This is a genomic window from Paenibacillus apis (genome assembly GCF_018333295.1).
Classification (GTDB): Bacteria; Bacillota; Bacilli; order Paenibacillales; family Paenibacillaceae; genus Fontibacillus; species Fontibacillus antibioticophila.
In genome coordinates, this window is the sequence record NZ_BORS01000005.1 from 1 (window position 1) to 57671 (window position 57671).

Consider the following 57671-nt stretch of genomic DNA (forward strand, 5'->3'; position numbering starts at 1 on the left):
ACTTGCGTCCATTGCGGAAGATTCCCTACTGCTGCCTCCCGTAGGAGTCTGGGCCGTGTCTCAGTCCCAGTGTGGCCGTTCACCCTCTCAGGTCGGCTACGCATCGTCGCCTTGGTGAGCCGTTACCCCACCAACTAGCTAATGCGCCGCAGGCCCATCCGTAAGTGACAGATTGCTCCGCCTTTCATTACCTCCCCATGCGGCAAGGTAAATTATCCGGTATTAGCTACCGTTTCCGGTAGTTATCCCAGTCTTACGGGCAGGTTGCCTACGTGTTACTCACCCGTCCGCCGCTAACTTTCAGGAGTGCAAGCACTCCATTAAGTCCGCTCGACTTGCATGTATTAGGCACGCCGCCAGCGTTCGTCCTGAGCCAGGATCAAACTCTCCATTAAGATGCGACGGATGTCGCGTCACCCGTTCGGAAGGCATCGTTCTCGTTAGAGCCGATCCTTCCGGACGATTAGGTGTTTGACTTGCTCATTTCAAAACTGACGATATAAAATCGTTTATTTATTGACGTGTTCCATCTGTTCAGTTTTCAAAGAACTTGCTTACAATATTCGACTCATCCATTACTCAGATCAGATTTTGTCGAACAGTTACTTATTATATTTACCTCGCTTCGATATGTCAAGATGTTTTTTCTCCCATCTTGTCCGGCAGGATGCCGTCCGAAGCGACAAATAATAATTTACCACGTAAGCAATAGGATTACAATAAGTAAATGCTTCCAACGTAAAGGACGCAAAAATGGACCATAAGGAGAAGTACAGCGCTTCTAATCATGGTCCATTCAGCTAATAAGTTTATTCTTCTTCTGTTGAATCTGCAGGCATGATAATGCTCATACCGCCTCCGGAGCTGCTGCTCGACTCCGCGCCATTGGAATCGGTATCTTCTTTTCCTTTATTGGCCTCCTGATCTTTAATGGCCTTATCCAAGATAACCTGTCCTTCCTGCTCCATCGCCTGCAAGGCTTCCTCAACCGATTTCTTCTTCTCCTGCACCAACTTCAATTGTTCCTCTTGAACCGTATAGAACTGCATGTAGAAGTCATTCGGTATCTTGCTCATTCGCTCATAAGATGCGCTTTGATCCAGCTTGGGCTTAAGTGCGTAGAAGGCCTCAAGACTGTGTCCATCGTACTCCTTTAAATATCCCATGCGTGACAGAAGTCCACTATTGAGCGTTCTGGACTTGACCTTCGCATATTCTTCTCCATTAATGAACTTAATGAAGTCCCAGGCTGCATCCGCATTCGGCGAATCGGCCCGGATTGCAAAAATATCGCTGAAGAAGATATTACGGGAGATCTCAGGGTCTGCAGGATCTGCCGGACCAGCCACGATACCAATCTCGAATGGTGTGTAATCCTTCATGTAGGAGCCGGACTCTTTCAAATTCTGCAAGGTATATGGATCGCCAATTGTCATGGCCATTCTGCCCATCAGGAACAATTGACTCTTGTAATACTCCTCCATCGAACCGCCGGTAAACCCGCCATCCTCAGGAATGTACACACTGCCGGATTCCAGCGCATCAAATGCGAGCTTGTAGACTCTTTTCCAGGCATCCGTATTCAGAGTCACCTTCATAGTATCCGGGTTCACCTGATTAAGTCCCTCTGTAGAGGAGATCATACTCACCAGGTTCGAGAAGTTCATGCCGTACTGCGCACCGTAGCCATATACTCTTGAATCCGCATCTCCATCAGTTGGAAATCGGCGAGCCAGATCGAGAATTTCCTGCCAGGTAATATTATTTTGCGGCGGATCAATACCGTATTTGTTGAACAGATCCACATTATAGAACAACGCTTGTCCATGGAAGGTCGGACTTAATCCGTATAATTTACCGGCTCCTTTTTCCTTCAGCATTTCAATTAATGCAGGATAAATCGTCTCGGTATCATACTTGTCGCGCGTAATGAATGAATCCAACTCCATCAACTTTCCGTCAGAGACCATTCTTTCATAGTTGCTGGAATCGACCATAACCACATCGGGCTTCTGCTCTTCAATAAAATCTAATGTCGCCTGATACCGGTCTTCGATAACTGCGCCACCGCTATACATACTATTTGTGCTGACTACTTCAATATCTACATCATCATATCTCATCGAGAACAAATCACCATATTGTTGAAAGAAATACCCTTCGTCCCAAAACATAACCTTCAAGCTCCGTCGTACATCCGACTGTTTCGCAGGGGCTGGACCGCACCCGGCCAGCAGCACTAAGACGCCGCAAATTACCGCAATAGTCAGCTTCCGCATGCGGCTTCTATTCTTTCGTTCATAAAACATAGTAAACATAATACCTCCGATCATTCTAGAAAATATAGTTCAGTTTCTCTCTCCTATGTAGCTGGATAACAAAGCTGGAATATACGTTCTGCTCCCCCTTCTTTTTTTACAGTCTCTTTGGTTATACGTATAAAGCCCCCGTCTAGTTACAATATATCATCTATTATTTTCCAATAAAATAATTTCTCTGGAAAGTAGGATAGGAGGCTCATTAGTTAAGTACGCTATCCCTTTGCCGGCAACAAGCTTTACTCTGTGTTTCGGATTTTTTTTCCACACCACATCTGTGAGACCTCCCGGGGTAAGAACGATAACTTCCTCCTCATTCATCTGCCACATCTACATGATGAGATTCGAGCAGTATGGGACATACCGGGCGCACCTAAAAAAAGAGGCTAGCCTTAGTCATGACCTTGGCTAACCTCCTTTGAAGTTGCTATTTAGCGTCGGCCCCAGGCGCGAATCGCGTAGGGGTCTATGTTATATTCGTTATCCATCTATAGATGGTAAGAGCTACTCTACCGTCACACTAACCTCATCTGCTGTATTATCCGCTGTGCCGGATTCTGCGCCGCTCTCGCCAGATGTGGCTGCATCGTCAGCTTCGCCGGCTGTGCTGCCGTCATCAGAGCCTTTTTCCGCCACCTCGTCCTTAATTGCCTTATTCAGTAAAGCCTGCGACTCGTCCTCAATGGTCTGGAGGGCTTCTTCAATAGACTTCTTCTTGTCTTGAGCCAGTTGGATCTCTCGGGTCAGAATGCCGTAGTATTCCATATGAAATGCTTCCGGAATTTTGGTGTAATCCTCACTACTATCACTATTGAGACTTGGCTTCAGCTTATAAAATACATCCAGGTTTAACCCATTGTACTCCTTGCTGACATTCATTCGAGATAACAGACCGCCGTTCATCGTTCTGGACTTGACCTTGGCAAATTTCTCGCTATTAACGAATTTGATAAATTCCCAAGCCGCATCCGCGTTAGGAGAGTTGGCCCGAATGCCAAAGATATCGTTGAAGAAAATATTCCGCGATGTCTCCGGGTCCGCCGGATCCACAGGTCCTGCTACAGCCCCAAGTTGGAACGGCTTATAATCATTAACCCGATCCTGTACGTCCTTGAGGTTTTGAAGCATATACGGGCCTTCTACTGTCATGGCCATGCGCCCCATCAAGAACAGTTGACTCTTGTAATAATCCTCCATAGATCCCCCCTGGAACCCATTATCGCCTGGGTTATAGATGGCCTGAGAGTCTATCGCATCCATAGCCAGCTTATAGACTTGCTTCCAGGAATCCGTGTTCAGCGTAACTTGCATGGTGTCTGTATTGATATACTTCAAGCCTTGTGTAGCGGCTATGTTGGAAGCCAGTTGCTCCATCGTCATGCCGTAATTCGTACCGAAGCCATATACCCGGGTGTCCGCGTCTCCATCGGTAGGAAAGCGCCGAGCCGTATCAAGAATCTCCTGCCAGGTCATCCCGTCATGCGGTACTTCGATGCCATATTTGGCGAACAAGTCAGAATTGTAGTAAATGACATTGCCATAGAAGGTTGGAGCTAAGCCATACAGCTTGCCGCCCCCCTTGTCCTTGAGGATTTCCATAAGAGCAGGATAAATGGACTGGGTATCATACTTATCCCGTTCGATCAGCGTATCCATCTCTGCCAGCTTGCCTTCGGAAGCCATCCTCTCATAGGTCTCCGTATTTAACATAACGACATCAGGCTGTTCTTTCTCTATGAATTCCTCCAAAGCTTTATTATAGTCCACTATGCCATCCTGATTGTCGCGATAGATGCGGTTTGTGCTGACAACCTCAATCTCGATGTTCGGCTTCTCCATCGCAAATAAATCGCCATATTGCTGGAAGAAGTACCCCTCATCCGAAAACATAACCTTTAAGCTGGATGTCTGCTCTGCTTCTGGTGCAGGACGGCTGGTACAGCCCGCAAGCACAGCAGACGCCAACACAACCATGAGCCCTTTATTCAACCATGATCCCTTCATCTTTACCTCCAAAATATAGATATTTTAGTAGAGTTCTCTATGGATAGAACGAATCAAAGAAGTAATAGTTTCTTTATCTAGAAAAAATCCGACCCAAAACAGCTCTTAAGAACTGTACAGATCGGATTAAGGCAGGCATTCAAAGATGGAAATTTAGCTCAAATTGCCTGGGACTGACTTAGTCAGACGTCCGGTTTTGACAAGAGCCGGTTGGGCTGCGGGACGAATTACTTTCATGCTGATCACCTCCTTATCTAGATCAAGTGTGTGCCTGGATTCATGCGGCTGCCCATCAGCCTAAAGTTCGGGCAAATTCCTCTTCCTGCTGCGATTGCAGCCAGATGGTCCGGAGTGTTTTTTTGATCTGCCGTTTCTCATAAGAGCATGGCCGCTGACCGGTACGCATTCGATATAACGGACAATGGTTGCCCTGACAGGCAGGGCGGAAAAAGCACGCCTGACACTTCTCATCCGTCTCCTCACCCGATGTTGTCCAGAGGGCCAGCTTGTCATAATCGATCTCAAGTGTTCCATCCTGATGGATATGCCCAAGTCGATTGTCGTCCTGTTCCATAGCCACAGAGCATTTGTACAATACTCCGTCCGAGCCGATCACCAATGAATTGGGCTTGGCCGCATAGCATACAGCTCCTGTGGGCAGCAAAGTATCCGAGATGAAGCTGCTGACCGTAAGCCCCTCTGCAATCGCCCGTTCATTGAATTCCCAAATCTTGATGTCCTTAGTCCGGTCGTCGCATACAGGCAAATTCAGGTCATTCTCTCCCCCCATACAGCCGACTGGACGGAAATACACCTTGAACCGGGGATCATCTCCAAACCATTCCTTAAGCATGGGAATGAAGCGTTCTACAGCATCCAGATTACTATTGTCAAAGTTAACGCGAATATTAATTTCAAACGGACGATCCACTTCTTTAAGTGTTAATAGGTTCTGGAGGATCGTATCAAATGTCCCTCCGCCCCCATGAAGCCCGCGACGGCTGTCGTGCACCTGCGCTTCGCCATCCAGGGTGACCATAAACCGCTCCACGTGCAAATCCAGCATTTGTTCGAAGCGCTCTTTGGTTAAATAATAGCCGTTCGTGGACATTTCTGCCCCATATACGGCTCCATTAGCCTCACAGGAGTTCATAAAGGAACGCGACAGGCGTTCAATCACATGGGGAGCCAACAGAGGTTCTCCGCCATGCCAGCTAATGGTCAAACGATTCAGGGTTCTTGCCCGTTCTTTCATATAAGCCTCCAGACCTTCGATAACCTCGGGGCGCATGGTAGCTCGCGGAAAGTTCTCATAACAGTAAGTGCAGCGAAAATTGCACGCCTCCGTCACAAGCAGGACCAAATGCATCGTATCCTGTGCATGCATCGATTGGTGAAGGAATGTAGCGCGGCGTTCTTCGTCCACGGTTGTCTCAACCAGGAACCCGTGCTCTATCAAACTCGCGTACAGTGGGGGAGCCGGGTCCGGTGCCGGCATTCCAGGCCGCAGCCATTCCAGAACCTGTGTCCGTTCTTCAGGAGAAAAGGAAGCGATCGCTCCAGTATAGCTGTTGTACAGCACTACTCCTCCTGCATCTTCTCCGCTCTGCGCATTAAAACGCGACGGTTTCCACTGTATTGCGTGCTGATTCATTATGCATTCCATCTTTCATATCAGTGTGGTTCATGATTGCCGGAAAGACTGCGCCTTCCCCAAACCCTTACCTATCATGAAAGGAACCCCGCGGAAATTTCAATGACATGTATCACTTTTAAGTAAGGGCGTATCATTGCAATACTGGACCATAGAAAAAAGCTATGCCAGGGCATAGCTTTTTTATGTTTCCCGATAGCAGCTTCCGCACTCTATACTAAAACCAACTATTCAGCAAGGAGCTGTTACCATTGAAAACATCCATTATCGGTTATCCACGAGTCGGCGCGCTCAGAGAGCTTAAATTTGCATCCGAAAAATACTTCAAAGGCGTGCTTCCCGTCGAAGAACTGCAGCAGACGGCGGCTCAGCTTAGATCGGCGCACTGGAAGCTTCAGCAGGAGAACGGCGTCGATTTCATTCCGTCCAACGATTTTTCCTTCTACGACGGACTGCTCGACACGGCTTGCTTGCTTGGAATCATTCCGCAAAGATACCAAGCGCTCGGCCTAAGCCCGCTGGAGACATACTTTGCAATGGCGAGAGGCTATCAAGGCGACAAAGGCGACGTTAAAGCGCTGGCGATGAAAAAATGGTTCAACACGAACTATCACTATATGGTGCCCGAAATCGACGATGCGACAAGCATCCGTTTGACCGGATCGAAGCTGTTCGACGAATTTACGGAAGCAAAGCAGCTTGGCATCGCAACCAAGCCTGTGCTGATCGGACCATTCACTCTGCTCAAGCTTGCGAGATTCACAGGCTCGAAGAACGCAAAAGATTTCGTGCCTGCGGTAATCGAGGCTTATACGGCTATCCTGAACCAATTGAACACGCTTGGCGCAGCATGGTTTCAACTGGATGAGCCTGCATTGGTAACGGATTTGACTGCGGAAGATATCGCGCTGTTCACGGAGCTTTATAAGGGGATCTTATCCGCCAAAGGCAGCGTAAAGGTTGTCTTGCAAACGTATTTTGGAGACATTCGCGACTGCTATCAGGCGCTTCAAGCGCTGCCGTTCGACGGAATCGGCATCGACTTCGTCGAGGGCAAGCAGTCTTTGGACCTCGTGAGCAAGCATGGCTTCGCAAGCGACAAGGTACTGTTCGCTGGTGTAATCAACGGCAAGAACATCTGGAAGAACCAATACAAGCAGACAATTGCCCTCGTTCGCGAGATCGGCAAGTATGCAAGCCAAGTCGTGCTCGGCACTTCATGCTCGCTGCTTCATGTCCCATACACGATTAAGCACGAAAAGAAACTGCCGGAGCAAAATAAGCAATATTTCGCGTTCGCGGAGGAAAAGCTGCGCGAGCTTGCAGAGCTCAAGTCGATCCTGGAGCAGGCGAGCCCTGAAGCCTCCGCTTTTTATACGGAGAATGAGAAGCTCTTCAGTGCATCGCGCCTCTCAAACGACAACTCGGTACAGAAGAGAGTGGCGGAATTGACGGAGGCCGACTTCACGAGACTTCCCGACTTCGCCGAGCGAGAAGCAATTCAGAAAGCAAAATTCAAGCTGCCGCCGCTACCTACGACGACGATTGGCTCGTTCCCGCAGACGGCTGATGTCCGCGCAAATCGTGCAGCCTTTAAGAAAGGCAACATCACTGAGCAACAATATAAGCAATTCAACTTTGACCGGATCGCAGAATGTATTGCACAGCAGGAAAAAATCGGAATTGACGTCCTTGTTCATGGCGAATACGAGCGCAACGACATGGTCGAATACTTTGGCGAATGCTTAGATGGCTTTATCTTCACGGAGAATGCCTGGGTACAGTCTTACGGAACACGCTGCGTAAAACCGCCGATCGTATGGGGCGACATTAGCCGCAGCAAGCCGATTACTGTAGAATATTCAGCGTTCGCGAAGAGCCTTACTAACAAGCTGGTCAAAGGCATGCTGACGGGTCCGGTGACGATCCTGAACTGGTCGTTCCCTCGCGAAGATATCAGCCTGAAGGAAAGCGCTCTTCAGATCGGTCTTGCGATTCGTGACGAAGTGCTCGATCTCGAAGCCAACGGCATCGAGATGATCCAGATCGACGAAGCCGCATTAAGAGAAAAGCTTCCATTGCGTCATTCAGACTGGCAGAGCGAATACTTGAGCTGGGCGATTCCCGCCTTCAGACTTGTGCACAGCGGTGTTAAACCCGAAACGCAAATTCATACTCATATGTGCTACAGCCAGTTCAGCGACATCATTCGCGATATCGATGCGATGGACGCCGATGTCATTACGTTCGAAGCGTCGCGCTCGGATCTTGCTATCATCGATGCGATTAACGAATGCGGCTTCCGTACTGAAGTCGGCCCCGGCGTATACGACATCCATTCGCCTCGGATTCCTAGCGTCGACGAGCTTAAACAAGGGCTAAGCCGCATGCTCGACAAGATCGAAGTCTCCAAGCTATGGGTGAACCCGGACTGCGGACTTAAAACTCGCGGTGTTACGGAAACGTGGGCCAGCCTGGAGAACCTTGTCCAAGCAGCCAAAGAAGTAAGAGCAACCCTGTAAGAGCAAGCAAGAGGATGGGCTCAGGCGAGCTCATCCTCTTGGTTTATAATCGGATATCCGAAGTCTGTAATGACGGTTTTGAGCTTCGTCACATAGGCGGCAGCCAGCTGGCTCAAGCTTGCCTTCTGATTGACGATGTATCCTACCTGTATACTCTCGTCCGTACGAAGCCTTACGGATTTGATTTGCTCTCCGTTAAGATCCTTATTCAGTACACCCGAGCTAATGGTATAGCCATTGAGTCCGATCAGCAGGTTGAATAGGGTAGCGCGGTCACTGACCAGTATTTTCTTCTTGTACGATCTTGTGCTGAGTATTTCCTCCGCGAAGTAAAAGGAATTATATTCGCCTTGCTCAAAAGCCAAGCACGGGTAGTCGTCCAATTCTTCGATGTCCAGCAGCGACTTGGAGGCAAGCGGATGCCCCTCGCTGATAAATACATGCGCTTCCGCTTGGAACAGCGGATGAAACCGCAGGTCCTTGTCTTTTAATATCTTCTGAATCACCTTACGGTTGAATTCGCTCATATAGATGATCCCGAGCTCGCTTTTCATATTCCGGACGTCTTCGATAATCTCATGGGTACGTGTCTCGCGCAGCGTGCACTCGTACTCGTCCACGTCAAGCTCCTTCAGCAGTCCAACGAAAGCCTGCACAGAAAAAGCGTAATGCTGAGTTGAGATCGAGAACAGCTTCTTTGAGGGTTTACGATTCATGTACCGCTGCTCAAGAAGCTCGGCTTGCTCCACGACTTGCCTAGCGTAGGATAGAAACTCCGCTCCATCGCTCGATAGCACGATTCCTTTGGACGATCGAAGAAAAATCTCAATACCGGCCTCCGCCTCGATTTCTTTCACCGCGTTGGACAAGCTCGGCTGCGAAATATACAACCGTTTTGCCGCTTCGCTTATCGTACCGCAATTCACGATGGTCAGAATATATTTCAACTGCTGCAAGGTCATTGGAATCCCCCTCCGCTTACTTGAACTAATGATTATGCACACGAGGCAACGTGTAAAGTGTTCTTACGACCGCTGTTGTTCGCGGATTTCTTGATTGAATTAACTCATCATAGAGTAGAAATCCGCTCGCAAAGGCGAACGCTGACGAGCCTATGCTCCCGAAGCAGCTTTCTTTCAGAAAACTTTTACTACAGAACACTTTACACTTATGCCTTTTTTGTGCAGTTATTTAGTTCAACTAATATAGTTCTAACAATTACAAAAGACGTCCTCCCTTTGAAACAGCCATAGGGAAAGACGCCTTCATAATAGCGCATTATGACGGTGCATCTAACACTTCCCTATCTACCGTAGGTACAGCAGTGCTGTCAGAACAGGCAGGTCTCCTGGCTCCGGAATCGCCACTCGGCAGCGGCCTTCCCGATCCATGCAGATCAGTGGCTGATTAAGCTGCCTGCTCCTCCGTTACAGTGGCGGGACCGCGTCGGTATTGCACCGACCTTCCCTTTTAAGTCAGAACGGCAAGCAGCTCGCCGATCCGACACCTGTTCTCCATGATGTGATTTGTACAAAAATAATTTTAGTTATCGTTCAGCAGCCGGATAAATTCATTCTCATCCTCGATGACGGGAATGCCTAGTTCCTGCGCCTTTGTCAGCTTGCTGCCTGCCTTTTCGCCAGCAATCACGAGGTCCGTCTTCTTGGAGACGCTCCCCGTCACCTTGGCGCCCAGCGCTTCAAGCCGGGCCGTTGCTTCATCGCGGCCAAGCTGGTGCAGTGTACCGGTAAGGACAACGGTTTTGCCGGAGAAGAAAGAGTCGGTTACCGCGGCCGCCGCCTGAGGCTCCTTAGGGGACACCCCCAGCTCCAGCATTTTTTGAATTCCCGCCTGATTGAATGGATCCGCGAAGAAGGACACGATGCTCTCAGCGACAATACCGCCGATATCCGGCAAGGATACCAGCTCCTCTTCCGTAGCCGCCATGACCGCAGCCAGGCTCCGGAAATGATCCGCAAGCACCTTGGTGGTTGACTTGCCGGTATTCGGAATGCCCAGTGCATACAGGAAGGAGGACAAGTCGCGCCCCTTGCTCTGCTCGATGGCAGCCAGCAGATTATTGGCTTTCTTTTCCCCAAATCGGTCAAGCTTGATTAAGTCCTCGAAGGTAAGGGTGTACAAGTCTGCGGCTTCATGAACCTGAAGCTCGTCATGGAGCTGCTCTGCGGTCTTCTCGCTGAAGGTCTCAATGTCCATGGCGTCCCGGGATGCGAAATGCGTAATCCGGCTGACGATTTGCGGCTTGCAATCCAGACTGTTATTGCAGAACAGGTGAGCTCCGCGCTGCTCCAAAGGAAACCCGCAAGCAGGGCAGCTTTCCGGATAAATGATTTCTTGCCCATCCTGCTCCCCTGTTACCTTACCGAGAATTTCAGGGATCACGTCGTTGGAGCGGCGAATAAAGACGCGTGTGCCCAGCGCGAACTTCAAGTTTTTCCGTTCGATATCGCCGATATTGTTAAGGGTGCAATTCTGCACGGTTACTCCTGCCAGCTCTACGGCTTCGACCTTGGCGAGCGGGGTGATTTTGCCGGTGCGGCCGACGTTCCAGGTGACAGATTCAAGCACGGTCGTCGTCTCTTCCGCCTCAAATTTGAACGCGACAGCCCAGCGCGGGAATTTATCGGTATAGCCAAGCACCTCGCGGGTACGCATATCGGTCAGCTTGATGACAGCCCCGTCTATCAGATAGTCCAGGCCGGAGCGCGTCTCCACAATGCTGTGCAGGGTGTCCATCACACTGCTGAAGTCATCATGGTAGCTCACATAAGGATTGACCTTAAAGCGATTATCCCGCAAAAAGCTCATCATCTCTTGATGATTGGCAAATTCAATCCCGTCCGAATACCCCACATTATAGAAAAAGGCGCTCAGCTTCCGCTCGGCTGTCGTCCGCGGATTCAGGTTCCGCAGTGCGCCAGCCGCTGCATTCCGCGCATTCTTGAGCGGTTCGGCAGCAGTCTCGTTATATTTGGCCAGCACCGACAGATTCATAATCCCTTCACCCTGTACTTCAATGGTTCCGTCCTGATAAGGGATCGACAAGGGTACGGATTTGATCGTCTTGACTTGGGCCAGAATGCCTTCGCCGACAACACCATTGCCTCGTGTGGAGGCCTGAACAAGCTTGCCGTCTGTATAGGTCAGGTTCAAGGTCAAGCCGTCAAACTTCAGTTCTATGGCATAGGAAGGAGCGGGCAGAGAATTCTCCGGATGCTTGGTATTATAATCCTGAATCAGCCGCTGAACACGGCCGTTCCATAGCAGCAGTTGCTCTTCATTCTGCGCCTTATCCAGACTCCAAAGAGGCGCCAGGTGCCGATGCGGCTTGAATCCATCCAGAAGCTCTCCCCCTACGCGCAGCGTGGGAGAATCCGGGAGCTGGACCCCGGTCTGTGCCTCCAGAGCGGTCAGTTCATCGTACAGCCGGTCATACTCCTTGTCACTGACAAGAGGCTGATCGAGCGTATAGTAGTGATAGTTGTACTGATTCAGCTGCTCGATAAGCTGCTCCATTTTGTTCATTGGATCCATCCCGGAACCACTCCTCCTTCAATTTATATAAGTTGAACTAAAGATTGTACACTGGAGGCAACGTGTGAAGTGTTCTTACGATCGCTGTTGTTCACGGATTTCTTTGACTGGACGAAGGTATCATAGAGTAGAAATCCGTTCACAAAGGCGAACGCTAACGCTTTATGCTTCCGAAGCAGCTTTCTTGCAGAAAGCTTTTAACACTTCACACTTTTGCCCTTTCTGTGTATTTTTCTAGTTCAACTTATATAGCTCAATGATCTTCGTTATTCGGTCACTTTAGTGATGGGAGCGAAGCCGGCGAGAAGCCGCTTCACACCTACCGGCGCCGGAAAAGCAATCTGCAGCTCCGTATCATTGCCGGTGCCTTTGACCGCTACCACGGTGCCGGTGCCCCATTTGCCGTGCGACACCTTGTCGCCGGCAGCGAAGCCGCCGCTGGCACTGTCTCCGGCGGCAGGCTGCACGCCCCGCGAGCCTGTGCGCGACGGGGCCATGCCCGGGATGCTCACCGTGACGGGTGAGCTCCCGCTCGTGCGGCCACCGGCTGGTGCCGGGGCGCCGCCCCGCAGCGGCGTTGCTGCGCCCGCTGCCGGGCTGGCGGCACCACCGCTGCGGTGGCCGAAGTTGCTGCCGCTGGCGCTGCCAAAGCCGCGGCCGCCGTAAGCGCCGCCGATCCCCGCTCCGCGGCGGTATCGGTCGCGCGCCACTCCCGCTTCTTCCTTCAATTCCTCCGGAATTTCCTGCAGGAAGCGGGAAGGCGGGTTCGCCGTGGTGCGGCCGAACAGGGTGCGCATCTGGGCGCAGGAGAGGAACAGCCGCTCCTCGGCCCGGGTAATGCCGACATAGGCAAGTCGGCGCTCCTCCTCCAACTCTTCGTTATCAAGGAAGGCCCGGCTATGCGGGAACACGCCTTCCTCCATGCCGACGATGAAGACCACCGGGAACTCCAGTCCCTTCGCGCTATGCATCGTCATCAGCACGACAGCATCGTCGTTCGGCTTCTCTGCATCCTGGTTATCGTTCATGCTGTCGATATCCGCGATCAGCGCCAGATCCGTCAGGAATGAGACGAGTGTCTTATCTTCATTCTTATTCTCGAATTCCATGGTTACGGACAGGAATTCGTCGATATTTTCCAGGCGGGACCGGGATTCCAGGGTGTTCTCATTTTGCAGCTCCATCCGGTAATGCGTCATTTCCAGCAGCTTCTCGGTCAGTTCGGTCACAGACAAGAACTCTACCATTTGATGAAGCGCCGCAATCATATCGAAGAACTCGACCAGTGCATTCCGTGTGCGTCCGGTAAAGCCGAGATCATCGACGGTCTCCAGCACCCGGTAAATGGACGTTCCGCGCTGCGCCGCTTCCGCCGCCAGCTTCCCGACGGTCGTATCACCGATCCCCCGCTTGGGCACATTGATAATCCGCATCAAGCTGATATCATCATCCAGATTGGACAAGAGGCGCAGGTATGCAAGCAGGTCTTTAATTTCCTTCCGGTCATAGAACTTGATTCCGCCAACGATTTGATAAGGAATATCTGACTTAATTAGAATTTCCTCAATAACCCGGGATTGGGCGTTCGTCCGGTATAGAATCGCATGGTCCCGGTAGCCCTTGCCCTTCTTGACGCTCTCTTGAATCTCGGAGGTGATAAAGTATCCTTCGTCATGCTCGGAATCGGCATGGTACACCTTGATCTTGTCTCCGTCTCCCTTGTCCGTCCACAGCTTCTTTGCTTTGCGGCCGGAATTCAGGCCAATCACTCCGTTCGCCGCGTTCAGAATCGTCGAGGTCGAGCGGTAGTTCTGCTCCAGCAGGATCGTGCTGGCCTCGGGATAATCCTTTTCAAAATTCAGGATATTCGTAATATCGGCACCGCGCCAGCGGTAGATCGACTGATCGCTATCCCCGACCACGCAGATCCGGTGATGCTTGTCTGCCAGCATCCGGCACAGCATGTATTGGGCCCGGTTGGTATCCTGGTATTCATCGACGTGAATATACTGGAACTTCTTTTGGTAAAAATCGAGCACGTCCGGCGCTTCCTTGAACAGCTCGATGGTCTTCATGATCAGATCATCAAAATCCAGCGAGTTGTTGCTGCGAAGACGCTGCTGGTACTTGGTATATACCTTCGCCACAATGCCTTCAAAATAATCACCGACCTTCTGCTCATATTGCTGGGGGGTGATCAGTTCGTTCTTGGCTGTGCTGATCATAGACTGAACGGCCTTCGGCTCGAATTTCTTGGTATCGAGGTTCATATCCTTCATACAATTGCGGATCACAGAGAGCTGGTCCGTGGAATCCAAGATCGAAAAGTTGGACGTGAAGCCGATCCGTTCAATATCACGGCGCAAAATCCTCACGCACATCGAGTGGAAGGTGGATACCCAGATATCGCGTCCCTCCGCCCCTCCGACAAGCCGGGAAACCCGGTCCTGCATCTCACGGGCAGCTTTATTGGTAAAGGTGATCGCCAGAATCGCCCAAGGCGGAGCTTTGCGCGTGGCAATCAGATAGGCAATGCGGTGCGTGAGCACGCGCGTCTTGCCGCTGCCCGCCCCCGCCATAATGAGCAGCGGGCCTTCGGTCGTAACAACCGCTTGGCGCTGCTGGGGATTGAGACGTTCCACTGCTTCTTGTATGTTAACAGGTTGCATCAGGAAACTGCTCCTTTCGTGATTCAAATTGGTGTATAAGTTGAACAAATAATTGTATGCTGGGGAGCAACGTGTGAATGTTCTTATGATCGCTGTTGTGCGCGGATTCCTCTGACTGAACTTATGATGATGCATGCTGTTGGCAACGTGTGAAGTATTCCTACGATCGCTGTTGTTCGCGGATTTCCTTGATTGGACATTATTTGGTAGAAATCCGCTCACAAAGGCGAGCGCTTCGCTTCTTCAGAATACTTCACACTTATGCCCTTCTGCAGAGCATTTTTAGTTCAGTTTTATAGATCCACTTTCAATGGCGAACGCTAACACGCATTGTTTCCGAAGTAGCTTTCTTACAGAAAGCTTTTACTTCAGAACACTTCACACTTATGCCTATTCCACGCAGCTTTATTAGTTCAACTTATAGTGATCTTCCTATAATTAGGGATGAGAACAAAGATGTGGCCAGACATCAGCCAATCCTATCCGTTAGTATTAGTCCCGACAGAACTGCTGCGAGCGCCCTTGACGGCTTCTACGGTCGCCAGCGCTCCTGCCAGGTCGGAATAGATGACATTGCCCACGACGACCGTATCGCTGACCGTTGTAGCCTGTCTGGCCGTCTCCGCATTTGTGATCCCGCCTCCGTAGAACAGTCTCGCCTGTGCCAGCTGCCGCCTTACTTCTCCGACAAGCTCCATATCGCCAAAGCGTCCGCTATATTCCACATATATAATAGGCAGTTGCATCAGCTTGTCCGCAGCCCCCGCATACCCTGCCGCAGCAGCAGCATCGAGGGAGGTATCCGCCTCCGTAATCCTGGCTACTGTAGCTTCAGGGTTCAACACGATGTACCCTTCAGGAAGCAGCCTGTCCCACGGGATGAAGGGGCCGTATTTCTCAATCGCCCGCGCATGATGGCCGATCAGCCACTCGGGACGCTGCGTGTTGAGCACCATGGGGATCAAGTAAAGGTCAAAGCCCGGTACGATCGCATCCAGCTCTGACACCTCAAGCGCACAATCGATCTTGAAGCGGCGAATCCGCTCTAGCAGTGCTTCTGTATTTTCATAGGTTACACCGCTCGAGCCGCCGATGATGATCGCATCACTTCCCGAGGTGCACACGGCTTCAAGCTCCTGTTCACCAATGGTCCGGTCAGGATCCAGCTTGAATACATGCCGCCAGGAATTCTCCATGGGTAAAGGCATAGAACGCATCCTTCTTCACTTCCTTACAAGGCCTCTTAGCTATAAGCTCCAGATCGCGAAGCTCTCTTCTTCCGGTCGTAAAAGCGGGAGTGAACACGTTTCTGATCCACTCCCGCTTAGCTCCGGCTTAACCGTCCTTTTTTGTCATTACCAATTCTATATAAGTTGAACAAAGAATTTACGCTAGGGACAACAACGTGTAAGGGTGTCAGTACGCTTCACACATATGCCTTTTCTACGCAGCTTCCTAAATTCAACTTCTCATAGAGGTCGTTCAAAAAGTCAGCTTTTAAACTCGCAATTCTAGTCTAAGTGACCACAGGAAAGCTGTCAATGTTCGTGTTTTCTACACAAAAATGCGAACAGAATGGACCGCAATAGCACACAAAAGGATACGCCGCTGCCCGTTCAAACAGTGTGCGTATCCTCGCAGTTGCTGATGCTTATAATCCTAAATATTGAAGCCAGCCGGAGGATTCCACATCCTTTTCCTCCAAAAAGTCGGTATAGAAGCCGTAGACGCCCATCCGTTTGAATTTCAACACTTGATCCCGATCGTTAATCGTATGCACATAGCTCGGAATTCCGAGCTCATTCAACGAGGCAACCAGGCCGGCATTTGCACGGGTCTCCGACATCGTAATCGCCGCGATCCCCTTTTCCTTGGCAAACTCTACTATAGCTTCATCACTATCATGGGTCTGATAGAGAGTGAAGATCACTGAATCAAAAGGATAAATAGACTCAATCGCATCCCACATGGATTGATAGTAAATTTGCGGTACAATCCGCTTTAATAGCTCCGGGTTCTTCTGCTCTGCCGCTTCGGTAATCAGGGTGAAAATTTGGTCAATCTCTTCAGGCTCGATCTGCTTCGTATCTGTAATCAGGTACATATCCGGATACTGTTCCATGAGATCAAGAATATCTTCCCATCCCAGCGGCTCATAACGGCCCATGATTTTGGCGTTTTTGAATTCCTCGTACGTCCAGACCGCCCCATGGGTTCCAGGATCCATCACTTCCTCCTGCCCAAGCATCACCGTAAAGCTCTCCCCCCACTCATGGCGGGCAATAAGCTGGTTATCCTTGCTGAGCAGCAAGTCGGCCTCGAATACGCGTATCCCCTTCTCATAGTTGGCTGCAAAGGCCTCATAGGTATTGCTATAGGTCAGCCCGTCAATGCCTCCCATGGCATGAGCAACCAGCCGGTGAGCGGTAAAGCCGTCCTTCGGATCGCGGTCCTGCGGCTTGTACAGCGTGGCGACGAGCAAAAACCCGAGGCCCGCCAGCATTAGCAGGCTGTATATTATTTTTTTTCTCCTCATTCCAGTACATTCCTATCTCTAGTAAGCATTTTTGTTAATAAATCCATTGAAGACGGTCTTTACGATAATTTTGATGTCCAATAAAATCGACCAGTTCTCGATATAAAAAATGTCATGCTCGATCCGCTCTTCGATGGAGGTATCGCCGCGCAGCCCGTTGGCTTGGGCATATCCTGTAATACCCGGGCGGACATGGTGCTTCACCATGTACTTCGGAACTTCCTCACGAAATTGATCGACATAATAAGGACGCTCCGGTCTGGGACCGACGACGCTCATATGCCCGGCGAGAACATTGAAGAATTGCGGCAGCTCATCCAGACTGGTCTTCCTCAGAAACGCGCCAAACTTGGTGCGGCGAGGGTCATTTTCTGTTGTCCATCCCGTATCCGGCACCCCCTCCGGCAACATCTTCATAGAGCGGAACTTATACATATGAAAGTGCCTGCGATTGAGGCCGACCCGTTCTTGCTTGAAAATAATCGGCCCCTTCGAGGTCAGCTTGATGCCGATGGCTGTCAGCAGCATGACTGGCGATGTGATGATGATGGCAAAGAGGCTGAACACGATATCAAAGGCCCGCTTCAGCAATCGGTTGCCCGTAAGATCCAGCGGAATGTCACGCACATTGATGAGCGGCATTCCCGCAAAATTGTCGAAGTAGGGACGAGCAGGCAGAAAGTCGAAAAAGTCTGGAATGATGAGGGTGCGGACGCCTTCTTTTTCACAAATCGCTATAATTCGGGCATATCTGGAGTGAGCAGTCAGAGGCAGTGCCAATACGACCTCGTCAATCAGCTTTGCTTCCAAGATCTGTTCCAACTGATCCACCCTGCCCAGGATAGGCTTATATCGCAGCTTCTCCTCGTCTGACCAGGCAGCGTGGTCGTCCAGAAACCCGATGGTCTCATAGCCCAATTCCGGATACTGCCTCAAGTTGTCATGGAATTTGCGCCCGAGGGAGCCTGCGCCGATGATCAGCACGAATTGCTTGTTGTAGCCTTTTTTGCGCAGCTGCTTCAGCGAGCTTTTCAAAAAGTAGCGGTACAGCAGAATAGACAGTACGTTAATCACCATGTAGATAGCCAAATACATCCGAGAAATGTCAACCTGCCGGACAAAGAACATCAAGCTGAGCAGAATGAACAAGCTTGCCACATGGACTTGCATCAGCTTCATCACTTCATCTGCAAATCGTTTTTTGCGTTTCGGAATGTACAGCGACAGAAGTACTCCGACGACTGCGGCTATCACACCATAGGCAATGCTCCAGAAAGCGTAAATTTCAGCCGGGAGCGGACGCTCGTATGGGATCCAGCCGCTCTCAAATTTCAACCACCAGGATAACAGGAAAGAAATCTGGATGAACGCAAAATCCGTCAAAATATACAATTGGGTCAAAAAACGTTGATTTTTGCGGATCATTGCTTCACCTCCATCTGGCGGTTTGATGTCTCTGAGCGCGAATCCAGGGTGCGTGTTGCCGGGGTGCCTGGTTTAAGTTTATTGCTGATCACGGATAAGGAGAACTTCAGTCCGATACCGCTGAATACGGCCATGTTGGTGAACCAGGAGTAGCGCTGTTTGAAGTGCTTGCGGTGGAACACCCACATCGCTCTATGAAACTCGTAGATGATTTTCATAGGCTTGCGGCGGCTACTTGCTCCCTTGTAATGAACAATATAGGTGGCCGGATGATAATGGATCTCCCATCCCGCCTGTTTGATGCGGTAGCACCAATCTACATCTTCGCCGTACATAAAAAAGGTCTCATCCAGAACCCCCACCTGCCGAATCGTCTCCTGACGCAGCAACATAAAAGCGCCGACAAGACAATCGACCGGATAAGTCTCGTTCGGATCGAGATAACTGAGATGATATTGATTGAACCGCGGGTTCTCCGGAAAAAGCTTCGAAAATCCGAATGCGTAGTAAAAAGAAGCTGACGGCGTAGGAAAGCCCCTTCTGCACGCTTTATCCAGTGAGCCATCGGGCAGAATCACCTTACAGCCTGACGCTCCTACCGTCGGATGTTCTTCCATGTAGGCCAGCATCGTCTGAAGCGTGTCCGGCTGTACAATGGTGTCCGAGTTCAGCAGCAGCACATATCGGCCTTTCGCTATTTCCATCGCTTGATTGTTTGCTTTGGCAAAGCCCGTGTTGGTGTGGTTCTCGATCAAGCGTACTTGCGGGAACTGCTCCTTGATGACCGGAACAGAGTCGTCCTTGGAGGCGTTGTCGACGACAATGACCTCATAGGTATACTCCGTGTCCGAGTCGAATACGGATTTTAAGCAATCTATGGTTAAGTCCCGCGTGTTGTAGCTAACGATGATAATGCTCAAATCCATAACAAAAGACTCCTGACAAATATAGTAATCTATCGACATTATAGCATAGGTGAAGGAGTTGGGGGAGGATGGGAGAAGTTGAACAGAGCATGGATTGAGGAATAATTTCCAATATGATAAGATAACAATAAATAAGGGATCGGCTGTAACCGATCCCCTGCACAATGCCGCTATAAGAGCGGTTGGCTGCGGAAAGATCCAGAAATAGACCGTTTCCTCGTTCAGGGCGGTCTATTTCCGTTTATGGAATGAAAGTACTAACACAACCAATGTCGCAAATGAAATCATTAGCGTCAAAGCTTGATAGACTTCCATGGCATCACCTCCCTCCCGGGAGATTAGCCGACCGCCCTATATAGCCAATCAATTGTACCTGCTAATTATACCATATTCTAACAAAAAAAGCGAACTCTTGTTCTCGTATTAATTTAGAATCTATCGACATTATTCTTGTTAAGAAAAAGAACCCCAATATCGGGCCGCCCATGGTATAATATGTCTCTTACTTATCTGAGTAAACGAAAATAACCCGCCCAGGTTAGCGCCAAGACGCGGGTTATTTTCAAGGTATTTTCTTGGAGGTATCCCACCCAAGTGTTGTACCGGGGAGGCTGTGGCGCAGCCTCCTTGTTTCTATTCTTAACATATCAAGGGGTATACCTCAATTCATGGACTGGCGCGACTCATTTTGCACTGTTTAGCTTTTGGATAATTTCTCTCCGCTTCTCCTTTAATTGTGGGAGCTGCTTACGGAAATCAAACCAAGCCCCAAGAACCTTCGGTTCTCTTAACAGCATATAGGCATGCACGGCTATTTCGTAGCCCAGCAAAGGGAGAAGCTGCTTCTTCCATGCTGAAGGACTCAGATTTTTATACATCATCTTATAGCGGTTAATGAAAGAATAACGACGAATGAACAAAGGCTGCTGCTTGCGGTTTCCTTTCTTCCAGCCGCGTTTATGATAACCAACCGCTTCTGCGCAATAATATGACTTAAAACCGAACAGTCTTCCCCGCCAAGCGACATCCACATCCTCTTTATAGGCAAAAAAATCATCGTCAAAAAATTGGTCCTGAACGGAGATAGCTTCAATCATCGTTCTTGAGTACATGGCTGCAGCACCCGACACACCGAATACTTCGCCGGACACCTTCCAATTAGCTGACGGTTCGCCGGCTCCCCGGTCAAAGGCTCTCCAGATCCGATTCATGACAAGTCCTGTAGAGTCGATGATTTCCGGATGACTCTGGAATACCAGCATACCCGAAGCGCTCCCGATTTCTCGATCCTTGTTCATAGTACGGATAAGATACTCCACATAAGTTGAAGTGAGAATCACATCCGGGTTAAGGATTAGCATATAATCCGCTCCTGACAATCGTATTGCCTGATTATGAGCCGGGGCGAAGCCTACGTTCTTCTTATTAGGAATCACCACGATCTCCTTGCCTGAACGTATGCGCGTTGCCTCGGCACGCTCAAGCGTATCATCACTGGAATCATTATCAACGAGGATAATTTGCTCCACAGGATAAGTCTGTTGGAGTACAGCCTCCAGACAGGCTTCTATATCTTTGCAGCTATTAAAAGTCACGATATGTACGCTGACAGTTGCAGTCATGACGGCTCCCTTCATGCATAGAAAAAATAAAGAGCACCTCATTTTCAGCGCCCCGTACGTTAGTAATACTCATGTTTTCTATATCAAAGTTCATTATATCAAATTGCCCTATTTCTTCAAATAATGCTGCAAAAAATCCTGCAGCCCCTCCTGCCATGATCTCAAATCTTTAAATCCGCTATTTCGAATGGATAAATGCTCCATGACTGAGTTCGCCGGTCTGGGAGCAGGCAGCGGAAACTCCTCCGTCGTGCAGGGAATGAGTTTTGCCTTTAAGGGGCGATTCAAAATTTCTGCAGCCTCGGCAAAAATCTCCGAAGCGAACTCATACCATGTGCATATGCCGGAATTCGAAGCATGGTAGATGCCATATTGCTCCATTGCGATCAACTGTAGCAGAAACTCAGCCAAGTCTGATGTGTACGTCGGCGATCCTTTCTGATCATGGACAACCTTGATTTCATCACGTTCTTGCCCCAGTCTAAGCATCGTTTTAACAAAGTTATGTCCATGCAGACCGAACACCCAGGATGTCCTTACAATAAAATAGCGCGAGGATAAGGTCTGAACAAGCTGTTCTCCTGCTCTTTTGGATTTTCCGTATATAGTCTGCGGGTTCGTATCGTCATACTCGCGGTAAGGCGAGTCAGAACGCCCATCAAACACATAATCCGTACTAATATAGCAAAACTTGGCCCCAATCCGTTCACTCGCTACGACCATATTCCGCGTGCCCGTAGCATTTACAGCATAGGCGGCTTCCACCTCTTCCTCCGCTCGATCCACTGCGGTATAGGCTGCACAATGAATGACAGTCTCTGGCTTGGATTGCTGAAGGAACGACTGACATGCTGCCGCATCTGTAATATCGAGAGTATCCCTATCTGACGCAATGACTTCGTGTCCACTATGCTTTAACTGTGCTACAACATCCGTCCCCAGTTGCCCTGACGCCCCTGTAACCAGCACTTTCATGCCAGATCACCGCCGAGGCGCTCGCCGTATTGCCTCGCATAATAGTCCTGATAAGCCCCGCTCTGAATCCGTGTCCACCAGTCTTTATTATCCAAATACCAACGAATCGTTTCCTGAATTCCCGTCTCGAAGGAATGCTTCGGCTTCCAGCCTAACTCCTGTATCATCTTCGTAGGATCAATACCATATCTGCGATCATGCCCAGGACGATCCTGTACATGCTTAATCAAGGATTTTGGCTTACCTAGTTGCTCCAGAATTGTTCTTACGATATGCAGGTTCGTTCGTTCGTTATTCCCGCCGATGTTGTAGACTTCTCCATTGCGCCCGTTATGGATCACAAGATCAATGGCACTGCAGTGATCCTCCACGTACAGCCAGTCGCGAATGTTTAACCCATCGCCATACACTGGCAACGCCTCATCGGCAAGCGCCTTTGAGATCATTAATGGAATTAACTTCTCCGGGAATTGAAAGGGACCATAATTGTTTGAGCAACGCGTAATATTAACCGTCAGCCCAAATGTCTCATGGTAGGCACGGACCAATAAATCCCCACCAGCCTTGCTGGCAGAGTATGGACTATTCGGCTGAAGCGGAGTCTCTTCCGTAAATAATCCAGTCTCCCCTAATGTCCCATATACTTCATCTGTCGATACCTGAACGAACTTTTCAACACTATACTTACGAGCAGCCTCCAAGAGTACTTGAGTGCCAAGCACATTGGTTTTCACAAAAACATCTGGCTCCAGTATGCTCCGATCTACATGCGATTCTGCTGCAAAATTGACGATCACATCAACATCTTGACCCATCAGTTCTTCCATAGCCTTGGTGTCTGTAATATCCGCCTTCACAAAGGTATGATTCGGATTGCCTTCCACCGACTTCAGGTTCTCTAGGTTTCCGGCATAAGTAAGTGCATCCACGTTTACAATCTGATAGTCGGGATGTTGGCGGAGCATATATAATACAAAGTTGCTGCCGATAAAACCGGCACCGCCTGTTACAAGCAGCTTCATTTATAAGTCCCCCTAATCAAAATTAATCTCCGCAACAGCGAATGTCGGATGGAGCCTGTCTTTATCCGAAAGTAGCGGCTCACTTATCGGCCAGTCGATTCCCAGAGCCGGATCATTCCATAGTATGCCGCGGTCGTGCTCAGGGGAATAATATTCGTCCACTTTGTATAAAACTTGGGTGTTTGGAACAAGAGTACAGAAACCATGGGCGAAGCCCTTCGGAACTAATAATTGACGCTTATTATACTCGCTGAGAATGACGCCGACCCATTGGCCAAATGTTGGTGAATTCCGGCGAATATCGAGAATCACATCGTATACAACCCCTGATAACACCCGGAATAGCTTCGTTTGTGCTTTGGGATTCAACTGGTAATGCAAGCCTCGCAGTACACCTGGTTCAGCTGATAGCGACTGATTATCCTGAACAAACGAATAATTCTCTCCCAAAGACTGCATCATTTTGTTATTATAACTTTCCATAAAAAAACCCCGGTGATCGCCATGTACCACCGGTTCCAGCAATGCTGCGCCTTGTAGCTTTAACGAGGTTATTCTCATAGCCAAGCATCCTCCCTATACTAAAGCTTGAGTGTGCCGAACTCCTCACCGAAAACTAAATCTTTTGCCAGCTCATTGGCTTTTGCCAGAGAAGCATGTGTCCCGGCATCGGTCCACCAACCTTCAAGCACATCAAAGGTCAATTCTCCTCGTTTAATATATGCATTATTGACGTCGGTGATTTCCAGTTCGCCTCGTGAGGAGGGCTTTAATTGCTTAATAACTTCAAATACACGGTGATCGAACATATAAATACCAGTAACGGCATAATCCGATTTCGGCCGCTTCGGCTTTTCTTCAATAGAAATGATTCGGTCGTCTTCAAGTTCAGGGACACCGAAACGTGTGGGATCAGGGACCTTTTGAATGAGAATCTTTGCTCCTGTCTCTTGGTCCTTGAATCTCCCAACATACGGCGTAATTTCATCGGAAAACACATTATCCCCCAGAATCACCACCATCTGATCACTGCCTACGAATTGTTCGGCTAGTCCAAGAGCCTGGGCAATTCCTCCCGCCTCGTCCTGAACCTTGTAGGTAAAAGAAACACCAAGTTCACTGCCGCTGCCAAGAAGGCTTACAACATCTCCCAAATGCTCTTTGCCAGTGACAATGAGGATATCCATAAGCCCGGCTTGTTTTAGCTTATTTATAGCATGAAACATCATGGGATACTTCCCTACAGGAAGAAGGTGCTTGTTGGTGACCTTAGTTAAAGGGTAAAGACGAGATCCGGTACCTCCGGCTAGAATGATGGCTTTCATTATAATTAACCCCCAAGCTAAAAACTTTCTATTTCAAATTCTTTTTTTAAAAGAATGATACTATCATGATATTGAGTTTGACTAATTGTGAATTCATTCGTCTTTTGTTGAGTAGCCTGAGCGATTAAAGGAATTCCCTTTATTTCTTGTTCCTTCACCCTCGGAATTAGATGTAAATGCAGATGCCTGACTGCCTCACTTATAGTAACGACATACAATCTCTCTAGATCAAATAACCGATTTAAAACTTTTTCCACTACAGGTATTATTCTTGCCACTTCAAGCAGTTCGTCCGCCGTAAATTCTCCCCAGTTTTCGATATGTTTCAAGGGCTCCAAATAGAGATAACCTTGCACTTGAGATTCATAAGGCCCTGCATAGAGATTCCAGCAACTTCCCCTTGCTATCCGCAAGTAATCATCTGTTCCTGCATGTTTCCTGCAAATCGAACAATCCTCGGAAAAATTCACATCCCCACTTCCTTTGCCAAATCCAAGTATTGACTCACTTTCTGCAAATCTTCAGGGGTATCCACACTGATTAATTCAAAGTCAGTTTCGATGACCCGGATTATCGTACCATTTTCAAGAGCGCGTAATTGTTCAAGGGATTCCGCCAACTCCAAGGGAGACTGAGGCATATTAACATACTTTTTAAGAAAACTGGTTTTATAGGCATATACACCAATGTGTTTATAATAATTTACGCTCCTGTTGTCACGATTGTATGGAATTGGTGATCTAGAGAAATATATCGCATTTCCAGAATCATTTGTAATTACCTTTACAATATTAGGATTAAGTACATCTTCATCGTTCTCAATTTTAGACTTAAAAGTGGCCATTTCCAAAGCAGGGTTTTCTAAAAATGGACGTACCAAATCGTCAAGCATAGTACCCTGAATCAATGGCTCATCCCCTTGAACATTTATAACCAGATCGGCAGCCAATGATTTTATAGCTTCCGCAAGCCGATCTGTACCTGTTTGATGTTCTGAACTGGTCATTATACATCTACCCCCAAAAGAAGAAACCACCAAACTAATACGCTCATCGTCCGTCGCTACCCACACCTCGTCAATTAATTGCGACCTAGTAACGTTTTTATAGACATGTTCAATCATTGGAATGCCTTGAATTTGCTTTAGCGGTTTTCCAGGCAACCGAGTCGAAGCATAACGTGCTGGTATAATTGCGATAACTTTCATTGTGCCCCCCCTATATCTAAAAGATATTTAATATTATCAACTATTTTTTGACTTGTTTTATCGGTATAACTAAATGAATAGCAGAACTTTTCGTAACGCTCAACAAACTCGTTCACTTTACTACTATCGATTAAAGCATCACCATTGTCTATAATCTGAAGCAACTGCTTTTTAATCTCGTTCAGGTCATCAACTTTCATGCCTAATCCCGGCCCCTCATAAATAGTTTCCCCCAAAACAAACACATTTTTTTTCATTTTAAGCGCCTGATAACCCACACTGGAATTTATGGTAATTACCGCAGCCGCATTTCTTATTAAGTCATTTGTTCTGTCAAGACGTGTGAATTTTATATAGGAACTCTGTATTCGGCTGCGCAACTCATTCATATACCTGCGTGTTTCCTGCCGGGGGTGCTCTTTAACGATCATCTCAATCGGACGATCCCGTTCAACATTAATTTGATCCAGGAGCAAAGCAATTTGTTCCACTACCTCGGACTGATCCTGTCCATAATTCTCAATAAGCTGTGAATCCGTAATTACTTGGAGAGGAAAAAAAATATAGGGCTCCTTTGGACTTAATTTCTGCAGTTGCAAAAAACTTTCTAGTAAATGAAGAAGCTTGACATGAACGGGTTGAGAAAATTCATATCTAAATAAAGCTACATTACGATATTTAAACTGATATAATTTAATTTTTGACCTTAAACGCAAATAATTATTTATTTTTTTGGGGGGCGTGACTGATTCGATCTTCTTTTCAGTTGAATAAGAAGCAGTAGATCTTGATGTCGACAATAATGTCTTAAAGCTGCTTTTCGCATTTATTCCTACTGGATCAATGACAAAAGTATCCGACTTATATCCATTCTCGAAATACAGAACTTTAATTTTCTTTCTTCTGGCAAACGCAATAAGCGTTTGCTGCGGTACAATATATCCATTCCAAACGAATAGGGTATCAATTTCATGTATACTCAAAAACGAATCCCAAATTGTACAATAACTGATGGCTTCCTGTTGGATATTTCCAACTGATTGTTGTCTTAGTTTACAATAATATCTCTCCTCAACTTTCAGTTTCCTTATCTCAAACAGATCCAATATCCATTCTGTGGTAATACTCAGATTCTGAACATCTTTGGAAGGATCGGCGTGCTTTAGTAAATCCGCTGTTAAATAGCACGGGAATTTGTCCTTAACATATTCATAACTGCTCACTGAAGGACAAACAAATATTACTTTGTTGATGATTCCCGCCCCTAACAAAGTATTTGCCAGTTTACAGAAAAGCTCTGCTTGATAATGGACTATGGGGAAAAAACAGATAGTTTGTTTTGTCATTTTCTATCTAACACGTCCTAATAGTTCTCGAGATAAGTGCATATATTTACGAAGCCACCTTGTTTTATTCGTATCTAGCAATCCCGAAAATCTCGCTTTTGATTTTTTTTCTCTTAAGGAAACTAGCTTTCTGAGTACAGAACGGCAATCAGCTTGCTGTTTCAGGTCCCAATTATAGTATTTCGGATAGTAAATAAGCGTTCCCGCTACCAGTTCATCCAGACTCAGCATCCGTGTTCTTCTTGGAAAATTAATCAAATCTGAAGTTAATCCCCACCCAGCATAAAAGGGACCTCCATAAGTATAAACCTTCTTCCCCCTCAATAGTGCATCAAATCCAGTTTGCGAGGTTAACGTATGAACCTCATCTGCTATTTTTATACATTGGAGCACACTGGCTTCGGTTTCAATATGATCGCATAGATTTATTAGTTTCGAGTCCAAATACATTCCACGCCTATTCCCCTTCACCACATCAGGATGTGGTTTAAATAAAATAAATGCATTAGGATAAGTATTACGCAAATTGGTCAGAAGATCCTCAATTGTACGAATATCATTAGCACACCCATAAATAATCGATGCATCATCAGCCACTTGCCCGGGGACAAATAAAACCTTGCGATTATCTTCATTGTTAATATTCAATTCTCGAGAAATATCCGTATTATATTTTGAAAGTTCATGCTCGATAATGTACTTTCGGATTAAACGCGCTTCCTTCAGATCTACTTCATCAAATCCGGTAGTATTAAGAATCTGCTCCAGCCGACTGGGTGCCTTGGGATTAAAATACATACCTAAATCATCCTTCACCAAAGACCAAGGAGGATGAAAGTTAGAACCTAAGCCCACAGATCGAAAAAAACCATCTTCTATCCGTTCAATTTGAGTTTCGTGTAACCTTTGAGTTACTTCCCCTGCTTGATAACTCCACACAATATATTTGTATTCATTTGCGATAGGCCTTGTAGATTGGGAGTGGGAAGAGATAAAATTCAAGGTAGTATACTTATCAAAAAAAGGCCTCATAAACTGCCTTTTCCATATAGGTATCCCTACTAATTTATTTATTTTTGTGTTATCCTTCATTTCCTTATGCAACTTAATATATTCTAAAACATCTAATAAATGCCCAGATATCCCAGTTTGAGGTCTAATATATGAAGGATAGCGCAAATAAGCAGCCGCAAATACTTCTACAAGCGACCGTTGCCTAGTTCTTCTCTCACATGTTAAATGATCCTCCGTTAAACCCCAACAAGCATAAAAAGGAACGCCAAAGCATGAAACTTTCTTTCCAAGCATCAATGCCTCAAAACCTAGTTGAGAAGTAACTACCATAACATGATCCATGTAAGACACTAAATCAATTGGATTTATATCTTTTGATATTATGTTCACTCTCGGATCCAGAGATAGTTTGGACAAATATCCTTCTTTCTTTCGAGCAATGACATCAGGGTGTACTTTAATATATATGTTCTCGTCAGGATAAATGTTCAAGGCATGCTCATACATTTGCCTAAAGGATTGTTCATTGGCCAAACCGAGTTCTACTGACATATCATTTGCGGTCTGGTCTACCAATAAAATATTTTTTTTAGTATTAATCAGCGGGACAAAACGCTCATTGGTATGATTATACTTACTTATTTTATGCTCAACAATAAACTTCATACACACGCGAGCTTCAGCCAACAGTTCTTCTGAGAAAGTCTCTTCATTAAGGATCTCTTCAAGTCGGGATGAACAGGTAGCATCGTAATAAATACCCACAGGATCGATGATCAGTGACAAAGGCGGCCCCTTGAGAACCCCCAACTCAACGGAACGAATGAAACCATCTTCCAAAGAAAGATAAGGAATACTCAGCTTCTTAGCCTTTATTAAGGCTTGAGTTGCACTTGGCTTTTTCCCCCAGCCAGCAATGTAAGTTAAAGGATAGCCATCTTTAGGATTCAACACCACTTCATCCTGAAGAAAGGATTCCAAAAAAGGAATCTCTGCGATCCCCTTAGAGTAAATGCCAATCATACCTTCGATCTCTCCTTAGACTTACTAGAAACTTTTAAAGGTTATCCAATATTCGGTCTGCCAACCGTCTAACTGAAGCAAGGTCGGGATGTAAGTAGAAAATTTCCGCAAAATAATGAAACCGTATATAATATAGAAAATGCTTAATAAGCTCTTCATTACGCGGATTATGAACCGTATTGTAAATACTGTCCACAAGTTGATCAGGGTGCTCAACATTTTGAACAATTCCTTCTATATTATAAAATGCCTGCCCTAATGTCATTACCTTTTTCCCTTGGGTTAATGCCTCAATACCTACAGTAGAATTAATAGTTGCAACAAATTCGCTGCTGTTTATTAATGTAGACGTGCTTAGTGTAGTGTTAATGTAGCAGTTCTTATATTTTTTACAGACCCCTATGATGTCCAACATATTAAGATCAGGCTCTTTAACTTTGTACATAGGATGCGGTTTAAAGACGACATTTAGTTTAGCTTGGTACTTACTATTGTATACTGCCACAGCTTCTGACATTATGGCAACGAGTTTAAGCATAGTTTTAATATACGGGGAATACAAAACTGTTTGAGTATCTGTTTGAAGTTGAAATGGTACAAATATATACTGATGTCCTAAAGCAATCATTTCCTCAGACAATCGGTTATATGCTGCTATCTGATAATCAACCCTTTTGGTTATTAGTGGTTGAATTATATACTTATTTTTTAGCCTCTTAGTAATATTAGCAAGTTTTTTTTTATCCAATTTGGTTATATAAGTTCTTAAATTAATTTCCCCTTTTAGTCCGTTAGATCGACTATGAGCACTACAAATTTCTCTATACCTTGTTGTTATACTTTTGTCTTTAACCGCTATTTCTGGATGTGTCAAATATTTCTGAAAGCGTTCCTCGTCAAAGGTCCCCTTTAAATAAAAATCACTTGACCTTGGTAGTGAATTCTCAAAGTTTATGCCTTCCGTGTCAACTGTAAGCGTAAACGGTCTAAAGTAGCCATGCTCAAAAATGTAAATAGGAATATTATGTTTTTTAGCATACTGATAGATTGTTCGTTCCCGGAGTCGCATACTCCATACAATAAAAAGATCTATTCCAAATAGTTCGTCAGCTTCACGAATGCTCTCCAGATAACTTTCCACCTGGTGTTTGTATAAACCCGTCCTGTCCAAACCGGTTTTCACTTTTTCTATATCACGATCAAGCTTAAGCATGTTGACTATTTCAACTTCTGTATAGAGCCTATACTCATGATATTTCCAATGGTTCCATTTATTAAATAGATTAAACCGTATTGCATTTATCTCTAGCTTATTATAAAGTTCTTTGTCCCCATCAATACCTTTGCCATTAGGGATGGTAAAATAGAAGCACTGGCATTGCCGTTGATTAAATTCATCAGTTAATCTTTTAAGTAGAACAGGAATACCAAACTCAACATTCCCCATACTTGAAATAAATATGTTTATTGAAACCACTCCCTAACTGTAATGCTTCCCGTCGTCAAGACACGATTTTCTGAGGAATAAGTTATGTCCTCCAATCTCGCAATTTAGCAAGATAAGGGTGCAATTTACGCAGTATCGTCGTTGTAGAACTGCTCCGGTCTAGCTCCGTCTAGGGATTGATGAGGGCGCTCCTGATTGTAAAATTGGACATAGCGAGCAGCCCCTTTGCGCAGTGCGCAGGGTTTTTAAACTCATTTAAGTAGATACACTCGTATTTGAACGATCGGAAATAGCGTTCTGTCCAACTGTTATCCGTGACACGGCCCTTACCATCCATGGAAATATTAACACCTTCTTATTCGAGCAGCTTAAGGTAATCGGCGTTCGTGAAATGCGAGCCCTAATCGCTGTTCATGATCTCTGGTTTCCGGTGACCGAAGGCACGTTTAAGACACCTGAGAACAAAGCCTTTCTCTAGCGTACTAGACAGTTCATAGTCGATCACTTTTCGACTGTACCAATCGATAATGTTGAACAGGTACATGAAGCCCTTGCCCATCTGCAAGTAGGTGATGTCAATTCTCCAGACCTGATCGGGCCGAACAATGGACAATTCCCGGAGCAGATAAGGACAGGTGTACTGGGCACGGAGACGTTTGCTCAGGTTCGGCTTCGGATAGATCGCCTTGAGTCCCATTCGCTGCATGAGTCGGCGGAGGCGTTTGCAATTCACCTGAATGCCCTGATCCGCGGAGGAACCGGTCATTCGACGATACCCAAAGTACGGGTGATCCATGTAGATCTGATCGATCCGATACATGATCTGCACATTCTCATCACTTTTTTATTTTCTTGCGGTAAGTCGATAAATGGTTGTCCGATTCACGCTTAACAAGTCCTGACGTTTCACTGTAATCTCGTTGTTGTCGCACTCTACCCCGCCTGGATTCAAGAGGTTCATTTTGAGGCCAGATTCTTTTGAGTCAGTCGACCTCAACCGTGAGTTGCCTACTAGCTTCTCTAGGTGTTCTTGCTTACTCTCCTAGTCCTTCTTCAACTTCTCGGCATCACTGGTCTTCTTCTCAAAGACGGTAGAGGCTCAGTCAAGGACTCAGCTTTCCACCGGCTCACCATGACCAGACTGACTTCATACTTCCTGACGATTTCGTTGACGGTCTCCTCCTCACGAAGGACCTCCAGCACAACCTTGTCTTAAACTCTGAGGTATATCGGTTCCGTTTTTCCATAGTCTTATTATAACTTATTTTTCGCCCTCCCGTATCTCAACCTAAGGGAGCAATATATTCAAGCTAACAACTAAGCGGAACTTAACGATTTGAAAAACGATTATATTCTTTCAAAATTTCTGTTGTTTCACCCTGTGCTATCAGTTTACCTTTATCAAGCCAAATGACCTCATTACACAACTCTTTGATTTGTTCCTCACTGTGGGAAACCATAACAACGGTACGATCGGAATTAATTAATTCTTTAATTTTTGCACCGCTTTTTTTACGAAATCGAGCATCCCCGACGCTAAACACTTCATCAACAAATAACAAGTCAGGATTTACATGGCTGGCAATCGAAAAGGCGAGTTTAGACTTCATACCTGAAGAATACGTGCGAACCGGGTTAGCTAAAAATCCCCCCAATTCGGAAAAGACTGTAATTTCTTCAAACTTTTCATCCAGTTCTTTTTTACTAAGGCCTAGTAATAGACCATTAATATATATATTCTCCAACCCAGAAAGATCCGATTTAAAGCCAGTTGCTAAAGTAAGTAACGAAATAGAATCCGTATTAATTTTAACAATACCTTCATCTGGTGCATATACATTTGCTAGTACTTTTAAAAGTGTTGACTTTCCTGCCCCATTCTCACCAATTATACCTACCGTTTTCCCTTTTTCTATATTAAAGGAAACGTCCTGCAAGGCTTTAAAAGTCTTTATCTTTGATTCTTTCTTGCCTAACGAAAAGGAATTACTGGCCCATTCTTTAAAACTTAAACTTTTTATAAAACGATAATTAAGACTTAAGTTTTCAACTTCAATGATATATTCCATAGAATAACTCCTACTAAATAATTTTGGAGTAACTACGATCAAATTGATAGATTATTCGAAGTCCAACATAAATAAGAAATAAACTAATTACATCCCATATAAGTAAGGATACATAATTAGGGGATTCATTATACATAATTACATTTCGATAGCTCTCAAAAAAAGCTGTATTCGGATTTAACCAAAACACCCATCTGAATTTTTCAGGAATAATATTCAAACTGTACATCCCTGGAGAAAGGTACCACCAAATACGTGTGAAATGTCCCAAAAAATTCTTCAAATCAGTTATAAAAACCCCAAAATGAGTAAGTAGCAAAGAAACAGCAAAGATAAATAAATAATTTGAAATTATAATCGGAATAACCCCAAGAAAATGAATTGTAGGCATAATTTTAAAGAAAAAGAGCATTGCAATTAATATTATAAATCCAAACAAAAACTTAATTAAATTTACCGTAGTCTCCTGTAATGGAAACAAAAACTTTGGCACATAAACCTGATTCAATACGCCACTATTTGATTTAATGCAACTTGCACTGTAATTCATGGTTGAACTAAACCATTTCCAACTTAACAAACCGCAAAACACAAATACCGGAAAGTTAGCCTCTCCCCGACGAAAAACGAACTCAACTATAAAGGAATATACTAACATATGCAGTAAAGGGTCAATTAGCCACCAAAAATACCCTAAAAATGTATTGGAAACCTTTAGTCTAAGGTTTATTTGTACGTTATAAGTAAAATAATCTTTATATTTTATGAAATCCTGGATAGCATGTTTTATCATTTACTTCTCCTGTTTCATATAGAAATTGGATGCTAAAAAGTATTAATAGTTATATACCTATATGACCTAACTATGCCTTTTCCATGCTTTTCGTACCAGTTAATATCTCATTTGTAATTAACTTATTATAAGTTCTTTTTATAAACTTGTTACTTGGTTCATCTATATATCGATTCATTAAGGCTGAAAGTCCAAGTATACTAACTATTGAAAATAAAAATATTATTAATGATGACATTGCATAACTCATATGAGTATTTAGTTTAATAATTAAATAAGAAGATATTGTTCCAATAAATATGGAATGGATTAGGTATATTGAATAAGATATCCTACCCAAATATACAAATATATGATTTGAGAAAAATCTTTGTAAAAAGCTCAAATTTAGAACTGAAAAAATAAATAAAATAGCCCCAATTATATGGATTTGTTCCGAATCCATATCTAGAATTTTATTTACGATATCGTATATTTTCGTCCCTCCCTTATAATGTGTTGGATATGAGGCCAAGAATAAACCTGACAACATAAAGAAAATATTGATCCTTAAACCTTTTAAAAATAGAGGTTTTCTTATATTAATATAGTCTGCCATCATCATACCAGCAATAAAGGCTAAGTAGTATGAATTAAAAAAAATAACTAATAAAATTATATATATAATCCATCGAAACTTGAAACTACCAAATACAGCCATGAAGCCAAAAAGAATAAATGAACCTAAAAATTCCCATTTCATAGTCCAAAGTACATTATTAAATTGATTATTCCCCTTCACAAAGACATCAAATAATGTAATTTTGAGCATTTGATATAAAGAAGGATCAAAAGTCCATTGTTTCCCTAGCCAAGCAGATCCTGTTAACTTTGCAGCTTCACCATTGTAAAACAAATTTGCCTTCATTAATAGATAAACAACGGTAGAAGTTACTATAACAGGTATCATTAAGCGGAAATATCTTCTAACAGCTATTGAAGTTACTTCATCCTTATTATTAGTCTTAAAAAATTTGTAACTTACAACAAATCCGCTTAGAACAAAAAAAAGAAAGACTGCAAAATTACCATTGTAAATTAAATTCAAGGGAGAATTTCCAATGCTCACCTCGAAACTACTTAAATGAATTTGTTTTTTATTTAGGTAATTTGCAGCAGGAAAAAAAACAATTACAAAGTGAGAGAGCATGACGATGACTGCTGCTAATCCCCTTATTCCTTCTAAAAAAACCTCTTTTGATTTCTCCAATGTTTTGAACCCCGATTCTCTCAATTCTCTATATTAGTTAGAATCATTATATTTAAAAGCGACAATTTTACAAGATTATTATACAAATGTTCTTTCATGTATTATAAACAACTCAACTTTCGCAGCTTGAATTACCGAATAAACCCTTGATGTAGGAGGGTAAATCAGCCATCCACTGCTGGAGTTGACACAATACGTTGTTTCAAATAGCTTTTGGTTACTTTAATACTCCACCGCATGCCATAAATGCGAACAATCTCATTCGGCACTAAAGCAAGATCCCTACTGAGAATAGCCAGCCATTCGCGCAGCATATTGCGGTTTTGAACGAGGGCGAGTTTCACGGCCATGCCACAAGAAGATTGGACATCACTGAGCTCCATATTAACGTTTGCTCGTTCTTTGGCAGGATTCGGTATAGTTCACTCAATGTCAGTCGTTGTTATTCGTACACGTAGCGTTGTTTCATTTCTTTGACCATGCCAATCGTAGCGAGCCCTTCAGCCGCTAGTCCTCGATAAGCGGCATCTGAGTAAATCAGCTATCCATTAGTACGTAATCTGCATGGAAACCAGCTTTCATCGCACGTTTAATCAAGCCAAGGGCAATATCAGGCTTACGCGTAAGCGACTCGACACGGCGCTTGTACCCATGACAACGTTGCGTGATTGTTGTCGTCATCTCATTTAGACCATTCATAAAGTTTGGTAGACGAGAGCACGACAAAGTCAATCGGGGCGAAGCTGAAGCCATCAGACCAGCCAAGCGTTAGCAAGGTGTATCCTTTAGTAAATCGGCCCGTGGTATGGCCGAACACTCGAGCAAGCAGCTCCGCCTTCTTACTGCGATTGCGCTGAAGCGAGGCGTTTTTTTGTCAAGTCTAGTTAAAAAACAGGCTCAGTCCTTACAACCGCAAGGTATTCAGTCTGATTTGCAGCTGCGAAAGTTGAGTAAATAACTCGGGCACAATGACGAGGTAAATAACGAGTATATGATGATGTCTAGCTTAGCGTCCATAATTAATGATAATTATCAACGGTGAAACATCTCATTTCTTTCTTAACAAGTAATAATATGCCCTTACTTTCTCTACTATAGAGATATTAGCATTAACAATTCCACCGTTTTCATTGAAAATTTTTGCTGCAACGTATTTTTTTGAGTAGGACTTAACCATTCTTGCGTAATGTCTTTTGTTCTTAAGTGAAATATTTGACTTTGCCAATGATGAAATGGCTTCTACAAAATCATCTCTATGCAATATACGTAATACATTAATTCTCCGCGGGAATTTCATATTATTTACAACTACTATACCTTTTTCAAAAGTTATTGGGTTCTGAGTTTTTCTTTTCAATGACAATCTACCAACATCCAAATAATTCTCAAAATTACTATAAAGCATAGAGTGCCCCTCTATCCAAATACTTCTATCGGAATTATCTGCACCCTCTGGAACAACAATATACCTTTTAGAATGCCCCGCATAAGCATTATCAAAAATCATACCGCTCATTAGCTTCGCTTCCGTTAAAGTAGGATTTGTTAAGATAACATTTAGCCAGTACGACGCAGAGTTTTTTTCTAATTGTGCAAAATAAAGGTTTTCCCCGAATTTATCAATCCAACTCTCCACAAACATCAGTACACCTTGTTGAATAGAACTAACCCTAGAGATATGTTCACTTGAACTCATTTCCTCCCGAATAACTTTAATCTCATTATCCGAGTGTTTTATGACCTCAACCAATGAACCAACAGGCTCATTTATAAGAGTTTCTATAATTAAGTTATGACTTAGAAACACATCAATATCCTTTATAGTTGGATTTATATTTTCCAAATGGTAAGTTTTAGCATTATCCATAGGTTCAAAACCAAATCCATTAGAGTATGTCATAAAAAAAGCTGGAATAAACTTCCCAAGGAATAAATTCCGAATCATTAAATGAGTGGAACCCTTATATCCGAAATCTACAGCCAAGGTGTCTTGATCTAAATCGACCCCCTGTTCTTCAAGATAACTTTTATAGATTTCTCGTTTCATTTCAAGGTCGTTTTTAATAACGGTCCAATTTTCTTTTACATGTTCATATACAATACCAAATATGGCAGCTGGTGTTAGTTTAGCAACTGGCATATGGATATCATCGATATTCCAACGAGATAAAATATCTGTGGAGATCGTATCATAACTTAAGCCAAATCGTTGTTTCAATAATAAAGAAAAGGGATTTTTTCTTGAATAATCATCTATACGAACTGTCAAGTAATCCTCTGGTTGCAAAAAATTCAGTCCCATTAATCCCTGACGCGAAGTGGAAATATAGTGTAACTTAAGGTTACGAAGTTCAGGTCTCTTATTAATTATCATTTGTATAATTTTATATGGTAGGTAACTATCTCTTGCAAAGAAAACAATTGACTTACAGTTATTAATTAATGACTGTTGAATAATCCATTCCGAAAAAGAATACATAACAGGGCCTAAAGCTAAATAGCCAAGTTCAATACCACTTTCGATCAACTCTCGGTTCTGGCTAATGGTAGAATTTTCAATTTTATTGAATACATTACCGCCATAAAATTCTTCAGAAAATAGTGAAAAAGCAGTTCTTAAATAAAAACTTTTATCTAATACTTTCAAAGGAATATCTCGATTCTTTAAAAGTTCAACCGCTTTCTCTCTTGCAGAACTGATACGAATAGCTTTCCATCCACATTCATGTGCGCGGGTCCAGTCTCCGATGGGATTATCACCAATATGCAAAATTTTATCGCTACTAACCTTTAGATTTTTTTCTACAAACTTAAATAAATTTCCACTATGCTTTTTTTTACCAATGGATGAAGAAACATATAATTTTTCATATCCTTTAATTCCGCATTTATCCAATGCCTGAACTATAAAATGCTCATCATGAATAAAATCACTCACAATAATAACAGTTTTACCCTTATTAATAGCAGTTTGGAAAAGCCACTTCCCAATTTTCCGTGCAGTCAAGACACTCAATTCCACTTCCTGCTCAATCTTAATTAAGGCATCAACCCCATCAAGATTACCTCCAAATCGATTTATCATAAATTTATATACTTCATTAACTGTTATTTCTTCACTTACATCCATCCCTTGCTCAAGCATTTCGTCCCGTTCTTGACGCAACTGCCTTTCAGAACCCGCCCTCAGACTTGCAAAAGCGTTAATTACTGAAGAGGGGAGATTTGGATTGTTCATAGATTCTTGTAATCTACTCTGAACAATTTGAAAAACATCTTCCGGTTTAAATACACTTCTGCGTAAAAGAGTATCAAAAATATCAAACGAAACTACTGAACAGTTATCAATTTCCTGTAATAATACTTGTAAATCATTCTCTTCAAAACCAATATCACTAGCATTAATTTTATCTAATTGACGCAATGCTACTTTAGTTGATGAACCGCTCATATAGTGATATATATTATCTTCAATATTGTTTAATAGATTTTTATTGAATAGCAAGTCCAATCCCATTTTTCCCTCAGCACGGTTAACATATATTCCAGTTAATACTGCCAATAAATAATCCGGCTCATTAATTAGTCGAGACTCTAACATGGTTTGCCTGCTTAACAACAAGGCCATATTATTATCATTTAAATCATCTTTTTTATTGAATTCAGAAAGATTAGTGCCGTCTGCAAAGTAGGCCAAGTGCGAGCGAGAAGGTGAAATTAATTTGTTACCAAAGAAACGAGCTTGTAAACCAATTGTTGAAGATACCGAAACAGTAGCTTCGGTCCATGGCACAATAAATTGTGATATATTGTCTACTTTTTCAAAATCAATAGAATATAGGAAATTTGGAAAATTCGAATACAAAAAATCTATATTTTTCTCATTAATTGCTTTTTCTTCAATAAACCCACTAACATATTGGGTCGCAATAACCCCTACATCTGATGGAATATTTCTCAAACTATCGAATAAAAAATCGAATTGAGAACTATACTGACTATTTTCATGGAATCCGAAATAATTTGATATTTGTAAAGGAATTAACGCAAATCTTTGAAATTGATCTGCTCCTCGTAAGCTTGATAGTATTTTCTCCCTCGAAGAGTGCTTTGTATAAAAAGTTTTGTAGTGATCTCGAAGCCCGTAGTAGAAACTTATTTCTTTATCTGTAGCCTTCGTGGGATTATTATCTTGCCATTTAAAAATTGAATCCTTATATAGCCCTATGGGGTCAAAAGAAATAGTTCTTGGGTATGGTGGTCTCATAAAAAGTCCGGGCATTAAATCAATTATCAGAGCATTAGGAAACAGTGATCGAAATATCGTAGTTGGAAATTCCCAGGAAAATATTAAATCAGGCTCCCATTCTTGGAATAATTCATGAAAATAATGATATATTTTCGATAATTGATCTCCTGTAAAATTATTATTATAGGAGAGGCTAACGAATTCGTCACCTAATCCAAAAGTTTGAATATTCTTTTGATAATCAACGATATAACTATTATTTTGATTGATTTTGCTAGAGGTATTACCTTTTCTCACTGATTCAAATGAATGTCTAGAGATCAAAAAACGAACTTCTGTATTTGTTGCTCTTGATAAAGAATTGGCCAACGGTTCTAAATACTTTAGATAAGCTCCAGTCCGAAAATTAGGATCACCTAGATCAATTGTAAAATTGGACATGAATAGGGTCTTTGAGAATAGTCCCTTACCTTTTTTCACGAACTTCTTCCTTTCTTTTCTATCGCCTTGAGTTTATCGACCTGAACATAAACCCATTATTTTATTGCGTTATAAACCTTTTAACACATCGTGAACTCTTAAAGTACCCATATAAACATCTCCATCCATCACAGGTACAACCGATATTGCTCTTTCTCCTTGTTCCATCATTTTAATGGCATTCCTTACCTTGGTACCATTCTGAATAACAATCGGATAAGGCACTTTAATGTCCCCTGCTAATAACGAAAAACATTTTTCCTGATGCTTATCCAGCAACCTTTTCAGGTCTCCATCCGTTATAATACCAACAACAGTTTCACCGTTCATTACGACGGTAGCGCCGATTCTTTTAGATGTCAGTTCAACAAGCACCTTTTTAAAGGTATCCGTCTCTTGAACAGCTGAATAACTATTTTCTGTAAGCAAATCCTCAACATTTAAGGTTAAAATACTACCCAGTGCTCCACCTGGATGATAAACAGCGAATTGGTCAGCATCAAATCCCCTCAGTTCAGCTGCAATAGTGGCAAGCGCATCTCCCAAGGCTAATGTTGCAATTACGCTGGAGGTCGGCGCCAAATTTAAATGGCCAGCTTCTTTACTATTGCCTATTTTAAGGACAATATCTGAATATTCAGCCATTTTCGACAATGAATTAGATGTTATCGATATAATATGAGCACCTAAGCTTTTGATTGCCGGATATATAGTAATCAGTTCTTTAGAGCTTCCGCTTTTACTAATACCAATAACAATATCATTCATTTGAACAATACCTAAATCCCCATGAACGGCTTCCGCCGGATGAAGATACACTGCTGTAATCCCGAGACTAACCATGGTAGCAGCCATTTTTCTGGCAGCATGTCCAGATTTACCAATACCAGTTATGATTACCTTACCAGTACAATCTTTCAACAGCATAACAGCATCTCGAAACGATTCATCCAGCAGATCTTGAGTTTCTTGAATTGCTTCTATCTCTTCCTTTAACAAGACAGCAGCTTTATCTAGAATCATGTCTGTCGTTATTTTTGAAAGGTCTGTAAGCACAGCGTTCCCTCCCATTCAATTATCTTCATCCAGAATGAACCGATCGACAAATTCCCTAACAGCTCCCCTACCTCCTTCAGTCTCCAGCACCACATCTGCCAAAGCTTTAGCTTTGTTATGACCGTCCCTTACGATGGCTAATAAACCCACTTCATCTTTCACTACGATATCATTGACATCGTCCCCAATAAAAGCTACTTCTTCTCTGGACAAGTTGTACTTAGCCTTTAGTTGCTTCACAATTTCAGTTTTATTGCTGCAATCCTGGTATATTTCCGTTATATTAAGTTCCTTGGAACGAATGGAGACTATTTCCGATTCACGTCCAGTAATTATCGCAAACTTCACGCCTTCTTGTAGGGCCAGGCCGATCCCCATACCATCCTTTACATTAAATCCCTTAAATAATTCCCCTTCAGAACCAACATAAATAGTCCCGTCTGTCATCGTCCCGTCCACATCACAACAGATTAATTTTATGCAGCTTTTCATCTGTTCATTTTCTCTTTTGTAATTTGATCATACTGTTGCAATTCGGCAAGTAATTCCTTAAGTTGGTTTAATGGAACCATATTAGGACCATCACTAAGTGCATTATCAGGATCATGGTGAATCTCCATAAATAATGCTGCCACCCCTACACTAACAGCAGCTTTTGACAAAGCAGGTACATATTCACGCCGTCCGCCCGAAGTTGTACCATTCCCTCCTGGAATTTGTACACTATGAGTGGCATCAAAAACTACAGGGTATTTATATCCCTTCATAATTTCAAGTCCTCTATAATCTACAACAAGATTATTGTATCCAAAGCTACTCCCACGTTCGGTTAAGCACAGGTTTGTTGCTCCAGCTTCCTCTAATTTCTCAACGATATTTCTCATATCCCATGGAGCCAGAAATTGTCCCTTCTTTACATTGATAGCTTTACCCGTTTTAGATGCTGCAACAAGTAAATCAGTCTGACGACATAGAAATGCAGGAATTTGTAGTACATCTGCCACCTCCCCCACAATTTCAGCCTGATAGGATTCGTGGATATCAGTCACTATGGGCACACCAAATGTATCCTTTACTTTTTGTAAAATTTTGAGCCCCTCTTCTAGTCCATATCCTCGAAATGAGTTGCCCGAAGAACGATTTGCCTTATCAAAAGAAGCTTTAAATACATATTGAATATTCAGTTCTTCAGTAATTTTTTGAATCTGCTCAGCTAAGTGCATAACTACATACTCGGACTCAATAACGCATGGCCCACCAAATAAAGCAAATGGGGTATTATTAGATAGCGTGACATTAGGGCTTACTTTTACCTGCTTCATTTTCATTACCATCCTTTATAATGTTATTCACAGTAATACCTATTTTACCTTATTGGAAAATACAAATGCTTTTAGACTTAAATAGCCTCACTATGCTAAAATATTACCCGTATCTACTAGTAAAGGAGCAAAATACGTGTCGAATCCAGTATACGGGAAAAAAGCGGCAACGTCGAGAAAGCGGGGGAATTTCCCTGCGGCGCTGTGGCTATTGATTGTCGGATTGATTATGTTTCTGGTGTGGGCTCCGTTCCAGGCTGGACTATTTAACGGATTGGTTCAAAACTTTGAAGGCCCCATCTATTGGTCTGGACTAATCGGAGGGATCCTCGCGCTTGTATGGATATGGGCGTACTTCAAAAAATTCAAGTTAGAGGATCAGCGGGACTGGACGGCGGTTTGGGTCTTGCTCATTCCTGCTACCTATTGCCTCGCTTTGATTTCGGCGGCCAGTCACTATTTTGCCATGAATGCAGTGCTGATTCAGGGGCTGTATGCAATCATTTTTGTAATTGGACTTTATACTTTGCAAAATAGATCTGCTAACGTCATCATCGAGACATCTCTCATCAGTGTTTCTTATCTTATTGTCTTGTTCGGTCTATTCAACTGGCTGGGGCAGGGAAGAACGGTGTCGGCGCTAGTCGGTTGGTTTACCAAGACGGTTATTGGGGGCCAGTACAATCAAGCCATATGGATCGATTCCAACGGTCCGCGGCTGGCCTCCGTTTTCCAGTATCCGAATACCTATGCGGCGTTCTTGATGGCTTTTCTGTTTGTAGCTGTGTTTGCTATTACTCGTTCTACAAAATGGTACGTCCAGGCCATTCATGCCTTTATGCTGGTGCCGATTATTCTGTCGTTACTGCTGACCTTGTCACGCGGCGGGCTTGTCTTCTTGCCGGTCGTGTTCATCTTGTTGCTACTGTTCCTGAAGCCGGCCAAGCAAATTCTGTGGATTATCTATGTCCTGATCTCTGGTCTAGCCACACTAGCTATCGCTAAGCCTGTTACAGAACTCGGACAACAATTCCATTTGGGGGAGATTAACAATCCGGCGAAGGGCTGGGGGTATGTACTTGTTGCCTCCTTCATTGTAGCCTTGCTGGCTTGGGTCATCCAACGCTACGTGTCACCTTGGTTAGACCGAATTACAGAACGCTGGGCTTCCAAAAAGCTTGGCGGCCTATGGCTGCCTGTGGTTTCTGTTCTGGCCTCGGTTGTTCTTGTAGCACTCTTGCTCGGAACAAATCTGAAGCATGTTCTTCCGGGCAACATCGGCGACCGTTTGGAGAATATCAACTTCCAACAGCACAGTGTGCTGGAACGCTTTACGTTCTATAAAGATGCCGTTAAGGTTATTAAGGATTATCCGATACTGGGTGCCGGAGGAGGCGCCTGGGCTTCCATCTATGAGAAATACCAGAACAACCCTTATTCAAGCCGTCAAGCACATAGCTTTGCCATGCAATACCTGGTAGAGGTTGGTCTCTTAGGCTTTATTGTTCTCTTTGCTGGCATCGGATTCATCTTTTACAAATATATTCGCGGATATTTTAAATCCGGGGAAGCACAGCGCAATTCGTATTTCGTGTATTTTATCATCGTCCTGTCGATCCTGATTCATAGTCTAATGGACTTTAACATGAGCTATGTCTTCATTGGAGTATTAGTCTTCCTGGGTCTTGGGGGCATGTCTGCAGTAATGGATGCTCAGCCGGTCAAACGCCTTTCACTGAAAGGTTCGACTGCCCGCGTGCTATATAACGGTGTTATTGTGATCAGTTCCTTGCTGTTGATTTTCACTTCAATCCGTTATGTCCAAGCGAACAATGCCCTGCAGAAGGGGCAGGAGTTGATGGCAACAAGCTCGAACTTCCAGGAGATTCAGACTCCTTTTGCCCAAGCCCTGAATAAGCGGAAGAATCACCCAACGGCTGTGCTTAACTATAATGTCCTTCTGCGATCCGCCTATGAGCAAACACAGGAAGAGGCCTTTTATACTCAAAATCTGAGTTTGTTGACAAGCGCCTTGAAGCAAGAACCCTTTGATAAAAATCTATACGCCCAGCTTGCATCGTTATACAAAAGCAAAGGCGAGTACGCTAAAGCCTATGATGTTCTTAAGGACAACGCGGGCCGCTATGCTTATGATCAAAACTGGTATGAACAGTTGATTGTTGAGTCCTATGAACTCGGATACCAAAGCCTTGGCAGTGGTGCAGTTGAAGAGAAGGAAAAGTATTTCTTCTCCGGACTTCAAGCCTTCGATCATGTCGTAAAAGGCGTAGAGCATTTGAAGTCCCTTCCTAAGGGACAAAAACAAGGTAATCCATTCGCAGTTACCCTGAATATGGCACTTCATGCCGGTAAGATGCAGTATATGATGGGCGATCCAGCTAAGGCGGCTGCCATCTTCCACCAAGGACTCCCGCAGGACTTTAGTGATCCAAACAACCGGGAAATTGCCCGGTGGTACCTGGCTGCTTTACAAGTCTCCGGTGGCAGTGATCAAACAGTTTATGATCAATTGATTCAGGCAGATCCTGGGGAGGAAGCTTCCATCGACCAAATCGCACAACTAACTTTTTAAATTAGCAAATTAACAAAAAATCGGCTTCTCCTGCTCAGGAGAGGCCGATTTCATTTTGGAGCACCAGCTCCGCCAAATATTTTAATAAGTCATCATGCAGCTCTTCTCTTTGCAGGGCATAGTGAATGCTGGTCTTAATAAAACCAAGTCTTTCGCCCACATCATGTCTCAAGCCATCAAAATGATAGGCAAGAATCCGCTCACGCTCACCTAGCCGCGCAATTGCATCTGTTAGTTGGATCTCACCGCCGACACCCTCCTGCTGAGTATTCAGGATATCGAAGATTGCAGGTGTGAGGATATAACGTCCCATAATTGCCAGATTAGAGGGAGAAGAGCCCACAGGCGGCTTCTCTACAAGCTGCTTCGTCTCGTAAACACGGTTCTTGATCTCGACTCCATCCACGATTCCATATCGGGACACATCATTCCAGGAAATCGGCTGAACTCCCACTATAGAAGCCTGCTCCTGATTGTAAACATCGATCATTTGCTTAAGACAAGGCTCGTCAGATTCCACGACATCGTCACCAAGCAGTACAGCAAACGGCTCGTCTCCTATAAATTTGCGGGCACACCAGATGGCATGGCCCAGACCACGAGGTTCCTTTTGCCGGATATAATGAATGTCTGCTAAATTAGAGGATTTCCGAACCTCATTCAGCATATCCCATTTAGATTTGTCACTCAAAAAGTATTCCAGTTCAAACGAATTGTCGAAGTGATCTTCAATGGCCCGTTTGCCTTTCCCTGTTACGATGATGATATCCTCGATTCCTGAAGCAACAGCCTCCTCCACGATGTACTGAATCGTTGGCTTGTCCACGATTGGCAGCATCTCCTTGGGCATCGCCTTGGTTGCAGGCAGGAAGCGGGTCCCCAGGCCGGCCGCAGGAATAATGGCCTTACGGATTTTCATTGTTCTCCGGTCTCCTCTCACCACTCAAACTCTCTTTCTCGACATTATAGCATATCACCAACCACGAACCGACATCCGAATAGGTAAAAACAAAGACGCCCCCTGCAGAACAAGATCTGCAAGAGGCATCCAGGCGAGAATGTTGAGCCGCAATCGCTATAGCTACCACACTATTTTTTTGAAGGGGCTCTGCTCAATCTAGTTAGATGGTCCAGAACTTGAAGCGGGATACGAATGACTGAGGCGCTTCCTCGGCATGGCGTCTGCTTCCTGGCTCCGGTGTATGAAGATGGCGTTCTGTACCGAATTCGAGCTTGCGGTAAGCTTGATCGCCCTCAAGTTCTAACCGTCCATGAACCTTTGTAACTACCGATTGCATTTCGAGGAATCCTTCAAACATCACATTCACCCTCCTAGACCCGAAAAATTTTTACTCATTCCTTACTTCCTGTGTACGCTTTTATTATATCATCATCAAGATTTTTTTGCTTGCTGATAAATAGGACTTATCACCCTATTTTAAGTGCTTTTCACAATTTATTCACAGTAAAAAACGCCTAAATAACGCGGTTTTTAAGCATGTCTCCGGATTATGAACAGCTGTCCTCGTTTGGAGAACGATTTGTATTTAGAGACAAATACAGGATATTCAACCCTTTGTCTCCGTGGAATAGACTCTCGTCCGTCCTAAAAGTATACATATTTTTCTAGTCATATTTATCCATATAATTCATGTCTCTATACACTTAATTCTGATGGCTAAACCATTCCTAATCAGCAAAAAATATAAACGCCGTCTGTGATAAACATCATTGCAAAAGCGTTTATGTTCACATTTCGTTCCTTTTTAACGTGACCAGTATCACAATAACTTGCTTTTACATGTTCCTATACTGTTTAAGGAATCGACAATATCGCAGAAAGAAGGGTTCGATTATGCTCGATGCAAGAACGATTGAAGTTATCAAATCCACTGTTCCGGCACTCGAAGTCCATGGGCAGACGATTACTACACAATTTTATCAAATGATGTTTAAAAACCATCCTGAGCTGTTAAACATTTTCAACCACGCTAACCAGCGGCAAGGCAAGCAATCCGCAGCACTCGCCAACGCGGTATATGCAGCCACGGCTCACATCGACCGTCTGGAGGAGATCCTTCCTGTCGTCAAAGGCATTGCACAGAAGCATCGCGCACTTGGTATTATGCCTGAGCATTATCCGATCGTTGGCCAGAACCTATTAGCCGCCATCAAGACTGTGCTTGGAGATGCCGCGACTGATGAGATCATGGATGCTTGGTCCCAGGCTTACGGCGTTATCGCCGATGTATTCATCAGTGTGGAAGCTGAAATGTACCAAGAGGCCGAGCAAAAAGAGGGTGGCTGGCGCGGTTTCCGGCGCTTTGTCGTCGAACGCAAGGTGAAGGAGAGCGATGTGATCACCTCCTTCTATCTGAAGCCGGAAGATGGCGGCGAGATTGCCACGTATCAACCAGGACAATATATTACAGTGCGGGTAAAACCGGAAGGCCAGGAATTTACTCATCTTCGTCATTACAGCTTGTCTACTTCACCAGGTCATGCTTACTATCGGATTTCGGTGAAGCGAGAGGATGCCGTCGGGAACCAGCCTGCCGGTGTCGTATCTGTACACTTGCATGACAAGGTGAAGGAAGGCGATGTGCTGGATATTAGTGCGCCGGCCGGTGATTTTACGCTTGATCAGTCGAAAAGCAGTCCGGTCGTCCTCCTCAGCGGCGGTGTCGGTCTCACTCCGATGATCAGCATGCTGGAAACGCTGTTGACAAGCAGTGACAAACGGGATGTCGTGTATATCCACGCCGCCCGGTGCGGAAGCCATCACGCGATGAAGGAGCATGTCGAACAGCTCACCAATGACCATGCAGACCAGCTCCGCTCTTATCACGTCTACGAAGCCCCGGCCGCGGGCGAGAGCTGCCACAAGACCGGATTCATTGACCTGCCATGGCTCCAAACAGTAACTAATAATAACGCCGACTTTTACTTCTGCGGACCTACACCGTTCATGAAGGCGATCAACCACGCTTTGAAAAAATGGGGCGTACCTGACGATCGGATTCACTTCGAATTCTTTGGTCCGGCCTCCAGCCTGAATAACGAGGGGTAGGCCCTCTTGCAACTAAAAAAGTCCAGCCAGGAATAAATATCCTTAGCTGGATTTTTTGTCGCAGGGATCGACTTGCCTGCATCGTTACATTTTTAAGCTTTGATAATTATTTTATCAGTTGACCGCGCGTTACGCCGAGTTGATTCGTCGCCTTCAACGTCTTCCATACCTGTGTCCCGCTAATCTCTCCGCGCAGAGCCTGATTATACAGAGAGATCACTTGCTGCACCTGCTCCGGTGTCTCCTCCAGAAACTCAACCCGGTAACTAGGAACACCCAGCTCCAGAAAATGACTCAGATATTCTGCGCCGGACTGCTCAATCGCGTTATACACCGTATTACGGCAGCCCTCATCGACGCGCACCGGATGACTCATGCCAATCCTGTCTTGAAGAGAAGCACGCTGCTCTTCGCAAGGACGCCCACAGTTCGTATAGTTCGTGCCCTCACTCAGGAAAGTACAGTATACGCAATGCTCCGTATGGAACATCGGTAAATGCTGATGAATGACGATCTCCATCTTCGAAGTTCTGCTCTTGCCCAGCAAATCCACCATCTGCTGAATGTTCAGGTCATAGGACGGTGTAACCGTGTCGCAGCCGGCCTCCAGGAACAACTCCACCGCTTTGTGATTGGCGATATTCAGCGAGAAATCGCCAATTAGCCGCGGATGAACAGCGGATGGGTTCTCTTGCCGGTGGCGCAGGTAGTAATATAGCGCGCCGGTATTGCGCACCAGCACTGCGTCAGGTGCAAGACGCAGGATGTTGTTATGGTAGCCGTTCTCGCCCGGCATATGGATGCGCGGTGTCGCCAGCGCAATCTGTTTGCCGGCAGCCCGAACGGCTTCCACGGCTGCCGGGAACTGCTTGATAAATTCGAAGTCGGCGTAAATGAACTCCACGCCGGCCTCCAGTGCAGCCTGCACCTGCAGCAGGCTGCGACACAGCGCGGTGAGCTTCGCCTCACCGCGCGCCAGCGGCGCGCCCTGCACAGCAGCAGGCGCTGCCGCTACCCGGGCCGCCCGCGCGTACACGGGCGGCTTTGGCCGCTCGCCGGCTAGCAGCTCCACTGCGCGCCGACGAACGGCATTCAGCTCTCGCATGGGAAGGATCACGTCGCCATGCAGCTCCGTGTCCAGCCGCTCAAGCTGGAACACCGTGCCGCCGAGACGGCCAAACTGCTCTTCGAGCAGGGCATCGTCCATCGGCCGCTTCTGCGCGGTCTCGAGCAACAGCTCCGAGTCCACGCGCACCGTCGTCCCCTTCTGGATATCCGTCCAGAAGGTTGCCAGCGGCTCGCCAGCCTGGCCGGACACCTGCACATGTACCGGGAATACCCGGTACGGCTTGTCGGTCTCATAGCTTTGGCGCAGCCGCTTGTCGAGTGCCGGATCATTCGTCTTCCAGATCCGATCCCCTACATGCACCCGGCGCAGATCGATATCATTGCGTCCCGGCACAATATCGACGATCCACGTCTCGTCGGCCTCGCCCTCCAGCTTCACGCCCTTGCGCCGCAGATCGTAGATGCGTCCGCCTTCTTCCTTTTTCGTCGGATCGCCCGCATCAAACACGATGCCATCCCCGCGCTTCACCGGCGCTTCAAGCTTGCAGACAACGCCGTCACGCAGCACCTGCTCTACCCGCCCCAGGTAGACGCCGCGGCTCTTCGGGAACGTCCCGTCCAGCAACTGCTTGTTGTTCGTTCCTTCCAGGAAGCCATGGGTGAACCCGCGCGAGAAGCTTTGCTGCAGCTCGCGGATTTCTTCCTTCGAAGGCGGCGTGCTGTCTCCGTCAAAATACCGGTCAATCGCCTGACGGTACTTACTCACCACATTTGCCACATACTCCGGTGTTTTCATCCGGCCTTCGATCTTGAACGAGGTGACGCCGGCTTCGATCAGCTCAGGCATGATATCAATGGCCGCAAGATCCTTCGGGGACAGCAGATAAGCTACGTCTCCCATCGGCTTCTGTACGCCGTCTACGATCAAGTCATAGGGTAGCCGGCAGGCCTGCGCACATTCTCCCCGGTTGGCTGAGCGCCCGCCCCACATTTCCGAGGTCAGGCATTGCCCTGAGTAGGACACACAGAGCGCTCCATGCACGAATACCTCCATAGGCAGCCTCGCCTGCTCACCGATCGCCCGGATCTGCTTCAGGTTGTTTTCCCGGCCAAGCACGACTCGCTCCATCCCCCACGGCTTGGTAAATTCCACCGCCTCAGGCGAAGTGATCGTCATCTGGGTTGAGCCATGGATCGGGAAATCCGGCGACAGCTCGCGAATCAGCTTCACCAGGCCCAAATCCTGTACAATTACCGCATCAACGCCTGCTTCCATACACGCTTCAATCAGCTCCTGCGCGTCCGCAAGCTCATTTTCAAATACTAGAATATTGAAGGTCAAAAACCCTTTAACGCCATAGCTATGCAAAAAAGCCATAATCTCCGGAAGCTCGTCCATCCGAAAATTGTTCGCACGCGCCCTTGCATTAAATTTTTCCACACCGAAAAATATCGCGTCCGCTCCATTCGCTACCGCCGCCCGCATGCAATCCCAATCCCCTGCGGGGGCGAGCAGTTCTACATCCTGCCTAGTCAAGGCTACTGCCGACTTGCTCATCTATTTCCTCCTGAATGCCGAATGAACTCGGCTAATCGATTTCTCCAATAACCTAACTATTTTAGCAGACATTCCTCTAACACTCTAGCAAGCAATAACTGCTAAAAACGCTTATTACTCCCTACTCGTTCCCATTCCCCGCCACCCCCCCAAAGGTAAGCGCACAACATTGCAGGCTAAGAAACTTATGTGATGATTCTAATGTGTGACGATTCAAATGACGTAAGGCAATAATTCGCTAATACAGGCGCGCGTACGACGAATTTAGTGACGTATTTTTGCCTGTTGGTTGCTTCAGTTCATTTAAGCCTATTCTGGCTGTTGGCTGGATCACATTGTCATTGTATTGTAGAAATTGCAACTAAAACCTCGACATTTCCATATATCACAGGTTTAAGTGTACCGCCTACAGCTAAATGTCTGTTTTTGTTCAAAATCGATGCGTTTTTGCGAATCTAAATGCACTCTATACAGCTATATTTAAATGCAGAGCCCAAGTTCAGAAATTAGGTGTACCTTTTACACTTAAACCGCTACCCGAGGTTGAATTTAGACTGGAGTAAGGATCCTGTTGGTTCAACCCTTGTTCCTCCACCCGTATAGCAGGTGATTTTCTGTTTCCACACGTTTCGTATACTCAATCGGCTAAAGCCGCAAATGAAATTGCTGACGCTACCCTCATGCGCAAAATTAATATGCCTTTCGGCATTAATTTTGCCTGCGTGGGGCTCGTGTTGAGCTCCTCCGACGAAACAAGCAAAAGACACCTTATCCCTTCCGGAACAAAGTGCCTCCCTCAAAGTCCAAGTAACACAGCTTCTGAACGTCATTCAGTCGTCATTCAGTCATCGCGGAACCATCACCTAGTTCCACTGAATCATCAATCAGTTCCACTGAATCATCACCCAGTTTCTACTGAGTTATCATTCAGTTATTGCTGAATTATCACTCAATCTCATTATCCAGCTATCCGCGAGCCATCGCTCAAGCATCGTTCAACTATCCTTCTTCAGTGAAACGCACCGCCGGAACTCCGGCTGCATCTCACTGACCCTAGCTGAACCAGGCCATCACCATGACGGCATCGGAAGCCAAAAAGACGAGCAGGCTAAATAGTCCGAAGCCGATCGCAAACAGATTCTTTTTCGGTTCCTTCAGCAGCCGTAGTACGCCGATCAGGATAACAATCGTAAACAGGATCATGAAAATATCAAACCCGTTAAAGGTTGTTGTGACTTCCCCAGGTGCAGCGAGTAACATGGCAAGCCCTCCTCAGCATTGTTCACGGATTATTCCATCTTCTTCTATGTTAGCGGTTCATTCAAGCGCTTGCAAGTGAAAAGTCGATAAATTGTTAAAAATTTCGCTGCAAACCCGCATTTATTGTGAAATTACTTATTGATTTTATTCGCTACCTGATTCACCTATTCGTTTCATTCCGATGCATCTACCTGCTTCGTTTCATCCAATCCTTTAGTCCGGACAGATTGCGATTAGACCACAGCAATTGATGGCTCAGAGCATATTCAATAGCTTCATTCTCATCTCCTATCCCGATATACTGAGGACGTTGCTTAGGAAGCCGTTTTTTACCCAACAAAAAGGCAGGGACGTGAGGATTTGACCGTTTCGCCTGCTTATATAACGTATCCAGATCGCCAAGGAAACCGTTCTTTAAATAACTCAGCACGACCCGGTCATAGCAGAATGAAGCGGAATCTTCCATGTCAAATTGCTGCATAAGCTTCTCTGCACGGTCAAGCTTCTGATCGGCAAGATAGAGCATCAACAAATCATATCGTGCGCCTATATTATCATTCGGACAGAGCTCCAGCATCTCTTCAAGCTCTTGCATAGCCGCAGCGATGTCTCCCTGTTCCTTCAGCAGATCCGCATAGCAGAACTTCAGTCTCATATAAGGCCGGGTCTCGATCAGTCCCCAGAAATGGCCCTTGTTTTCTTCAAAATATCCGGGACCCAGACTTGCTGCGGCTGCCTTCAGACCTTCCTTAGCCACTTTCAGTGCCTCAGGAAGCGTCTTTGCTTCCATGGCCAGCATCACATAAGCATCCCCATTTCCTTTGTCCAGCCTGAGCGCCTCTTTGACAAGCTGAATGCGTCTGGCCGGAAGAGGCTCCTGCTCCGCCTTAACAAGCAGTTCTACCGCTTTCTGCTCATCGCTTGATTCCGCATCTACCAGCTTGTCTATATGGTCCATATGTTGACTCAAAAAGGCATTGACCTCATCCGGAGATTCAAATTGCTTCTCTTCTATCAGTTTGGCAAGCTGATGCATAAATTGCTCGTTCTCCAATAGGGAATAAGGCGCCGTTCCTCCGATGTTAGACATACCTTCTTCAAATTCAGGGATCAAGCCTTCGGCAAGCATTTTTTCTTCAGCAAAATCCATCAAATTCCCGTAACAGCGCGATAAAGTTCCCGTAGACACCCTATGCTTGTCCGCGAGCTCCGTTTGTGTGACCCATTGTCCCCTTATGTTCGTTACGAAGTACTCCAAAGCGGCTGCATATCCGCCTGGCTTACGATACTTCGGTTGCTTCTGGCTGGAAAAATCATTCCATAGCATTACAATGCTCATCAACTCGTCCAGATCATCCTGGCGGCGCATCCGGTATTCCTTCCAAATTTGCGGAAAAAGACTCAGGGCCAGCTCCTGATACTCCTGATTTTCCCATTCCAATTCATTCGAAATAAAACGCTTCAGCTCATTGACAAATTTATCCGCTTCCTTGGAGGCTTTATTTCCCCCAGGAAAGGGGATCACATTGCTGATTGACGCGCCGCGTTCCTGTTCAGCCAGCCTGTCCTTTTCAAGACAGCATTTTTTGTACTTTTTCCCACTACCGCAGTGGCAAGGCTCATTCCTGCCCAAGGTCATGATTGAAAACTCCTTTTGCTTGGTTTTGTTAGTTATATTATACATTATAAAGTAAAGGAACCTTTCCACCTCATTCACGTACTTATTTACAAAGGAGTTGATGTCATGTACGTGTTCTTAGGACTGGTGGTTATCGGGATTGGTTGTCTTAATCTCTTCTTCCCTTCCTTGGGCTGGCATATGAAAGAAGGCTGGAAGGTCGATGGGGATTCAGAGCCAAGCGACAGCTACTTAGCGATGACGCGCCTTGCCGGACTATTTGCTATTTTCGTCGGGTTTATTTTTCTGGTTACCCAATTTTTCTCTTGAGGTGCCTCATGTACCTGTGCCATATATTTAATATTAAAACTCCAGCATTTTCGCGCAAAAAAGCTCTCCTGGAAATCGGCAATTATGATCTCCAAGAGAGCTTATATTATGTTATGTTCGTCAAAAAAGGACTGCTACGAATGCGCCTTGATGGCCCGTGTCCGTTCCGTATCGCGCTGCAGAACCGGCGCAAGATAGCGGCCCGTATAGGATTCCTTCACCTGCGTGACCTCCTCCGGCGTACCTGTAGCAATGATGGTGCCGCCGCCGCTGCCTCCCTCGGGTCCCAAGTCAATGAGATAATCCGCGGTCTTGATCACATCGAGATTATGCTCAATGACAAGCACGGTCTCTCCGGAATCCACGAGCCGATGAAGCACGTTCAGCAGACGATCGATATCATCGACATGCAGACCTGTGGTCGGTTCATCCAGAATGTAGATGGTTCTGCCCGTACTGCGGCGATACAATTCGGAAGCCAGCTTGACGCGTTGGGCTTCCCCGCCGGACAGCGTAGTCGCCGGTTGTCCCAGATTGATGTACCCAAGGCCAACATCGAGCAAGGTTTGCAGCTTCCGGTGAATCTTCGGAATATTCTCGAAGAATTGGGTCGCATCCTCCACCGTCATCTCCAGCACATCTGCGATGCTTTTTCCTTTATATTTAACCTCCAGTGTCTCCCGGTTATACCGTTTACCCGCACATACTTCACATGGTACATAGACATCCGGGAGGAAATGCATTTCGATCTTGAGAATGCCGTCTCCGCGGCAGGCTTCACAACGTCCGCCTTTAATATTGAAGCTGAAGCGGCCCTTCTTGTAGCCCCGAACCTTGGCTTCGTTCGTCTGTGAGAAAAGATCCCGGATATCGTCAAAGACACCGGTATAGGTCGCCGGATTGGAGCGGGGAGTCCGTCCGATTGGCGACTGGTCGATATCAACTACCTTCTCCACATGCTCCAGGCCGCGAATCTCCCGATACTGCCCCGGTCGAACCTTCGCACGGTTCAAATCTCGCGCCAACGTTTTGTATAGAATCTCATTCACCAGCGTAGATTTGCCCGAACCGGACACGCCGGTAACGGCCGCAAACACACCGATCGGGAACTTGACGTTAATGTTCTTCAGGTTGTTCTCCTTGGCCCCGCGCACTTCGATCCAGCGTCCGTCCGGCTTGCGCCGCTGCTCGGGCACCTCAATGAATTTCCGTCCGCTTAAGTATTGGCCGGTCAAAGAGTTCGGGTCCTCCATAACCTCCTGCGGAGTACCTTGGGAGACAACCTGGCCGCCATGAATCCCCGCCCCCGGGCCAATATCAATAATATAATCGGAAGCCAGCATCGTATCCTCATCATGCTCAACGACAATTAAGGTATTCCCCAAATCGCGCATATGAGCCAATGTCGTGATCAAACGGTCATTATCCCGCTGGTGCAGTCCAATGCTAGGCTCATCAAGGATATACAATACGCCCATCAGACTGGAGCCGATCTGCGTTGCCAGCCTGATGCGCTGCGCTTCGCCTCCGGAGAGTGTTCCTGCTGCACGGCTCATCGTCAAATACTCGAGTCCTACGTTAACGAGAAAGCCCAGTCGGCTATTAATCTCCTTCAAGATCATATGAGAAATTGCCTTCTCTTTCTCATTTAACTCCAGACCGTCAAAGAACCTCATGGCCTCGCCGATGGACAGCGATGTCACATGAGCGATGTTCTCTCCATTCACGGTAACTGCGAGAATCTCCTTTTTCAGGCGATGTCCTTTGCAGGTACCGCATGGTTTGGAGCCCATAAAACCTTCGATAAACTCCCGAATTCCTTCGGAAGCCGTATCCCGATATCGGCGCTCCAGATTATGCACGATGCCTTCAAACGTAACATAAGCATCCTTGCTGATGCCAAAATCGTTCTCATAGCGGAAGCGCACCTTGGTTGTGCCCGTTCCGTACAGGAGCTTGTCCATTTGATCCTTGGTCAGCTCCGATACCGGCACATCCTGAGGAATATGAAAATGCTCGCACACCGAGCGAAGGAATTGCGGATAGTAATTGGACGTACTTCCTGCCCACGCTTCGAAAGCGCCTTGTTCAATACTTTTCGACGGATCAGGAACAAGCAGCTCCGGATCGATGATCATTTTCATACCAAGTCCGTCGCATTCCGGACAGGCTCCGAACGGACTGTTGAATGAGAACATTCGCGGCGACAGCTCCTCGATGCTGAAGCCGCAGATCGGGCAGGCGTAATTAGAGCTGAAGCGGAGCTCCTCCTGGCCGATAATGTCGACCAGCAGTTGACCTCCTGACATTTTCAGCGCAGTTTCGATAGAGTCCGCCAGGCGGCTTCTGACATCCTCCTTCACCACGATCCGGTCTACGATAACCTCGATGGAATGCTTCTTATTCTTTTCAAGCTCGATATTCTCCGACAAGTCCCGCTGCTCACCATTCACCCGTACGCGGACAAAGCCCTGCTTGGCAATTTCGCTGAACAGGCTCTTATGCTCTCCCTTCTTGCCAGAGATCACCGGGGCGAGAATCTGCAGACGGGTACGCTCCGGATATTGCATAATCCGGTCAACCATCTGTTCCACGGTCTGCGAGGTAATCTCCACCCCATGCTCCGGACAATGCGGATGGCCGATCCGGGCAAACAACAGACGAAGATAATCATAAATTTCCGTCACTGTACCCACTGTAGAGCGGGGATTCCGGCTTGTTGTCTTCTGGTCAATGGAGATAGCAGGAGATAATCCTTCAATCGAATCCACATCCGGCTTCTCCATTTGACCAAGAAACTGGCGCGCATAAGCCGACAAAGACTCTACATAACGTCGCTGTCCTTCTGCATAAATCGTGTCAAATGCAAGCGAAGATTTCCCCGATCCACTCAAGCCGGTCAAGACAACAAACTTATCACGCGGAATCGTAATATCTATATTTTTCAGGTTGTGCGCTCTCGCACCTTTAATGACGATATTCTCAATGGCCAAGTGGTTCATCTCCCATTATCTATTTAATCCGCTATCTATTTAATCCGCTGCACGCAATTCCATAATTGCATCGCGCAGTTCAGCGGCCCGTTCAAATTGCAGGTTCTTGGCGGCTTCCTTCATCTCGGATTCAAGACGTCCGATCATCGCTTCGCGGTCACGCTTGGACATCTTGCTCTTAGCCGCATCAGCCAGATAATCACTCTTGCTCTCAGCCACCTTGGTAGCCTCGATCACATCCCGAACCTTCTTGCGAATGGTCTGCGGAGTGATGCCATGCTTCTCATTATAAGCGATCTGGATCGAGCGGCGCCGCTCTGTCTCCTTGATGGCCCGATCCATGGAATCGGTAATCTGATCCCCATACATCAGCACCCGTCCCTCGGAGTTCCGCGCAGCCCGGCCGATCGTCTGAATCAGCGACCGCTCCGAACGAAGGAAGCCCTCCTTGTCGGCATCCAGAATCGCAACGAGCGAAACCTCCGGCAAATCAAGGCCTTCCCGAAGCAGGTTAATGCCGATCAGCACATGGAACGTTCCGAGCCGCAGGTCCCGCAAAATACTCATCCGCTCCAAGGTCTTGATATCGGAGTGAAGGTACCTTACCTTAATACCGACCTCTTTAAAATAATCGGTCAGGTCCTCGGACATCTTCTTTGTCAAGGTGGTAACAAGCACCCGTTCATCGCGATCGATCCGCTCGCGGATCTCGCCGATCAGATCATCGATCTGCCCCTTGGTCGGACGAACCTCGATAATCGGATCCAGCAATCCGGTCGGACGAATGATCTGCTCAACCATCGTATTGCAATGCTCCAGTTCATACGGACCCGGTGTTGCAGACACGTAAATCAATTGATTGGCCTTGGCTTCGAATTCCTCAAATTGCAGCGGCCGGTTGTCCAGCGCCGACGGCAAGCGGAATCCATGGTCCACAAGCACGGTCTTCCGCGCCCGGTCACCGTTATACATCGCACGAATCTGCGGCAGCGTCACATGGGATTCGTCAATCACGATCAGCATATCATCCGGAAAGTAATCCATCAGCGTGTAAGGGGTTGCCCCCGCTTCCCGGAAGGTCAGGGGGCCCGAATAGTTCTCGATGCCGGAGCAGAAGCCGACCTCCTTCATCATTTCGATATCATAACGGGTGCGCTGCTCCAGCCGCTGCGCCTCCAGCAGCTTGCCCTGCTCGCGGAACAAGGCCAGACGCTCCTCTAGCTCCCGTTCGATGTTACCGATTGCGATCCGCATCGTCTCCTCCTGCGTTACAAAGTGAGACGCCGGGAAAATGGCAATATGCTCACGTTCGCCAACCAGCTCGCCAGTCAGGACATCGATCTCGGTAATCCGTTCAATTTCGTCGCCGAAAA

General features: G+C 45.8%; 40 protein-coding genes, 1 rRNA gene, 1 pseudogene and 1 riboswitch (1 of these 43 running past the window's edge). Of the genes and pseudogenes, 4 read left to right on the forward strand and 38 right to left on the reverse strand.

Translation table 11 applies throughout. From position 1 onward, the window contains the following. From KI362_RS08545 to KI362_RS08560, 4 genes are all read right to left on the reverse strand, one after another. Window positions 1-395: ribosomal RNA gene (locus KI362_RS08545) — 16S ribosomal RNA — on the reverse strand; the annotation flags it as partial. Window positions 396-809: 414 nt separating this feature from the next. Further along, a complete protein-coding gene (locus KI362_RS08550) occupies window positions 810-2279 on the reverse strand; it encodes an ABC transporter substrate-binding protein (RefSeq protein ID WP_301626435.1) in 1470 nt (489 codons plus the stop codon). A gap of 543 nt (window positions 2280-2822) precedes the next feature. After that, window positions 2823-4322, reverse strand: a complete 1500-nt coding sequence (locus KI362_RS08555; RefSeq protein WP_301626436.1) for an ABC transporter substrate-binding protein — start codon at window positions 4320-4322, stop codon at window positions 2823-2825. Between the two features lie 292 nt (window positions 4323-4614). After that, a complete protein-coding gene (locus KI362_RS08560) occupies window positions 4615-5976 on the reverse strand; it encodes a radical SAM/SPASM domain-containing protein (RefSeq protein ID WP_301626438.1) in 1362 nt (453 codons plus the stop codon). Between the two features lie 251 nt (window positions 5977-6227). Between KI362_RS08560 and metE the strand changes: the two genes are divergently transcribed. After that, window positions 6228-8498 carry a 5-methyltetrahydropteroyltriglutamate--homocysteine S-methyltransferase gene (gene metE / locus KI362_RS08565; RefSeq protein WP_301626440.1) on the forward strand — a complete coding sequence of 757 codons (2271 nt, stop codon included), beginning with the start codon at window positions 6228-6230 and terminating at the stop codon, window positions 8496-8498. Window positions 8499-8518: 20 nt separating this feature from the next. Here the strand turns inward: metE and KI362_RS08570 are convergent, their stop codons facing one another. From KI362_RS08570 to kdsA, 27 genes and pseudogenes are all read right to left on the reverse strand, one after another. Further along, window positions 8519-9460 (reverse strand): LysR family transcriptional regulator, encoded by a 942-nt coding sequence (locus KI362_RS08570; RefSeq protein WP_044480928.1) that lies wholly within the window; start codon window positions 9458-9460, stop codon window positions 8519-8521. Between the two features lie 359 nt (window positions 9461-9819). Continuing rightward, a riboswitch (cobalamin riboswitch) is annotated at window positions 9820-10024 on the reverse strand. Between the two features lie 16 nt (window positions 10025-10040). Further along, window positions 10041-12053 (reverse strand): NAD-dependent DNA ligase LigA, encoded by a 2013-nt coding sequence (gene ligA / locus KI362_RS08575; protein WP_301626444.1) that lies wholly within the window; start codon window positions 12051-12053, stop codon window positions 10041-10043. Between the two features lie 266 nt (window positions 12054-12319). Continuing rightward, the gene (gene pcrA, locus KI362_RS08580; protein WP_301626446.1) at window positions 12320-14722 is read right to left on the reverse strand and encodes a DNA helicase PcrA; all 2403 of its coding nucleotides are present in this window, start codon (window positions 14720-14722) and stop codon (window positions 12320-12322) included. Between the two features lie 479 nt (window positions 14723-15201). Next, window positions 15202-15918 carry a heptaprenylglyceryl phosphate synthase gene (locus KI362_RS08585; protein ID WP_301626448.1) on the reverse strand — a complete coding sequence of 239 codons (717 nt, stop codon included), beginning with the start codon at window positions 15916-15918 and terminating at the stop codon, window positions 15202-15204. Between the two features lie 455 nt (window positions 15919-16373). Further along, a complete protein-coding gene (locus tag KI362_RS08590; RefSeq protein WP_301626450.1) occupies window positions 16374-17258 on the reverse strand; it encodes a phosphatidylinositol-specific phospholipase C/glycerophosphodiester phosphodiesterase family protein in 885 nt (294 codons plus the stop codon). An 18-nt stretch (window positions 17259-17276) separates the two neighbouring features. Continuing rightward, a complete protein-coding gene (locus KI362_RS08595) occupies window positions 17277-18683 on the reverse strand; it encodes an undecaprenyl-phosphate glucose phosphotransferase (RefSeq protein WP_301626451.1) in 1407 nt (468 codons plus the stop codon). Next, on the reverse strand, window positions 18680-19609 hold the full coding sequence (locus KI362_RS08600) for a glycosyltransferase family 2 protein (protein WP_301626453.1): 930 nt from the start codon (window positions 19607-19609) through the stop codon (window positions 18680-18682). The genes KI362_RS08595 and KI362_RS08600 overlap by 4 nt, the downstream gene beginning before the upstream one ends. 231 nt (window positions 19610-19840) lie before the next feature. Then, a complete protein-coding gene (locus KI362_RS25525) occupies window positions 19841-19924 on the reverse strand; it encodes a putative holin-like toxin (RefSeq protein ID WP_374705644.1) in 84 nt (27 codons plus the stop codon). Window positions 19925-20292: 368 nt separating this feature from the next. Then, window positions 20293-21246 carry a glycosyltransferase family 2 protein gene (locus KI362_RS08605; RefSeq protein ID WP_301626455.1) on the reverse strand — a complete coding sequence of 318 codons (954 nt, stop codon included), beginning with the start codon at window positions 21244-21246 and terminating at the stop codon, window positions 20293-20295. A gap of 93 nt (window positions 21247-21339) precedes the next feature. Then, a complete protein-coding gene (rfbD, locus tag KI362_RS08610) occupies window positions 21340-22206 on the reverse strand; it encodes a dTDP-4-dehydrorhamnose reductase (RefSeq protein WP_301626457.1) in 867 nt (288 codons plus the stop codon). Next, complete coding sequence (rfbB, locus tag KI362_RS08615) at window positions 22203-23228, reverse strand: dTDP-glucose 4,6-dehydratase (RefSeq protein ID WP_301626458.1); 1026 nt, start codon at window positions 23226-23228, stop codon at window positions 22203-22205. The genes rfbD and rfbB overlap by 4 nt, the downstream gene beginning before the upstream one ends. A 12-nt stretch (window positions 23229-23240) precedes the next feature. Further along, window positions 23241-23789: a dTDP-4-dehydrorhamnose 3,5-epimerase gene (rfbC, locus tag KI362_RS08620; protein WP_301626460.1), complete on the reverse strand. Its 549-nt coding sequence runs from the start codon at window positions 23787-23789 to the stop codon at window positions 23241-23243. 20 nt (window positions 23790-23809) lie between these two features. Then, a complete protein-coding gene (locus KI362_RS08625; protein ID WP_301626462.1) occupies window positions 23810-24553 on the reverse strand; it encodes a sugar phosphate nucleotidyltransferase in 744 nt (247 codons plus the stop codon). Window positions 24554-24570: 17 nt separating this feature from the next. After that, entirely contained in the window at window positions 24571-25023 is a 453-nt protein-coding gene (locus KI362_RS08630) for an HIT family protein (protein WP_301626464.1), read from the reverse strand. Continuing rightward, window positions 25020-25760 carry a 3-deoxy-manno-octulosonate cytidylyltransferase gene (kdsB, locus tag KI362_RS08635; protein ID WP_301626466.1) on the reverse strand — a complete coding sequence of 247 codons (741 nt, stop codon included), beginning with the start codon at window positions 25758-25760 and terminating at the stop codon, window positions 25020-25022. The genes KI362_RS08630 and kdsB overlap by 4 nt, the downstream gene beginning before the upstream one ends. After that, on the reverse strand, window positions 25757-27106 hold the full coding sequence (locus KI362_RS08640; protein ID WP_301626468.1) for a capsular polysaccharide export protein, LipB/KpsS family: 1350 nt from the start codon (window positions 27104-27106) through the stop codon (window positions 25757-25759). Before KI362_RS08640 ends, kdsB begins: the two co-directional genes overlap by 4 nt. A 3-nt stretch (window positions 27107-27109) precedes the next feature. Then, window positions 27110-29143 carry a capsular polysaccharide biosynthesis protein gene (locus tag KI362_RS08645; protein ID WP_301626470.1) on the reverse strand — a complete coding sequence of 678 codons (2034 nt, stop codon included), beginning with the start codon at window positions 29141-29143 and terminating at the stop codon, window positions 27110-27112. Between the two features lie 34 nt (window positions 29144-29177). Then, the gene (locus KI362_RS08650) at window positions 29178-30590 is read right to left on the reverse strand and encodes a capsular polysaccharide export protein, LipB/KpsS family (RefSeq protein WP_301626472.1); all 1413 of its coding nucleotides are present in this window, start codon (window positions 30588-30590) and stop codon (window positions 29178-29180) included. Between the two features lie 400 nt (window positions 30591-30990). Beyond that, window positions 30991-31410 (reverse strand): DDE-type integrase/transposase/recombinase, encoded by a 420-nt coding sequence (locus KI362_RS25530; RefSeq protein ID WP_374705637.1) that lies wholly within the window; start codon window positions 31408-31410, stop codon window positions 30991-30993. 508 nt (window positions 31411-31918) lie between these two features. Continuing rightward, window positions 31919-32659 (reverse strand): ABC transporter ATP-binding protein, encoded by a 741-nt coding sequence (locus tag KI362_RS08660; RefSeq protein WP_301626474.1) that lies wholly within the window; start codon window positions 32657-32659, stop codon window positions 31919-31921. 13 nt (window positions 32660-32672) lie between these two features. After that, window positions 32673-33452: an ABC transporter permease gene (locus KI362_RS08665; protein ID WP_301626476.1), complete on the reverse strand. Its 780-nt coding sequence runs from the start codon at window positions 33450-33452 to the stop codon at window positions 32673-32675. A 70-nt stretch (window positions 33453-33522) separates the two neighbouring features. Continuing rightward, the gene (locus KI362_RS08670) at window positions 33523-34701 is read right to left on the reverse strand and encodes an acyltransferase family protein (RefSeq protein WP_301626478.1); all 1179 of its coding nucleotides are present in this window, start codon (window positions 34699-34701) and stop codon (window positions 33523-33525) included. Between the two features lie 200 nt (window positions 34702-34901). Beyond that, a pseudogene (locus tag KI362_RS25600) lies at window positions 34902-35560 on the reverse strand (transposase); the annotation flags it as partial. A 189-nt stretch (window positions 35561-35749) separates the two neighbouring features. Beyond that, entirely contained in the window at window positions 35750-39430 is a 3681-nt protein-coding gene (locus KI362_RS08680; protein WP_301626480.1) for a hypothetical protein, read from the reverse strand. A 69-nt stretch (window positions 39431-39499) separates the two neighbouring features. Further along, window positions 39500-40486 carry a KpsF/GutQ family sugar-phosphate isomerase gene (locus KI362_RS08685; RefSeq protein ID WP_301626482.1) on the reverse strand — a complete coding sequence of 329 codons (987 nt, stop codon included), beginning with the start codon at window positions 40484-40486 and terminating at the stop codon, window positions 39500-39502. A 15-nt stretch (window positions 40487-40501) separates the two neighbouring features. Then, complete coding sequence (locus KI362_RS08690) at window positions 40502-40933, reverse strand: KdsC family phosphatase (RefSeq protein WP_374705638.1); 432 nt, start codon at window positions 40931-40933, stop codon at window positions 40502-40504. Between the two features lie 41 nt (window positions 40934-40974). Next, window positions 40975-41808, reverse strand: a complete 834-nt coding sequence (kdsA, locus tag KI362_RS08695) for a 3-deoxy-8-phosphooctulonate synthase (protein WP_301626486.1) — start codon at window positions 41806-41808, stop codon at window positions 40975-40977. Between the two features lie 136 nt (window positions 41809-41944). On the opposite strand from kdsA, the gene KI362_RS08700 reads away from it, so the two are divergent. Next, window positions 41945-44401 carry an O-antigen ligase family protein gene (locus tag KI362_RS08700; RefSeq protein WP_301626488.1) on the forward strand — a complete coding sequence of 819 codons (2457 nt, stop codon included), beginning with the start codon at window positions 41945-41947 and terminating at the stop codon, window positions 44399-44401. A 34-nt stretch (window positions 44402-44435) separates the two neighbouring features. On the opposite strand, the gene galU is transcribed toward KI362_RS08700, so the two are convergent. Beyond that, window positions 44436-45320, reverse strand: coding sequence for a UTP--glucose-1-phosphate uridylyltransferase GalU (gene galU / locus KI362_RS08705; protein WP_301626490.1), 885 nt, complete (start codon window positions 45318-45320; stop codon window positions 44436-44438). A 202-nt stretch (window positions 45321-45522) separates the two neighbouring features. Beyond that, a complete protein-coding gene (locus KI362_RS08710; RefSeq protein WP_044480963.1) occupies window positions 45523-45720 on the reverse strand; it encodes a hypothetical protein in 198 nt (65 codons plus the stop codon). 536 nt (window positions 45721-46256) lie between these two features. On the opposite strand from KI362_RS08710, the gene hmpA reads away from it, so the two are divergent. After that, on the forward strand, window positions 46257-47471 hold the full coding sequence (gene hmpA / locus KI362_RS08715; protein WP_301626491.1) for an NO-inducible flavohemoprotein: 1215 nt from the start codon (window positions 46257-46259) through the stop codon (window positions 47469-47471). A gap of 106 nt (window positions 47472-47577) precedes the next feature. Here hmpA and KI362_RS08720 read toward each other — a convergent pair whose 3' ends face one another. The 3 genes from KI362_RS08720 to KI362_RS08730 form a co-directional block, all read right to left on the reverse strand. After that, window positions 47578-50097, reverse strand: coding sequence for a U32 family peptidase (locus KI362_RS08720; RefSeq protein WP_301626493.1), 2520 nt, complete (start codon window positions 50095-50097; stop codon window positions 47578-47580). 1053 nt (window positions 50098-51150) lie between these two features. Next, window positions 51151-51357, reverse strand: coding sequence for a DUF2759 family protein (locus KI362_RS08725; protein WP_044480967.1), 207 nt, complete (start codon window positions 51355-51357; stop codon window positions 51151-51153). A 187-nt stretch (window positions 51358-51544) separates the two neighbouring features. Next, entirely contained in the window at window positions 51545-52996 is a 1452-nt protein-coding gene (locus KI362_RS08730) for an SEC-C metal-binding domain-containing protein (RefSeq protein ID WP_301626497.1), read from the reverse strand. A gap of 105 nt (window positions 52997-53101) precedes the next feature. On the opposite strand from KI362_RS08730, the gene KI362_RS08735 reads away from it, so the two are divergent. Further along, entirely contained in the window at window positions 53102-53305 is a 204-nt protein-coding gene (locus KI362_RS08735; RefSeq protein WP_301626499.1) for a DUF6199 family natural product biosynthesis protein, read from the forward strand. 134 nt (window positions 53306-53439) lie between these two features. Here KI362_RS08735 and uvrA read toward each other — a convergent pair whose 3' ends face one another. Together uvrA and uvrB are read right to left on the reverse strand one after the other, a co-directional pair. Next, the gene (gene uvrA / locus KI362_RS08740) at window positions 53440-56298 is read right to left on the reverse strand and encodes an excinuclease ABC subunit UvrA (RefSeq protein WP_301626501.1); all 2859 of its coding nucleotides are present in this window, start codon (window positions 56296-56298) and stop codon (window positions 53440-53442) included. A 39-nt stretch (window positions 56299-56337) separates the two neighbouring features. Beyond that, window positions 56338-57671, reverse strand: the 3' portion of a protein-coding gene (gene uvrB / locus KI362_RS08745; RefSeq protein WP_301626502.1) for an excinuclease ABC subunit UvrB. The gene runs 664 nt beyond the window's last position; only the last 1334 of its 1998 coding nucleotides appear in the window; its start codon lies beyond the right edge, outside the window; its stop codon occupies window positions 56338-56340.

What these genes read in the sequence shown, in the direction of transcription:
- KI362_RS08720 (WP_301626493.1), bottom strand. Translation starts at nt 50,097, where the DNA reads ATGAGCAAGTCGGCAGTAGCCTTGACTAGGCAGGATGTAGAACTGCTC.
- pcrA (WP_301626446.1), bottom strand. Translation starts at nt 14,722, where the DNA reads ATGCAACCTGTTAACATACAAGAAGCAGTGGAACGTCTCAATCCCCAG.
- KI362_RS08725 (WP_044480967.1), bottom strand. Translation starts at nt 51,357, where the DNA reads ATGTTACTCGCTGCACCTGGGGAAGTCACAACAACCTTTAACGGGTTT.
- rfbD (WP_301626457.1), bottom strand. Translation starts at nt 22,206, where the DNA reads ATGAAAGTGCTGGTTACAGGGGCGTCAGGGCAACTGGGGACGGATGTT.
- KI362_RS08595 (WP_301626451.1), bottom strand. Translation starts at nt 18,683, where the DNA reads ATGATCCGCAAAAATCAACGTTTTTTGACCCAATTGTATATTTTGACG.
- KI362_RS08730 (WP_301626497.1), bottom strand. Translation starts at nt 52,996, where the DNA reads ATGACCTTGGGCAGGAATGAGCCTTGCCACTGCGGTAGTGGGAAAAAG.
- KI362_RS08690 (WP_374705638.1), bottom strand. Translation starts at nt 40,933, where the DNA reads ATGACAGACGGGACTATTTATGTTGGTTCTGAAGGGGAATTATTTAAG.
- KI362_RS08600 (WP_301626453.1), bottom strand. Translation starts at nt 19,609, where the DNA reads ATGGATTTGAGCATTATCATCGTTAGCTACAACACGCGGGACTTAACC.
- KI362_RS25530 (WP_374705637.1), bottom strand. Translation starts at nt 31,410, where the DNA reads ATGTATCGGATCGATCAGATCTACATGGATCACCCGTACTTTGGGTAT.
- galU (WP_301626490.1), bottom strand. Translation starts at nt 45,320, where the DNA reads ATGAAAATCCGTAAGGCCATTATTCCTGCGGCCGGCCTGGGGACCCGC.
- KI362_RS08560 (WP_301626438.1), bottom strand. Translation starts at nt 5,976, where the DNA reads ATGAATCAGCACGCAATACAGTGGAAACCGTCGCGTTTTAATGCGCAG.
- KI362_RS08555 (WP_301626436.1), bottom strand. Translation starts at nt 4,322, where the DNA reads ATGAAGGGATCATGGTTGAATAAAGGGCTCATGGTTGTGTTGGCGTCT.
- kdsA (WP_301626486.1), bottom strand. Translation starts at nt 41,808, where the DNA reads ATGAAGCAGGTAAAAGTAAGCCCTAATGTCACGCTATCTAATAATACC.
- KI362_RS08625 (WP_301626462.1), bottom strand. Translation starts at nt 24,553, where the DNA reads ATGAAAGCCATCATTCTAGCCGGAGGTACCGGATCTCGTCTTTACCCT.
- KI362_RS08570 (WP_044480928.1), bottom strand. Translation starts at nt 9,460, where the DNA reads ATGACCTTGCAGCAGTTGAAATATATTCTGACCATCGTGAATTGCGGT.
- KI362_RS08645 (WP_301626470.1), bottom strand. Translation starts at nt 29,143, where the DNA reads ATGATTGGCATTTACTCTAAGGGGATCGCAGAGATTCCTTTTTTGGAA.
- KI362_RS08585 (WP_301626448.1), bottom strand. Translation starts at nt 15,918, where the DNA reads ATGGAGAATTCCTGGCGGCATGTATTCAAGCTGGATCCTGACCGGACC.
- KI362_RS08550 (WP_301626435.1), bottom strand. Translation starts at nt 2,279, where the DNA reads ATGCGGAAGCTGACTATTGCGGTAATTTGCGGCGTCTTAGTGCTGCTG.
- KI362_RS08660 (WP_301626474.1), bottom strand. Translation starts at nt 32,659, where the DNA reads ATGGAATATATCATTGAAGTTGAAAACTTAAGTCTTAATTATCGTTTT.
- KI362_RS25525 (WP_374705644.1), bottom strand. Translation starts at nt 19,924, where the DNA reads ATGGAAGTCTATCAAGCTTTGACGCTAATGATTTCATTTGCGACATTG.
- KI362_RS08640 (WP_301626468.1), bottom strand. Translation starts at nt 27,106, where the DNA reads ATGACAAAACAAACTATCTGTTTTTTCCCCATAGTCCATTATCAAGCA.
- ligA (WP_301626444.1), bottom strand. Translation starts at nt 12,053, where the DNA reads ATGGATCCAATGAACAAAATGGAGCAGCTTATCGAGCAGCTGAATCAG.
- kdsB (WP_301626466.1), bottom strand. Translation starts at nt 25,760, where the DNA reads ATGAAAGTTATCGCAATTATACCAGCACGTTATGCTTCGACTCGGTTG.
- KI362_RS08710 (WP_044480963.1), bottom strand. Translation starts at nt 45,720, where the DNA reads ATGTTTGAAGGATTCCTCGAAATGCAATCGGTAGTTACAAAGGTTCAT.
- hmpA (WP_301626491.1), top strand. Translation starts at nt 46,257, where the DNA reads ATGCTCGATGCAAGAACGATTGAAGTTATCAAATCCACTGTTCCGGCA.
- KI362_RS08735 (WP_301626499.1), top strand. Translation starts at nt 53,102, where the DNA reads ATGTACGTGTTCTTAGGACTGGTGGTTATCGGGATTGGTTGTCTTAAT.
- KI362_RS08605 (WP_301626455.1), bottom strand. Translation starts at nt 21,246, where the DNA reads ATGAAGGGAGCCGTCATGACTGCAACTGTCAGCGTACATATCGTGACT.
- rfbC (WP_301626460.1), bottom strand. Translation starts at nt 23,789, where the DNA reads ATGAGAATAACCTCGTTAAAGCTACAAGGCGCAGCATTGCTGGAACCG.
- rfbB (WP_301626458.1), bottom strand. Translation starts at nt 23,228, where the DNA reads ATGAAGCTGCTTGTAACAGGCGGTGCCGGTTTTATCGGCAGCAACTTT.
- KI362_RS08665 (WP_301626476.1), bottom strand. Translation starts at nt 33,452, where the DNA reads ATGATAAAACATGCTATCCAGGATTTCATAAAATATAAAGATTATTTT.
- KI362_RS08590 (WP_301626450.1), bottom strand. Translation starts at nt 17,258, where the DNA reads ATGAGGAGAAAAAAAATAATATACAGCCTGCTAATGCTGGCGGGCCTC.
- KI362_RS08650 (WP_301626472.1), bottom strand. Translation starts at nt 30,590, where the DNA reads ATGGGGAATGTTGAGTTTGGTATTCCTGTTCTACTTAAAAGATTAACT.